The following is a 55,916-nucleotide window of genomic DNA, read 5'->3' as shown; positions in this document are numbered from 1 at the left end:
TAGCCGAAGGGCCGCACCCCGTTCCAGTGGCGTCCAACCCCCTGGGGTGCGGCCCTTCAGCCGTTCTCGACGCGGTGTGCGGACCGCGCTGTGTGATGCGGACCGCGATCAGACCGCGATCGCGACCTCCGCCAGGCCGCCCGTCTGCGCGACGACCGTGCGGTCCGCCGTGCCGCCGGGGATCAGGGCCCGGAGGGTCCACGTGCCCTCGGCGGCGTAGAAGCGGAACTGGCCGGTGGCCGAGGTCGGGACCTCGGCGGTGAACTCGCCGGTCGAGTCGAGCAGGCGCACGTAACCGGTGACGGGCTCGCCGTCGCGGGTCACCTGGCCCTGGATCGTCGTCTCACCGGGCTTGATCGTCGAAGCGTCGGGGCCGCCGGCCTTTGCTCCACACATGGGTACTCCTGAAGGGCTGAGGGGAAGGAGGGTCGGGCGGGGTTACTTGTTGGCGCCGAGCTCGATCGGCACGCCGACGAGGGAGCCGTACTCGGTCCAGGAGCCGTCGTAGTTCTTGACGTTGGTCTGGCCGAGCAGCTCGTGCAGGACGAACCAGGTCAGGGCCGAACGCTCACCGATGCGGCAGTAGGCGATGGTGTCCTTGGCGAGGTCGACCTGCTCGTTCTCGTAGAGGGCCTTGAGCTCGTCGTCGGACTTGAACGTGCCGTCGTCGTTGGCGTTCTTCGACCAGGGGATGTTGCGGGCGCTCGGCACGTGGCCGGGGCGCTGCGACTGCTCCTGCGGGAGGTGGGCCGGGGCGAGCAGCTTGCCGCTGAACTCGTCGGGCGAGCGCACGTCGACCAGGTTCTGGTTGCCGATGGCCGCCACGACGTCGTCGCGGAAGGCACGGATCGAGGTGTCCTGGGGCTTGGCCTTGTACGAGGTGGCCGGGCGCTGCGGCACCTGGTCGCCGTCGACGAGGTCGCGGGAGTCGAGCTCCCACTTCTTGCGGCCGCCGTCGAGGAGCTTCACGTCCTGGTGGCCGTAGAGCTTGAAGTACCAGAAGGCGTACGACGCGAACCAGTTGTTGTTGCCGCCGTAGAGGACGACGGTGGAGTCGTTCGCGATGCCCTTCGCCGAGAGGAGCTTCTCGAAGCCCTCCTGGTCGATGAAGTCACGGCGGACCGGGTCCTGGAGGTCCTTGGTCCAGTCGATGCGGATCGCGTTCTTGATGTGGTTCTTGTCGTACGCGGAGGTGTCCTCGTCGACCTCGACGATGACGACCTTGGGGTCCTCGATGTGGGCCTCGACCCAGTCGGCGTCTACCAGGACGTCGCTGCGGCTCATGCTTTTCTCCTCCGGGGCAGGTACGGCGGTGCGGCGTGGTGCGATGCACAGGGGGCGGCCGGTACGGACCGGTGGTGCGGGGAGGCACTGGTGGCTGACCGAGCGGCGCGGGGGCGGCCTGCCGGATGGGCGTCGGACAGGCCTGGTGAAACGAGGGGGTGAGGCCCTCGCTAGAAGGTGCGACAGAGCATGGCGGCGACGCGGCACAGGTCCACTGCCCGCCGCTTCGTGAGGTCCGCCTGTCGGTGCATGCGTCCGATCGTAGGGACGGAGGGGCCGCCGTGTCACCGGCGCTCCGCATAGTGAGACAGGTGAACCCAGCATGTGGGATTCGTTGAACATCGAAGCCCCCTGGGAGGGCCCGGGGCCCGGCGTCCGCCCCCGTACATCCGACCGCCGGACGCCTTCGTCTCGTACCTCGGACGCGGTCGGGTCGGCGGGGTCTGCCGTCAGCCCGCCAGCCGCACGTTCGTGCCGGTCACCGACATGTCCACGCCGTCCGGTGCCGCCTCGACCTTCTCCAGCTTGACGCCGGCCGGCAGGTCGTCGATCTTCTGGTCGAAGTCGGTGACGTTGCGGACCATGCCCTCGGGGAGCGGAATGGAGACGCCGAGGACGTCCAGGTTCTTCGGGATCTCGTCGGCGTGCACCTTGATGTCGTCGCCCTCGACGCGGACCGAGCTGAGCACGTGGACCGGCTTCGGCAGCTTCGCGCCGCCCTTGCTGACCTCGACCTCGACCTTGATCTTGCCGTTGCCGCCGTCGGAGAGACCGACGACCTTGCCGGTGGCGCCGAGCGGCAGCTCGACGGGCTCGGCCTTGCTGGCCTTCAGGAGCTCGTCGTAGGAGACGCGCGCCGTGCCCGACGCGGTCGCGGCGGTGGCGGAGCTGTAGTCGCCGGAGAACTCCACGCCCTTCATGTGGGCGGTCAGGTCGGCGATGCGGATGGAGTCGGAGCCCGACTTGGCGTCGTAGTCCTTGATGCCGACCTCCACGTCGTCGAGCTCACCGCCCATCACCTGGGTGAGGAAGGGGAAGCCCTTGATGGAGACGTCGGGCGTCTCGCTCAGCCCCTCGCTGGTGCGCATCTTGTCCGCCGCCTCGCTCTCGGCGAAGTTCACGGCAAGCCGGTCGGCCGCCACGAAGAGCCCTCCGAGGACCACGACGACGATCAGAAGTATGCGTACGGCTCGCTTGCTCATGTCCGGAGTTCCCCCACCTTGTCCCCCGCGTCGACTGTCGTTCCGGCGAGCCTAAAGGACAGGTCCCCAGCCGAAGGGGTCGGCGGGGGACCTGTCGATCAGCTGTGACGATGCGCCGGCGGGCCGGCCGGGGCTCAGCCGATGGCGCGGCCGAGCACGTAGACGGCCGGGGCGGCGGCCGCGAGCGGCAGCGCGACGCCCGCCGTCATGTGCACGAAGCGCGACGGGTAGTCGTAACTGGCCGCCCGGTGCCCGACAAGCGCGCAGACCCCGGCACCGAGGCCGAGCAGCGCCCCCTTGCTCCCGTAGTCGGTCGCGCCGCCCACGGCGATCCCGGCACCGGCCGCCACGAGCAGCGCGACGACCACGGAGGCGGGGGTGGGCAGCGGCAGCGCGCGGGCGAGGATCGCGGCGGCGACCGCGATGCCGCCCACGGTGACGGCGTCGGAGGCGGCCGCGAGGTGGCCGGCCGCGACGATGGCGAGCGCGGCCGACACCACGGTCGCCATCAGCCCGTACATCCGCTCGTCGGCGCCCGCGCGGCTGCGCAGCTGGAGCACCAGTACGAGCAGCACCCACACGCCGAGCGTGCCGAGGATCGCGGCAGGACCGTTCTCCTCGCCGGTGACCAGCAGCGCGCCGTCCGCGACGACCCCGCCGAGGAAGGCGAGCGCGATGCCCTGGCGGGCCGGCCACATGCCGTTGAGCCGGAACCATCCGGCGGCGGTCACGGCCTGCAGCAGGATCAGCGGCACGAGCAGTGCGTACTGCCCGACGGCGGCTCCCGCGGCGAGCAGGAGCCCGAGCAGGGCGGTCAGCGCGGCGGGCTGCATCCCCGGCTCTATGATCGGCGACCGCCCTTCGGCGCGGGCCCGCTGGGCGTCGGTGACGCGAGGGTTGCCGGTGGTGGTGGAGGGGCCGTAGGAGGGGTCGTCGGCGCCGGTGCCGGGGTCGGGAGCGGCGGGCTCCGGGACGACGGGTGCGGGAGCGTGAGCGTCGGGCGGTGCCTGGTGGTTCGGGGTCTGCGGCGGCAGGTACGCGGTCTCCGTCATGTCCACGGCGGCGGCCGGCGGCTGCACCTGCGTCTCCCAGGTCTGCCCCTCCCACTGCTGGGTGTAGGGCTCTTGGGGCTGAGGCTGCTGAGGCTGCTGGGGGTACTGCTGGTGCTGCTGCGCGTACGGCTGGGGCTGGGGCTGGTGCTGGTGCTGCGCGTACTGCTGGTGCTGCTCGTCGTAGTACGGCTGCTGCTGTTGCTGGGGGTACGCCTGCTGCTCCGGGTACCCCTGGTGCTCCGGGTAGGGCTGCTGCTCCGGGTACCCCTGGTGCTCCGGGTAGGGCTGCTGCTCCGGATACGGCTGTCGCGCGTACGGCTCGTATCCCTCATACCCCTCGTACCCCTCATAGGGCTGATCGGACATGGTGCTCATCCTCCTGCGAACGGCGGGAGCACCTCGACCGTGCCGCCCTCGGCCAGCCGTACGGTCTCATGCCCGCGGGTGCCGACGGGGTTGCCGTCGACCAGAAAGGAGCAGCGCTGCAGGACCCGGACCAGTTCGCCGGGGTGCCGCTCGCGGGCGGTCTCCAGCGCTTCGGCGAGTGTCCCGGCCGCGTACGGCTCCTCGGCGATGCCCGCGGCCGCCTTGGCAGCGGCCCAGTAACGAATGGTGCCGTTCACCATGCGACTCCCCTTTCAGTCGGCGGTTGCCGACGTCCATGATGCCGTGGCCCACGAGGCGATCCGCCCGACGAGCTCATCCGTGGCCGCGTGCTCCGCGTGGCCCATGCCCTCCTCCAGCCACAGCTCCGCCCCGCCATCGGCAGCCGCCGCGAGCATCCGCGGATGGTCGACCGGAAAGTACGGGTCCCGGTCGCCGTGCACGACGAGCAGCGGCGTCGGGGCGATGAGCGGGACGGATTCGACGGGCGAGAGGGGGACGGGGTCCCACTCGTGCGGGTGGATTCTCGTCCGCAGGCCGAAGCGGCCGACCGCGCGTCCCGCGGGCCGCGTGACGACCCAGTGCAGCCGCCGCATCGGCGCCGTCCCCCGGTAGTACCAACGTGCGGGGGCACTCACCGCGACCACCGCATCGGTGTGCGCTTCCGTGCGCCCCCTGTGCAACGCGGCGTGCCGCAGCACGACCGAGCCGCCCATCGAGAAACCCACGGTCACCACGCGCGCGTGGCCGAGCGAGCGCGCCCAGCCGACGGCCGCCGCCAGGTCGAGCACCTCGCGGTCGCCGACCGTGGAGTGCCCGCCGGAGCCGCCGTGGCCCCGGAAGGAGAAGGTGATCACGGCCGCACGCTGGGCGAGGACGGCCGCGATGCGGCGTACGTGGGGGCGCGAGAGATCCCCGGTGAAGCCGTGCGCGACGACGATCGCGGTCTCTCCCGAGGGGTCGGGTCCGGGGTCGTAGGCGGCCTCGATGGCCACTCCGTCATGTGTACGGAGCGTTGCGCGGCGGGGAACGCCACGCTGACCGTGAGTGAGCGGAGGCACAGAAGATCGCGCCGCTTGACCTGCCGGACCGGAACTCATGTGGGCTATTCTCCTTGGCAGAGGATCCGGGCAGCGCAGCCCCCGGGTCCTTTCGTGCTTTCCGGGCTCCGGGCGCGGGCCCGCAAAGGGTACGAAGCTTGACAGCGAAAGCTCAGTACGAAGCAGTGCCGTAAACGTCCTCGCAGGGACCGAGGAGGAACCAGACGTTATGGGCGAGCGAAACGTGCACGACAGTCAGACGACCCGGGCAGGTGGTCGGCGGTGAGCTCTCTGCTGCTCCTGACCAATGCCCTCCAGCCGTCGACGGAGGTGCTCCCCGCTCTCGGCCTGCTCCTGCACAGTGTGCGCGTCGCCCCCGCGGAGGGGCCCGCACTCGTCGACACCCCCGGCGCCGACGTCATCCTCGTCGACGGCCGCCGCGATCTGCCGCAGGTGCGCAGCCTCTGCCAGCTCCTTCGCTCCACGGGACCCGGCTGTCCGCTGGTCCTCGTCGTGACGGAGGGCGGTCTCGCGGCGGTCACCGCGGAGTGGGGCATCGACGACGTGCTCCTCGACACGGCGGGCCCCGCCGAGGTCGAGGCGCGGCTGCGGCTCGCGATGGGCCGCCAGCAGATCACCACCGACGACTCCCCCATGGAGATCCGCAACGGCGACCTCTCCGTGGACGAGGCGACGTACAGCGCGAAGCTGAAGGGGCGGGTCCTCGACCTGACCTTCAAGGAGTTCGAGCTGCTCAAGTACCTGGCGCAGCACCCTGGGCGGGTCTTCACCCGCGCCCAGCTGCTCCAGGAGGTGTGGGGCTACGACTACTTCGGCGGTACGCGCACGGTCGACGTACACGTGCGACGCCTCCGGGCGAAGCTCGGCGTCGAGCACGAGTCGCTGATCGGCACCGTCCGCAATGTCGGCTACCGGTTCGTCGTACCGGAGAAGGTCGAACGGGCGGCCGAGGAGGAGAAGGCCAAGGCGGCGGGGGCGCGGTCCGGGCGGGGCGGCGGCAGGCCGGCGGCGACGGCCGCGCAGGCCGCTGAGGCCGCCGAGGACCCCGCTGCGAAGGAAGCTGCCGTACGCCCTGCCCAGCGGTAGTTCCATCCGCGTAGACTCCGCGCGTGGCCAAGGTGACTCGGGATGACGTGGCAAGACTTGCGGGTACTTCGACCGCGGTCGTCAGCTATGTCATCAACAACGGACCCAGGCCGGTCGCCCCGGCCACGCGCGAGCGGGTACTCGCAGCGATCAAGGAGCTGGGCTACCGGCCCGACCGGGTCGCCCAGGCCATGGCGTCCCGGCGTACGGACCTCATAGGCATGATCGTGCCGGACGCGCGTCAGCCCTTCTTCGCGGAGATGACGCACGCCGTCGAACAGGCGGCGTCCGAGCGCGGAAAGATGGTCCTGGTCGGCAACTCCGACTACGTGGAGGAGCGCGAGACGCACTACCTCCGCGCCTTCCTCGGCATGCGGGTCTCCGGACTCATCCTCGTCAGCCACGGCCTGACCGACCAGGCCGCCGCCGAGATCGACGCGTGGGACGCCCGGGTGGTCCTGCTGCACGAGCGGCCCGAGGCCATCGACGACGTCGCGGTCGTCACGGACGACGTCGGCGGCGCGCAGCTCGCCACCCGCCACCTCCTCGAGCACGGCCACGAGTACGTGGCGTGTGTCGGCGGCACGGCGGAGACCCCGACCGTCGGCGACCCCGTCTCCGATCACGTCGAGGGCTGGCGGCGCGCGATGCGGGAGGCCGGACGGTCGGTCGAGGGCCGCCTCTTCGACGCCCCGTACAACCGCTACGACGCCTACCAGGTCGGCCTGGAGCTCCTGGCCCGTCCCGACCGGCCCACCGCGATCTTCTGCTCCACGGACGACCAGGCCATCGGCATCCTGCGGGCGGCGCGGGAGCTGCGCCTCGACGTGCCGGGCGAGCTGGCCGTCGCGGGATTCGACGACGTCAAGGAGGCGGGCCTCACGGATCCACCGCTGACGACGGTGGCGTCGGACCGGCCCGCGATGGCCCGCGCCGCGGTGGACCTGGTCCTTGACGACGGCCTGCGGGTCGCCGGGTCGCGGCGGGAGCGCCTGAAGCTGTTCCCGTCCCGGCTGGTCGTACGGCAGTCCTGCGGCTGCGCGTAACAGCGGCTGCGCGTAACACCGGGCCGCGCGGGACGGCACGCGCCTTTATATCGGGCATACGCACTTCTGCCGGGCTTCTCAGGACGTACTCAGGCAGCTCTCATGAACGCCCGACAGCCTCATAGTCATGACCGAGAGCTTCCGCCACAGCGGCGAGTACCCCCAGCAGCAGTCGGCAGCGCCTGTGCACCACGGCGGTACGCAGGGCGCGCACCCGCACGGCGCGTACCCGCCCCCGCCCGCTCACGCGCCGGAGGCCCCGCAGGCGCCCGCCCCGCGGCGCCGTCGCGTCAAGGGTCCCGCGGCCCTGCTCACCGCCGTCGCCATCGCGGCGGCCGCGGTGGGCGGTGGCACCGCGTACGCCGTGCAGACGCTCACCGACAAGGACGGCGGCTCCTCCGCCACCAGTACGAACGTCGTGCCGACGAGCAAGAAGGGCACCGTCGCCGGGGTCGCCGAGGCGGTCAGTCCCAGCATCGTCGAGATCAGTGCGTCGACCGCGCAGGGCAAGTCGACCGGCTCCGGCGTGATCACCAAGAGCGACGGCGAGATCGTCACCAACAACCACGTCATCGCAGGCGCCTCGTCGATCAAGGTGCGGACGAGCGACGGCAAGACGTACGCGGCCGACGCGGTCGGCACCGACAGCAAGAAGGACCTCGCGCTCATCCAGCTGAAGAACGCCGCGGGCCTGAAGCCCGCGACCCTCGGCAACTCCGACAACGTCAAGGTCGGCGACGAGGTCGTCGCCATCGGCTCGCCCGAGGGCCTGACCGGCACCGTCACCAGCGGCATCGTCTCCGCGCTCGACCGCGACGTCACGGTGGCCACGGGCGACGGCCAGGAGCCGCAGCAGAACCCGCGGGACGGCTGGCCCTTCGAGTTCGACGGGCGGCAGTTCAACGGCGACACCGGCTCGTCGAAGACCACGTACAAGGCGCTCCAGACCGACGCGTCGCTCAACCCCGGCAACTCCGGCGGCGCCCTCATCGACATGAACGGCAACATCATCGGCATCAACTCCGCGATGTACACGCCCGGTTCGTCGCAGGGGCAGAGCAGCGCCGAGACCGCGTCCGGCAGTGTCGGCCTCGGCTTCGCCATCCCGGTCGACACGGTCAAGGACGACCTCGGCAAGCTGCGGTCCGGCTCGACGACCTGATCCTCCGCAGCCGTACGCCCGGCCGCGCGCCGCACGTCCCTGGCCCGCGTGCGAGGCTGATACCGGCCCAGTCCGTCCCGTACCCGAGGAAGTCCGAAGCCCATGAGCCCCGCCGAAGGCGACCGCACCGGTGACCGCGAGCAGCAGCGCATCCTGATCGTGGACGACGAACCCGCCGTGCGCGAGGCGCTGCGGCGCAGCCTCGCCTTCGAGGGGTACGGCACGGAGGTCGCCGTCGACGGCGCGGACGCGCTCGACAAGGCCGCCGCGTACCGCCCCGACCTGGTCGTACTCGACATCCAGATGCCCCGCATGGACGGCCTCACCGCCGCGCGCAGGCTCCGCGCCACCGGGTCGACGACGCCGATCCTGATGCTGACCGCGCGCGACACGGTCGGCGACCGCGTCACCGGTCTCGACGCGGGCGCCGATGACTACCTGGTCAAGCCCTTCGAGCTGGACGAGCTCTTCGCCCGCATCCGGGCGCTGCTGCGCCGCAGTTCGTACGCCCCGGCCGGGCAGGCCGCCGACGGCGACATCCTCGCCTTCGCCGATCTGCGGATGGACCTGGCGACGCGCGAGGTCACGCGGGGCGAGCGGACCGTGGAGCTGACCCGCACCGAGTTCACCCTCCTGGAGATGTTCCTCGCGCATCCGCGCCAGGTCCTCACCCGTGAGCAGATCCTCAAGGCGGTGTGGGGCTTCGACTTCGAGCCGTCGTCCAACTCCCTCGACGTGTACGTCATGTACCTGCGGCGCAAGACGGAGGCGGGCGGCGAACCGCGCCTGGTGCACACGGTGCGGGGCGTGGGGTACGTGCTGCGGGGCGGGGAGTGAACCGGCTGGTCCGGAGGTTCCGGGCGTTGCCGCTGCGCTCGCGCCTGGCGTTGCTCGTGGCGACCGCGGTGGCGGTCGCGGTCGCGGCGGCGGCGGTGGTCTGCTGGTTCGTCGTACGCAAGGCGCTGGTGGACTCGCTGGACGACGCGCTCAGTGAGAACCGCGTGCCCGACGACTGGGTACGCCAGATGATCGACGACACCGGCGAGTGCCGGCGCACGATCCTCGCGCAGAACAACGAGGTGCCGAACCTCTTCAGGCAGACCGTGCAGGTCGTGGACCAGACCGGCGGCAGCTGCATCGTCCTCGGCAAGCAGCGCGTCGAGCTGAAGCCCCAGGACACCGAGGTCGCCCGCCGGAACGACCGGACCGCGTTCCACGACGGGACCGCGTCCAACGGCGCCCAGTACCGGGTTTTCACGTACCCCTTGGAGGGCACCCCGTACGCGGTCTCCGCGGCGCGCCCTCTCAGCGAGGTCGACGACACGCTGAGCAACCTCGTGCTCGTCCTCGTCTTCGTCGCGGGCGTCGGCGTACTCGGTGCCGGCGCCGCGGGTCTCTGGGCGGCCCGCACCGGCCTGCGCCCGGTCGACCAGCTCACCGCAGCCGTGGAACACGTCGCCCGCACCGAGGACTTGACCCTCCGGATCCCCGTCGAGGGCGACGACGAGATCGCCCGCCTCTCGGAGTCCTTCAACTCCATGGCCGCCGCGCTCGCCTCCTCGCGCGACCTCCAGCAGCAGCTGATCGCCGACGCGGGACACGAGCTGCGTACGCCGCTCACCTCGCTGCGGACCAACATCGAGCTGCTCGCCCGCAGCGAGGAGACGGGCCGGGCCATCCCGCCCGACGACCGCAAGGCGCTGCTCACCTCGGTCACCGCGCAGATGAGTGAACTGGCCGCGCTCATCGGCGACCTCCAGGAGCTCTCCCGGCCCGACGCCGCGGCCAGTGGCGGCAAGGTGCAGGTGGTCGCCCTGCACGAGATCACCAGGACGGCCATCGAGCGGGCCCGGCTGCGCGGCCCCGAGCTGACGATCACGGCGGAGCTCGCGCCCTGGTACGTACGCGCGGAACCGCCCGCCCTGGAGCGGGCCGTCGTCAACGTCCTGGACAACGCGGTGAAGTTCAGCCCGCCCCGCGGCACGGTGGAGGTCACCCTCGACCGCGGCCATCTGCGGGTGCGTGACCATGGGCCGGGCATTTCCGCGGACGAACTGCCGCACGTCTTCGACCGGTTCTGGCGCTCACCGGGTGCACGCTCCCTGCCGGGCTCGGGCCTCGGCCTGTCCATCGTGGCGCGCACGGTGCAGCAGTGCGGCGGCGAGGTGGCGCTGCGGGCGGCGGACGGGGGCGGCACGGAGGCTTCGGTGCGGCTGCCGGGGGCGCCGACTCCGCCCCCTTCGGAGGCGACGGCCTCCTGAATCCCGCGACCGGCGCCACGGCCCGCCGGGGAGGCCCCGGTCTGTCTAAGACAGACCCTAGTCGCCGATCCCGATCCCGGCCCCCGCTATCCGCACCCGGATGCCCTCCTTCTCCACCTTCACGTCCTGGAGCGCCATCGTGCCGGTGCCCGGCAGTTTCGGCAGCTGGAAGGCGAGGGTGAGGCGGTCGGCGAGGACGGGGCGGGTGAGGCCCGCGAGGCCCTTGAGGAGGGCGGGGTCGAGGCCGAGCTTCTTGAGGAGCTCGGGGTGGCCCATCGCGACGTCGATGAGGTTGAGGCCCATCACGTCGTTCACGAACTTCGGCGATCCGGTGAGTTCGTTGAGTTTGGCGTCGCTCTTCAGGGCCCCGCGCACCACGTCGTCCGGGACGCCGAGGCGCTTGACGATCGCCGGGACGGAGAGCAGCGCCTTCGCCTTCGACGTCTCCTCGGCCACTCGGTCGGCGGACTCCTTCGACAGGTGCAGGCCCTCCGTCTCGCGCGTGCCAGGACGGTAGGTCGCGAGGTCGCCGAGTTGCAGGCGCATGCCGCCGATGTCGGTGGAGACGCCGCGGTCGCCGTTGCGCTGGATGCGGGCGTCGGCGCGGACCTTCAGGTCGTGGCCCGCGACGGGCAGCGTGCCGCGGGCGAGCACCTCGTCGTGGCCGCGGCCGGTGAACGTGACCTGGGAGGCGCCCAGTTCGCGGTTGAGGTCGTCGAAGGAGAGCAGGACCTCGCCCTTCATCTCGCCGATGCGGGCGCCCGTGATCGAGGTCGGCCCGTCGCCTTCGATGGTCACGTCCGTGGCGGTCGCGGAGACCTTGGCGAGGGAGATCCGGTCGGCGGCGACGTCCGGGACGGTGACCTTGACCTTGTCCACGCGCTTGTCGAGTACCTGGGTGAGGAAGGGAAACCCCTCGATGTCGACCTCGGGTGCCGCGCTCAGGTGCATCTGGTCCTTGAGCTTCTCCGCGGCCTCGTGCTCGGCGTAGAGGAGGGCCCAGCGGTCGCCGAGTGCGAGGAACGCGGTGGCGACGAGGACGGCGACCAGGGCCTTCGCGGCGAGCGGCAGGCCCGCGAACCGGGTGCGGCGCCGACCGCGGCCACGGGCGCGCCGGCTGCCGCGGCGGTGGTTGGGCGGCGTCCAGGGGGTCTCGGCGTCCTTCGCGTCCTTCTCGTCGTGGAGGAACTCCTCCAGCGGGTTCGGCGCGAGCGCGGCCAGCTCGTCGTACGGGTTGGCGTACTTGGCGGCGGGCAGTTCGGCGGTGTCGTCCGGCTGATCGTTACGGTCGTCGAGCGGGGCATCCGAGGGACGCGGGGCCATGCGGTGGGGGGAACGCATCAAGTGATCTCACCATACGTTCACACCCCACCCCAAGCCTTACACCCGGTAACACCCGGTATCGGCCGGTTCCCGTTAACGCGCTGTTTTCAAGCTCACGTCACTTCCGGGCCACCGGCCGGAAACCGGCGTGACGTCCGTTACCACCGGCCTGCCCCGCGCCTACTTGACGACCGTGATCCGGTCGGCCTTCGGCGGTGCGATCGGCTTGTCCGCCGAGGAGTTGGCGCTCATGTAGTCGCTCAACGCCTTCAGGTCGTCGCTGCCGACGAGCGGCTTCGTGCCCTTGCCGAGCTCGGCGAAACCGTCGCCGCCGCCCGCGAGGAAGGAGTTCATCGCGACGCGGTAGGTGGCCGCCGGGTCGATCGCCTTGCCGTTCAGCCTGATCGAGTCGGCGACGACCCGGTCCGTGCCCGACTTGGTCATGTCCAGCGTGTACGTCAGCCCTTCGGAGACCTGAAGGATCTTCGGTGAGGCCTCGTTGCTGCCACTGACCTGCTGCTTCAGGCCGGCGACGAGTTGCGCGCCGGTCAGGTCGACCAGATTGACGGTGTTGCTGAACGGCTGCACGGTGAACGCCTCGCCGTAGGTGACGACGCCGTCACCCTCGGCGCCGCTCGCCTTGAAGACGATGTCGGAGCGGATGCCGCCCGGGTTCATCAGCGCGAGATCGGCCTCGGGGTCGAGGGACTTGGCGTGCGCGAGCTGCGCGTCGGAGATGAGGTCGCCGAGCGGGGACTCGGGGACGCCCGCGCCGCGGCCGGGGATGTCCGCCGAGATGTAGCCGACGGGCCTGTTGGCGACGGGCGCGGCGAGCTTGTCCCAGCGCCCGATGAGTGAGGTCATGTCGGGGGCCTTGGCCTGCTCCCGGCTGACGACGTGGTTCGCCGACTTCACGCTGGTGCGCACGACGTCCTTGGTCCTGCGGTCGTACGTGAGCGTCGTGTCCGTGTAGAGCTTCCCGAAGGACGACGCGGAGGTCACCATGCGCGGGTTGCCGGCCGGGTCCGGGATCGTACAGACGTACGCGTTGTGCGTGTGGCCGGTGACAAGGGCGTCGACCTTGGGCGTGATGCCCTTGGCGATGGTGGTGATCGGGCCCGAGATGCCGTCGCCCGCGCCCGGGGAGTCGCAGTCGTAGTTGTACGTCTGGCTCTTCGGCACGCCGCCCTCGTGGATGAGGGTGACGATGGACTTCACGCCCTGCTTGTCGAGGATCTTCGCGTACTTGTTGACGGTCTCGATCTCGTCGTGGAACTTCAGCCCCTTGACGCCGTCGGCGGAGACGATGTCCGGGGTGCCTTCGAGGGTGACGCCGATGAAGCCGACCTTCACGCCCTTGTGCTTCCACACCCAGTACGGCTTGAGGACCGGCTTGCCCGTCCTCTCGCTCGTGACGTTCGCGGCGAGGTAGGGGTAGTCGGCGCCCTCGAACTTCTTGCCCTTGCCGTGCTTGTCCTTCTCGAAGCAGCCGTCCTTGGGATGGCAGCCACCGTTCTGCATGCGGGCCAGTTCGGCGGCGCCCTCGTCGAACTCGTGGTTGCCGACGCTGGTGACGTCCAGGTCGAGCTTGTTCATCGCCTCGACGGTCGGCTCGTCGTGGAAGAGCCCGGAGAGCAGCGGGCTGGCCCCGATGAGGTCGCCCGCGGCGGCGGTGACGCTGTAGGGGTGGCCCTTGCGCGCGGTCCGCAGCGACGTGGCGAGGTACTCGGCGCCGCCCGCGTCGATCTTCTTCTCGGTCCCGTCGGCCTGCTTCTCCGTGACCTGCCCGGAGGAGCCCGCGGGCGGCTGCAGATTGCCGTGGAAGTCGTTGAAGGACAGCAACTGCACGTCGACCGTGCGGCTCTTGCCGCCCCTTCCGCCGTCCCCGTGGTCCTGCCCGGCCCCGGCGGGCAGCGCTGCCGCCATCGCGCCGACCGTGGCGAGCCCTGCCGCCACGGCGAGGACGTGGGTGGCACGGCGCCTGGGCCTTCGGTGTTTCGCTATGGCGGACACGTGTTCCCCCGGGATGGTGTGAGAAGAATGGGACCGTCGGCAGCCTAGAGTCAACGCGCGTAGCGGAACAGAGGGTTGCCGGTTACATCCTGGTGTCGGGGCACGGACCGGCGGGAGGACGTCGTTCCGGGGGGTGACGGGGATGACCGATGGCGGGCTTCCGGCATGGTTCCGCCCGGGGGCGCCCCGCCGCAACCCGTACGCTCGACTCATGACTGACGACCGGCCCGCCGAGGCACCCGCGCCCCTCCGGAAGATCGACACCCTCGACGCGCTCTCCCCCGCGCAGGCCGACGCCGTGCTCGGGCTGCTCGCCGAGGCCGCCCGCACGGACGGCCAGCAGGCGGTCTCCGAGCAGGGGCGGCTGCAGCTCAGGGGCGGCGCACGCGACGGCGTCCGGCATCTGCTGCTCGGCGTGGGCGACGACCTCGTCGGATACGCGCAGCTGGAGGACACCGACCCGGTGGAGGCGCCCGCCGCCGAGCTCGTCGTGCACCCCGGGCGGCGCGGACACGGGCACGGCAGGGCGCTCGGCGCGGCACTGCTCGCCGAGTCGGGGCGGCGCCTGCGCGTCTGGGCGCACGGCGGGCACTCCGCCGCCCGGCACCTGGCGCAGGTCCTCGGCCTCGCGCTCTTCCGCGAACTGCGGCAGATGCGGCGCCCGTTGACCGACCTCGACCTGCCCGACCCGGTCCTCCCCGAGGGCGTGACCATCCGCGCCTTCGTGCCGGGCCAGGACGACGCGGCCTGGCTCGCGGTGAACGCCGAGGCCTTCGCGCACCACCCCGAGCAGGGCTCCCTCACCCAGCGCGACCTGGACGACCGCAAGGCCGAGCCGTGGTTCGACCCGGCGGGCTTCTTCCTCGCCGAGCGCGAGAGCGACGGCGAACTGATCGGCTTCCACTGGACCAAGGTCCACGAGCAGGAACGTCTCGGCGAGGTGTACGTGGTCGGCGTGCGGCCCGGCGCGCAGGGCGGCGGCCTCGGCAAGGCGCTGACCACGACGGGGCTGCGCCACCTCGCGCGGGCCGGCCTGCCGACCGCGATGCTCTACGTCGACGCGGACAACAAGGCCGCCGTGAATGTCTACGAACGGCTCGGCTTCGTCACGCACGAGACGGATCTGATGTACCGCACGGAGTCCTGACCGGCGGATTCACCCGCGTAACCGGTCACCTAACTAGTCACGTAACCGGTCAGTCGAGGGGCGGCGTCACTTGACGCCGCCCCTCTTTTCCACCACCCTTTCACTACTCAATTAGTGAAAGGGTGGTGGAAGGCAGTGGTCGAGTACCGGATCGACCGGCGCAGCGGCGTCGCCACCTATCTCCAGATCGTCCAGCAGACCCGGCAGGCCCTGCGCCTCGGTCTGCTGGAACCCGGCGACAAACTGCCCACGGCCCGCGAGGTGGTCGAGGCCACCGCCATCAACCCGAACACCGTGCTGAAGGCCTACCGCGAGCTGGAGCGGGAGGGCCTGGTCGAGGCGCGGCGCGGCCTCGGCACCTTCGTGCGCCGGACGTTGGGCAGCGCACCGGCCGACTCGCCGCTGCGGGGGGAGCTCGCCGAGTGGGCCGCGCGGGCGCGCCGGGCGGGTCTGGAGAGGGACGACGTGGCGGCGCTGTTCACGGCCGTACTGGAAGAGCAGTTCGGCGAACGGCAGAGCCGAGTTCAGGAACACGAGGGGGACCGAGCATGACCGACACCGCCATAGCGGCGACCGCACTGACCAAACGCTTCGGGCGGGGCCGATACGCCCTGCGGGACTGCACGTTCCGCCTGCCCACCGGCCGCGTCTGCGCGCTCGTCGGCCCGAACGGCGCGGGCAAGTCGACCCTGCTCACCCTCGCGGCGGGCCTCGACCGCCCCACCGAGGGCACGATCAGCGTCCTGGGCACGGGCCCCGCGAAGGCGCGGGAGCGCATCGCGTACGTCGCCCAGGACAAGCCGCTCCATCCGCAGCTGACCATCGCGGACACCCTGCGGCTCGGCGCCGAACTGAACGCCCACATCTGGGACATGGAGGCCGCCGAACGCATCGTGAGTGTCGGCGGTCTCGACCGCACCGCCCGCGTCCGTACCCTCTCCGGCGGCCAGCGCACCCGCGTCGCCCTCGCCCTCGCCCTCGGCAAGCGCGCCGAACTCCTGCTCCTCGACGAGCCGATGGCCGACCTCGACCCGCTCGCCAGGCACCAGCTCATGGGCACCCTGATGGCGGAGGCCGCCGAGCACGGTACGACGGTGGTCATGTCCTCGCACATCGTGAGCGAACTGGCGGACGCCTGCGACTACTTGCTCCTCGTGTCCGGCGGCGGCATCCGGCTAGCCGGTGGCATCGACGACCTGATCGGCGCGCACCGCCTGGTCACGGGCCGCGGCCCGGCCGACCTTCTCCACCCGCACACCGTCGTCGAGTCCCGCGCCGCGGGGCGCGGCCTGACCGCGCTGATCCGCACCGAGGGCCCGGTCCCCGACGGCTGGGACGTCGAAGAACCTTCCCTGGAGGAACTGTTGCTGGCCCACCTGCGCGCACCACAGGCGCCGCCGCTCCTCTCCCCCGGCAGCACGCCCCGGGAGCACGGTGCGCAGGATCTGGGGGTGTCCGCGTGACCGCGACGACGACCGTGCCCGCCGAGCGGCAGGGCCGCCGTGCCGCCTTCGCCCTCCCGGGCCCGTACCGTGCGGTGCTGCGCCAGCACCGCACGGCCCTGTGGATCCTGTTCGGCCTGTTCGCGCTCGGCGCCGCCGCACTGGCCGCCGACCGGCTGTGGGTGGGCCACGCCGCCGACGTCTTCGCGGCGACGGACTGCGTCATCAGCAAGACCACGGCGGACTGCGGCGGCCCGGTCCGCGGCTACCTCGACGCCGAGCTCCAGTTCGGCAGGAACCTCGACTACGCGGGCATGGCCATGCTCGGCCTGCCCTGCCTGATCGGGGCGTTCGTGGCGGGCCCGATCGTCGCGCGGGACCTGGAGTCGGGCACGTACAAATGGGCGTGGACGCAGTCGGTCACCCCGGCCCGCTGGCTCGGCGCCCGGCTTGCCGTGTGTGCCGGGCTCGTGGTGAGCGGAGTGGTCCTGTTCACCGCGGTCCAGCGCTGGGCGTGGTCCACCGGTCCCGAGCTCGAATACGTCCGGGCACCCTGGTACGAGCGGGCCATGTACGGCTCCCTGGGCACGGTCGGCATCGGGTACGCCCTGCTCGGCCTCGCCATCGGCGCCCTCACCGGGCTCCTGGTGCGCCGCGTGCTGCCCGCGATGGCGGTCGCCACGGCCGTCACCTTGGGCGTGATCGTCCTGCTGCCGCTGGCCCGCCCGCACCTGTGGGCCAGCGAGACGGCGACCTGGGCCCGCACGTATTCCGGGGCCACCACGCCCAACTTCGGGCTCCCACTGGAACACGGCATGCTCAGAGCCGACGGAGAACGGCTCCCGGACTCGCTGTGCTGGAGCCCGGACCCGGAAAGGTGCTACGACGAACACCAAGTCACCGGCTGGTACGCCGACTTCCACCCCTCGTCGCACTTCTGGCCCCTCCAGCTCGTGGAGACCGGCATCCTGCTGGCCCTGGCCGCCGCCGTCACCTACGCGGCATTCCGCCTCCTGCGCCGCCGCGCGGCCTGAACCGTACGGTCAACGAAGGCCCCCGCGCCGTGGACGCCCGGGGGCCTTCGGCCGATGTCCCGCACGTCATGTCGCCGTAACCGCTCATTCAGACAGGCTTGCGACGCTCGCTCAATGCAGCCCGCCGAGCCCGACCCGTCCCCGGAGAACGGGAGCGCTTCCCAGGCAAACGGGAAGCTCCACCTCGCTCCCGCGCTCTCCGACGCGCCCATCGTCGCGCCCGGGCGGAAGAATGGCCGTATGAGCCAGCAGAACACGCAGGGACTTGTCCAGCACGCCCAGCCTTCCGTGGGTTCCATCGCCGCGCACCGCCCCGCCACCATCGCCGCCACCGTCTCCGACCTCGACCCCGACATCGACGCCGACCTCGACGCGTACGACGAGGACGCCGCGGTCGGGCACGACGGCGCCGAGCTGCCGCAGGGCCGTTTCCTGGACCGGGAGCGCAGCTGGCTCGCCTTCAACGAGCGGGTACTCGAACTCGCCGAGGACCCGCAGACCCCGCTGCTCGAACGGGCGAACTTCCTGGCGATCTTCGCCTCGAACCTCGACGAGTTCTTCATGGTCCGCGTCGCGGGGCTCAAGCGCCGCATCGCGACCGGCGTCGCCACCCGATCGGCCTCGGGGCTCCAGCCCCGCGAGGTCCTCGAACTCATCTGGAACCGCTCCCGCGAGCTCATGGCCCGGCACGCCGCCTGCTACCAGGACGACGTCGCGCCCGGCCTCGCCGACGAGGGCATCCACCTGGTGCGCTGGCACGAGCTGACCGAGAAGGAGCAGTCCCGGCTCTTCACGCTCTTCCGGCAGCAGATCTTCCCCGTCCTGACCCCGTTGGCCGTGGACCCCGCGCACCCCTTCCCGTACATCTCGGGGCTCTCCCTGAACCTCGCCGTGGTGGTCCGCAACCCGGTCTCCGGACACCAGCACTTCGCTCGCGTGAAGGTTCCTCCGCTGCTCTCGCGGTTCCTTGAGGCGTCCCCGCAGCGCTACGTCCCCATAGAGGACGTCATCGCCGCGCCCGCGCACCTCCAGGAGCTCTTCCCCGGCATGGAGATCCAGGAGCACCACATGTTCCGGCTCACCAGGAACGAGGATCTCGAGGTCGAGGAGGACGACGCGGAGAACCTGCTCCAGGCCCTGGAGAAGGAGCTCATGCGGCGCCGCTTCGGGCCGCCGGTGCGTCTGGAGGTCGAGGAGTCCATCGCCCCGAACGTGCTCAGCCTGCTGGTGCGCGAGCTGAAGATCAGCGAGGCCGAGGTGTACCCGCTGCCCGGCCCGCTCGACCTCACCGGCCTCTTCAGCATCGCCAAGCTGGACCGGCCCGAGCTGAAGTACCCCAAGTTCGTGGCGGGCACCCACCGCGACCTCGCCGAGGTCGAGTCGGCGTCCGCGCCCGACATCTTCGCAGCCCTTCGCGAACGCGACGTACTCCTGCATCACCCGTACGACTCGTTCTCGACGTCCGTGCAGGCGTTCCTTGAGCAGGCCGCGTCCGACCCGGACGTGCTCGCCATCAAGCAGACGCTGTACCGCACCTCGGGCGACTCCCCGATAGTCGACGCGCTCATCGACGCCGCCGAGTCCGGCAAGCAGGTCCTCGTCCTCGTCGAGATCAAGGCGCGCTTCGACGAGCAGGCCAACATCAAGTGGGCCCGCAAGCTGGAGGAGGCCGGCTGCCACGTGGTCTACGGCATCGTCGGCCTGAAGACCCACTGCAAGCTCTCCCTCGTCGTGCGCCAGGAGGGCGAGACCCTCATCCGCTACTCGCACGTGGGCACCGGCAACTACCACCCCAAGACCGCCCGCCTCTACGAGGACCTGGGTCTGCTCACCTCCAACGCGGAGGTCGGCGCGGACCTCTCCGACCTCTTCAACCGGCTCTCCGGCTACTCGCGCCGCGAGACCTACCGCCGGCTGCTCGTGGCCCCCAAGTCCCTGCGCGACGGTCTCGTCTCCCGCATCGAGAAGGAGATCCAGCACCACAGGGCGGGCCGCCCCGCCCACGTCCGCATCAAGGTCAACTCGATGGTCGACGAGGCCATCGTGGACGCGCTGTACCGCGCGTCGCAGGCGGGCGTGGAGGTGGACGTGTGGGTGCGCGGCATCTGCGCGGTGCGCCCCGGCGTCGAGGGGCTCTCGGAGAACATCCGCGTACGCTCCGTCCTCGGCCGCTTCCTCGAGCACTCCCGCGTCTTCGCCTTCGGCAACGGCGGCGAACCGGAGGTGTGGATCGGCAGCGCCGACATGATGCACCGCAATCTCGACCGCCGTATCGAGGCGCTGGTCAGGGTCCAGGACCCGGCGCACCGGACGGCCCTCAGCCGGCTCCTGGAGACCGGCATGTCGGACACCACCGCCTCCTGGCACCTGGGCGCGGACGGCAACTGGACCCGCCACGCGGCGGACCCGGAAGGCCAGCCCCTGCGGAACGTACAGGAGATGCTCATAGACGCCCGGAGGCGCCGGCGTGGCACAGCAACACCGTGAGATGACGACGGACACCGATACGCGGCCGGGGCCGGGACAGGGGCCCGCGGGCGATGCCCTGACGGCCTACCTCCAGGACCGGGCGACGGACTTCCTCCGCTCGCTGCGGCTGCACCGCGAGGCCTCGACGGACGCGCAGGGTGCCGAGGAGGCCCTGGAGGCGGCCCGCTCGCTGCGGCGCGCGGCCCGCCGCATCGGCGGCACGCTGCACACGTTCCGTCCGCTCCTGGACGCGGAGTGGTCCGCCTCGCTCCGCCCCGAACTGGCCTGGCTCTCGGGCACGTTGGCCCAGGAACACGCCTACGCGACGCGCCTCGAGCGCCTCCTTGAGGCGCTGCACCGGCTGTCGGGGGTGCCGGAGGCGCCGCTGCCCGCGGCCGCACCGCGTGCGGCGGCCGTCGCCGCCGTGTCCGCAGGCCCCGGCGCCCCCGCGGGCAGGCGTTCCGCCGGAAGTCCGTCCCGGCCGGCGGGGCACTGGGGGAGGAACGGCTGGGCGCAGCCCCAGTCGCAGTCGCGATCGCAGCCGCAGAATGCGGTGCCGGGGTCGCGTGACGAGAGCGCCGCCCCGCGCGGCCTCGCGGTGGGCGCGGCCAAGGCCGCGGCTCTCCTCGAACGGCAGCTGACCCTCGCCAGGACGCGGGCCCACTCCACCGCCCTCCAGGCCCTCGGCTCCTCCCGCTTCCACGCCGTCGCGGACCACGTGGCCGTGCTGGCCAGCGAGGTCCCGTTCAGCGGCGCCACGGACGACCTGGAGCGCCTGGCCGCCGCGGCCGGGGCGAACCTCGCCGAAGCGGTCGCCGTGCTCCCCCTCGGCCAGGCGGGCCACCCCTACAACGCGGGCGCGCTCGTCCACGGCCTCGCGGCCGACGCGGCCCCCGACGCGCAGGACGCCCCCTGGCTGAAGGTCCGCTCGCTGCTGCGCCTGCACCGGTACGCCCAGGAGGTCGTCCTCGGCCACGCGTCCCCGGAGCCCCGCCTCGCGGACGCCGGACACGCCCTGAACGTCCACCGCGAGGCGGCCTCAGCGGCGGCCGCGGCGGCGCACGCGGCCCGCACCCCGCGCATCGCCCCGGCCACCGCGTACGCCCTGGGTGTGCTCCACGCCGATCAGCGCCACGATGTGGAGGCGGCACGTTTCGCCTTCCAGCAGGCGTGGCTGCGCGAGGAGGTGCGGGCCCAGTGACGTACGACGCGCGGGAGCGGACCGTGCTGGCGGCGGGCTGCGTCCTGTGGCGCCCGGCGCCCGCCCACGACGGTGGCGGCGGCATCGAGATCGCCCTGGTCCACCGCCCCAAGTGGTCCGACTGGTCCCACCCCAAGGGCAAGCTCAAACGTGCGGAATCGGCCGCCGACGCGGCCGTACGGGAAGTCCTTGAAGAGACCGGCATGCGGTGCGAGCTCGGCGCGGAGCTGTCCACGGCCCGTTACCGGGACGCCCAGGGGAACCCCAAGGAGGTGCGCTACTGGGCCGCGGAGGCGGTCGGCGGCACCTTCGTGCCCAACTCCGAGGTCTCGCACCTGCGGTGGCTCTCCCCGGAGGCGGCCCGCCGGCAGCTGACCCGCCCGCGCGACGCGGACCTGGTCACCGAGCTGCTCGCCGTGCTGCACCCGTAAAGCAACTCGCCTCCCTCACTCAGCGCACGCGAGCCACTACTTTTCGTAGCGAAACGCCTAACCAGGCCGACCGCCGAGGTTCACCCGCCGTTCACTCGTGCCCATCGGCCGCTTCACTTGCCCTGCCTAATTTCGGCCTTACAACACGACGCAAGTCATCGCACGCCGCCAGCAAAGGGTCGGCGGCTCCCGGAAGGAAGACCCGAAGTGAAGCTTCAGCGCAAGAACCGGCTCCGCGCCCTCTCCCTCGGCGCCCTCGCCGTCTCCGGCGCCCTGGCCCTCACGGCGTGCGGCTCCGACGACACGAGCGAGGGTGGCGGCGGCAAGGAGACCAACGCCAACGCCAACATCAAGTGCGAGGACGCCAAGGGCCGGCTCGCGGCCTCCGGCTCGTCCGCGCAGAAGAACGCGATCGACGCCTGGCGGAAGGTCTACACGACCAACTGCAAGGACGTGCAGCTGAACTACAACCCGACGGGCTCGGGCGCCGGCATCACCGCGTTCACCCAGGGCCAGACCGCGTTCGCCGGTTCCGACTCGGCGCTGAAGCCCGAGGAGATCGAGAAGTCGAAGAAGGTCTGCACGGGCAGCCAGGCCATCGACCTGCCCATGGTGGGCGGCCCGATCGCCATCGGCTACAACGTCCCCGGCGTCGACAGCCTGACCCTGGACGCCAAGACCCTGGCCGACATCTTCAACGACAAGATCAAGAGCTGGGACGACAAGGCGATCGCGAAGCTCAACCCCGACGCCAAGCTCCCCAAGACCAAGATCCAGGCCTTCCACCGCTCCGACGAGTCCGGCACCACGGACAACTTCACCAAGTACCTGAAGGGCGCCGCCCCCAGCGCCTGGCCTTACGAGCCGGGCAAGTCGTGGGAGCCCAAGGGCGGCCAGTCCGCGAACGGCTCCGCCGGTGTCTCGGGCCAGGTCAAGCAGACCCCGGGCGCCATCTCGTACTTCGAGCTCTCCTACGCCGGTGAGGGCGTCAAGACCGTCGACGTGAAGACGGGCGCCAAGGAGCCGGTCAAGGCCACCGTCGAGAACGCCTCCAAGGCGATCGCCGAGGCGAAGATCAAGGGCAAGGGCAAGGACCTCGCCCTCGACCTGAACTACAAGCCGACCGCCGAGGGCGCCTACCCGATCACCCTGGTGACGTACGAGGTCGTCTGCGAGAAGGGCAACAAGGCGGAGACGCTCGCCGCCACCAAGTCCTTCCTGACCTACATCGCCAGCGAGGACGGCCAGAACGTCCTCAAGGAGAACGACTACGCGCCGATCCCGGCCGAGATCATCACCAAGGTCCGCTCCACCGTCGCGAGCCTGAGCTAGCTGAACCGAGTGCGGCCGGCCCCGCCACGCCAGACACCCTCTGGGGCCGGGCCGGCCGCACCGTCCGGTGCACCGCCGCCACGGAGCGCCTGCGTCACGCACGGCAGCTCCGCAGACCGGAGAACCCCATGGACATACCCAGCAACACGACCGCACCTCCACCCGTCGACGACGTCAGGCCGACGGCCCCGGTGAGCAAGGCGGCCGCCCGCGGCGCCACCCGCCCCGGCGACCGGATCTTCCTCGGCCTCTCCCGCGGCTCCGGGATAGCACTCCTGGTGATCATGGGCGCGATAGCCGCGTTCCTCACCTACCGCACGGCCCTCGCCCTCTCCGACAACACGGGCAACTTCCTCACCACCTTCGAATGGGACCCGGCCGGTTCCTCCACCGGCGGCAAGCCGTACTTCGGCATCGCCGTCCTGGTCTTCGGCACCGTGGTGAGCTCGGTGATCGCCCTCCTGATCGCGGTCCCCGTCGCCATCGGCATCGCGCTCTTCATCTCGCACTACGCGCCGCGCAAGCTGGCGGGCCCCATCGCGTACGTGATCGACCTGCTGGCCGCCGTGCCCTCGATCGTGTACGGCCTGTGGGGCGCCCTCGTGGTCGCCCCCAACCTCACCGGCCTCTACAGCTGGCTCGACGACTACCTCGGCTGGACCGGCGTCTTCGAGTACCAGGGCGGCGCCCCGCGCTCCCTGATGACCGTCGGAATCCTCCTCGCGATCATGATCCTGCCGATCATCACCAACGTGAGCCGCGAAGTCTTCCTCCAGGTCCCGAAGATGCACGAGGAGGCCGCGCTGGCCCTCGGCGCCACGCGCTGGGAGGTCATCCGCATGTCGGTGCTGCCCTTCGCCCGTTCCGGCATCATCTCCGCCTCGATGCTGGGCCTCGGCCGCGCGCTCGGCGAGACGATCGCCGTCGCCACCGTGCTCTCCCCGACCTTCCTCATCAACGCGTCCGTGCTCGACTACGGCGGCGGCACCTTCGCACAGAACATCGCCAGCAAGTTCAACGAGGCCAGTGAGTACGGGCAGGACGCGCTCATCGCCTCCGGCCTGGTCCTGTTCCTCATCACGCTGCTGGTCAACGGCGCGGCCCGCCTGATCATCGCGCGCCGCAAGGAGTACTCGGGGGCCAACGCATGAGCACCACGACACCCACCCCGGCCGGGCCGTCCCCGAGCCCCGTCAAGCGGCCCAGCACGCTCCGGGCCGCCAGTCTCCCGCGCTGGTCCCCCGCGGCCGTCGCGCTCGGCTCGGCCGCCGTCGCGGTCGCCGTCGGCGCCGGGTTCGGCCTGGACAGCCGCGTCCAGTGGGGCCTGATAGCCGCCCTGCTCTTCATCGCCGGTTCGTACGTCCTCGCCGTCACCGTCGAGGGCACCAGGCAGGCCAAGGACCGCCTCGCCACCTCACTGGTCTGGGTCATGTTCCTGCTGGCCGTCGTCCCGCTGGCCTCGCTGATCTACGAGACCGTGCAGCGCGGCAGCAAGGTCTTCGACTTCTACTTCCTGAGCCACTCCATGGGAGTCGTCTCCGACGACGAGGTCGGCGGCGGTGTCTACCACGCGCTCATCGGCACCCTGGAGCAGGTGCTCCTGGCCTCCGTGATCGCCGTCCCGATCGGCCTGCTCACCGCGGTCTACCTCGTCGAGTACGGGCGCGGGAAGCTCTCCAAGGTCGTCACGTTCTTCGTGGACGTCATGACCGGCATCCCCTCGATCGTCGCCGGTCTCTTCGTCCTCAGCTTCTGGATCCTGATCCTCGGCTTCGACTTCTCCGGCTGGGCCGGCGCCATGGCGCTCGCCATCCTGATGATGCCGGTGGTCGTGCGCTCCACCGAGGAGATGCTCAAGCTCGTCCCGAACGAGCTGCGCGAGGCCTCGCTCGCCCTCGGCGTACCGAAGTGGCGCACCATCCTCAAGGTCGTCCTGCCCACCGCGATCGGCGGCATCACCACCGGCATCATGCTCTCGGTGGCCCGCATCGCCGGTGAGACGGCGCCGGTCCTGCTCCTGGTCTGGGTGAATCCCCTGATCAACACGAACCCCTTCGAGGGCTCGCAGGCGTCGCTGCCGCTGTACATCTACCAGCAGTACGCGGCGGGCAACGACGCGTCGTACGACCGCGCCTGGGCCGCGGCCCTCACGCTCATCGGCTTCATCATGATCCTCAACCTGGCGGCCCGCGGTGTAGCCCGCTGGAAGGCCCCGAAGACGGGCCGCTAGGCATCCGTCGGCCGGCTCCGCCGACGAAGGCCGTGTCAGCGCCCCTCTCGCACCAAAGACTTGAAAGAAGCAGTGATCCCCATGGCCAAGCGAATCGACGTTTCGGGCCTGACGGCCTACTACGGTTCCCACAAGGCGATCGACGACATCTCCATGACCGTGGAGCCCCGCTCCGTGACGGCCTTCATCGGCCCGTCCGGCTGCGGCAAGTCCACGTTCCTGCGCACCCTGAACCGCATGCACGAGGTCACCTCCGGGGGCCGCGTCGAGGGCAAGGTGCTCCTGGACGACGAGGACCTGTACGGCAGCGGCGTGGACCCGGTGGCGGTGCGCCGCACGGTCGGCATGGTCTTCCAGCGCCCGAACCCGTTCCCCACGATGTCGATCTTCGACAATGTCGCGGCGGGCCTGAAGCTCAACGGCTCGTACAAGAAGAGCGAACTGAACGACGTCGTCGAGAAGTCCCTCAAGGGCGCGAACCTCTGGAACGAGGTCAAGGACCGCCTCAACAAGCCGGGCTCCGGCCTCTCCGGCGGTCAGCAGCAGCGGCTGTGCATCGCGCGGGCGATCGCGGTCGAGCCCGACGTGCTCCTCATGGACGAGCCCTGCTCGGCCCTCGACCCGATCTCGACGCTCGCCATCGAGGACCTGATCGGCGAGCTCAAGGAGCGCTTCACGATCGTCATCGTGACGCACAACATGCAGCAGGCGGCCCGCGTCTCGGACCGCACCGCCTTCTTCAACCTCGCCGCCGTCGGCCAGCCCGGCAAGCTCGTCGAGATCGACGAGACGGAGCGGATCTTCTCCAACCCCTCGGTGCAGGCGACCGAGGACTACATCTCGGGCCGCTTCGGCTAGGCCGGCGCCCGGTGTGACTCCCCGCGGTGCTGCATGGCGGTGCCACCGCAGGGACAACAAGAAGGGCCCGCCCCTGGCTCCCGGGGGCGGGCCTTTCCGTGTCCCGTCAGGGGCGCGGGGAACTGCGCGACCAGCCACGACGGCCGCGCAGGCAGAGAGCTACAGGAAGGCGAGGTCGACGGCCCAGAAGCTGACCGCCGCGACCAGGGCCGCCGCAGGCATGGTGATGAACCAGCCCAGAATGATGTTCTTGGCCACGCCCCACCGCACCGCGTTGACCCGCTTCGTCGCGCCCACACCCATGATCGCGGACGTGATGACGTGCGTCGTCGAGATCGGCGCGTGGAACATGAACGCGGTCGTGAACATGATGCCCGCGCCGGTCGTCTCGGCGGCGAAGCCCTGCGGCGGGTCCAGCTCGATGATCTTGCGGCCGAGGGTACGCATGATGCGCCAGCCGCCCGCGTACGTACCGAGCGAGAGCATCAGCGCACAGGCGATCTTGACCCAGATCGGGATGGGCGCGTCCGCGCTCTGCACGTCGGAGATGACGAGCGCCATCACCACGATGCCCATCGTCTTCTGCGCGTCCTGAAGGCCGTGGCCCAGCGCCATACCGGCCGCCGACACCGTCTGCGCGATACGGAAGCCGCGCTTGGCCTTGTGCGGGTTGGACTTGCGGAACATCCACATGATCGCGCACATGACCAGGTAACCGGCGACGAGGCCGATCACCGGCGACAGGAACATCGGGATGACGATCTTGTCGACGACACCGGACCAGATGACCCCGATGCCGCCGGCGAGCGCCGCTCCGACCATGCCGCCGAACAGCGCGTGCGACGAGGAGGAGGGCAGCCCGAAGTACCAGGTGATGAGGTTCCACACGATGGCGCCGATGAGCGCCGCGAAGAGGATCCACATCCCCTTGTCACCGTGCGGGGTCTCGATGATCCCCTCGCTGACGGTCTTGGCGACCCCGCTGCCCATGAAGGCACCGGCGAGGTTCATCACCGCGGCCATGGCGAGCGCCGCGCGGGGCGTCAGCGCACGGGTGGAGACGGAAGTGGCGATGGCGTTCGCGGAGTCGTGAAAGCCGTTCGTATAGGTAAATCCGAGCGCGACGCCGATGGTCACGATCAAGGCAAAGGTGTCCATGGCGGTGCCTCAGGACTCCTTGACCGCGATGGTCTCCACGGTGTTCGCCACGTGCTCGAAGGCGTCGGCGGCCTCCTCGAGGACGTCCACGATCTGCTTGAGCTTCAGCACCTCCATGGCGTCGTACTTGCCGTTGAAGAGCTGCGCGAGGAGCTTGCGGTGGATCTGGTCGGCCTGGTTCTCCAGGCGGTTGACCTCGATCCAGTATTCGGTGAGGTTGGCCATGGTCCGCAGGTTGGGCATGGCCTCCGCCGTGAGTTCGGCGGCCCGCGCGAGCACCTCGATCTGCTGCTCGACGCCCTTGGGAAGCTCTTCGACCTGGTAGAGGACGACCAGGTCGACGGCCTCCTCCATGAAGTCCATGATGTCGTCCAGGGACGACGCGAGGTTGTAGATGTCCTCGCGGTCGAACGGCGTGATGAAGGAGGAGTTCAGCTGGTGGAAGATCGCATGCGTGGCGTCGTCTCCCGCGTGTTCCGCGGCCCGCATACGCTCTGCGATCTCGGCCCGTGCGGAAGAGTCCGCTCCGAGCAGTTCCATGAGGAGCTTCGAGCCCGTGACGATGTTGTCCGCGGATGCGGCGAACATGTCGTAGAAGCTCGTCTCCCTGGGGGTCAGACGAAAGCGCACGTGGGGTCCTCGGGGTGCTTTGGATGCGGTCAGGCTGATGCTAGGCGCATCATCCGGCCACGGCTAACCGGCCGCCCCCCAGTGTCGCCCATCAGGCACAGTGATCAGCACACCCCCCGAGAAATCGGCTATCATATACCCTACGGGGGTATATGTACCCGCAGAGATGCGGGTACGTCCGACGGGGCTCCCGCAGTGACGACCCTCGCAGTGCAGACCAGGAGGAGGACGCGATGACGACCACCGAGGCGGCCGACGCGGCTGTACCCGGCGCGGGTGCGGGCGGCGCGGGTGCGGCCGAAGCGCCCACCACCGACCATGACCGCGGGGTGCACGGGTACCACCACCAGAAGGCCGAGCACCTCAAGCGGCTGCGCCGCATCGAGGGCCAGGTGCGGGGCCTGCAGCGGATGGTCGAGGAAGACGTCTACTGCATCGACATACTCACGCAGGTCTCGGCGAGCACGAAGGCGCTGCAGTCCTTCGCGCTGCAACTCCTCGAGGAGCACCTGCGGCACTGCGTGGCCGACGCGGCGGTCAAGGGCGGCACGGAGATCGACGCGAAGGTGGAAGAGGCGACGAAGGCGATTGGGCGGATGCTCCGCACGTAGGGCTCCCGCCGGGGGGGGCGGGTACGGGGTGTGCGTGGCCCGGGGCCCGGTCGCCGTACTCCTGGCGGGGCGCCGCACCGGAGTGGGTGACCACGGGCATCGCGCACTCGGCCGCCGCGGCCCACACGGGCCGGTGACCGAGGGACCCTGCCCCATGGCGTCACCACGCGCCCGCTCCGCGAGCTTCCCCGGCCCACCCACCGGGTCCCGCACCCGGGCGGCGAGGCGCGCCCGCTCCGCGGGCTCTTCCCCACCCGCCCGCCCGGCCGGACCCGCGCCACCGCTGCAACCCGCCCTACTCCACGGGCTCACCCGGACCCACCCGCCTGAACCTGCACTCTGACGGCACCCCGTCCCCGCTCCGCGGGCTTCTCCGCCCGCATACTGGAGCCTGCACCCCAACGGCGAAGCGTGCCCGCTCCGCGGGCTCTTCCCCACCCGCCCGCCCAACCGGACCCGTACCCCCGCTACAACGCGCCCCGCCCGTCTGTCGGTCCCCGCACCGCGCCCCCGCCCTGCGGACTCACCGCCGCCCGCCCCCGACCGGGCCTGCGCCACCAGGCAACGCCTGCCCGTTCCTTTCGCTCACCGCGCGGTGCGGGGTGAACGGGTGGGTGGGTGGGATGGATCGCCGCGCAGCGGCGGACAGGAATGCCTAGAACGAACCCGCAGAGCAGCGCAGCGCAGCGCAGCCCAGAGCAACGCGAAGCAACCACGACCGGCAGAGCGACAGAGAACCGCCGAGCAGCAACGAACCGCTAAAGGGAGTCCTCCGGGTAGCAACCCGGATCCCCCGCGTCGGCAACCCGCAACACCTCATCGATCCGGTCGAAGCTCAACCGCTCCGCCGCCGCACTCGCCGCGATCATGAGCTCCCCGCACAGTTCGATCTCGGCGAGGGCGACGTGGTCCTGAACCGCCGTACCGCCACGCATCGGAGCCACGTTCATCACCTCTTCCTGACTCGCGTACCGACCGGCCCTGCCCACCCGCCGTCTCGGCCCGCGTACCCGTCCCCGCCTACCCGTCCCCACCGGTACCGACTTCCTAGGGTAGGGAGCGGCGTACGTGGCGCGCATGGCACAGACGGACCATTTCCACCAGCCACACGCGACTACTGCTCGGCGATCTTTCCGGCGAAGATGTCCTTCTCGGCCGGAAGTCGTACCCGCGCCGGTGCCCCGAAGTCGAAGAGCAGCGTGGTCGACGCCACGTTCGCGTCGGCCACGGCGAACCGCTGACGCAACTTCCGCACCCGCCCCCGCTCGTCGAGGAAGACGTCGAACGGCACACTCCCCCTGCTGAACCCTTTCGCCGCCGCCGCACCCAGCGCACCGCGCTGACCTGCGGAGGCGGCCCGAGCGGCGGCACGCAGGTCCACGACCCCGCGGTAGTGCCGCACCTGGGCCCCACCGACCCGCTCCTCCCCCACGAACCCCACCTTCCTCGCCCCGCGCAGCAGTTCCGCCGCAGCGAGGGGATCCGTGGCTCCGCCGGTGACGAGGTTCCCGTCGGAGAGCGAACGTGTCTCGATCCGCACCCACTTGTCCGCCGGCACCCCGGCCCCGCGGTTCTTCATGAAGAGCGCGCCCGCGGTCATCAGCTCGGTGATGGGCCGGTGCTCCTCCTGGCCCGCGGGATCCTGCGGCAGCACCACCTCGAACCGGCCGAGCTGGCGCCGGTAGTCGTAGGCACCGGTGCCCCTGATGGTGACGCGGGTTCCTCCGCTGGCCATCTCCATGGACGTGTTCGCCTTCGAACTGCCCGCCCGCACCAGCGAATCGGCGGCCTGCCGCACCACGTCGTCGGGGTCGGCGGCACCGCTGCCGTCGGCGGCGGCGCCGGTGTTCGAACATCCGGTGGCGACGGCGATGAGTCCCGCCACCGAGACCACGGCGGCGACCACCGCGTCCGATCCGCCCGCGCGCCGCATGTGCCGCTGCACCATCGCCTGCCTACCCCCAAGCGTCCCGCGCCTGTCGTGGCCGTTCCTTGCGTCCCTCACATAACGACCTGTCCGTTGACCCGTCACGCGGACGCCTCGTGAACGCGACCGCCAACGGCCGTTCACCCACGCTCGATACGGTGACCGCGTGGCCGATCAGCAAGTCCCTCCCGTCACCCCGGACACCCCGGATTCCGCGCCCCACCGCACGACAACGGTCGAGAAGGGCCGCTTCATCGCGGCCCACTGCGCCTGCGGCTGGCGCGGCCCCGCCCGGCGGGCCCGCAGCAAGGCCCGTACGGACGCGGCCGAACACGAGGAATCACCCTGACCCCACCGGGCACCCGTTCCCCGAACCTCCATCCGTCCGTCCGGAACCCCCGGGCCCCGCACACCGTCTCGTTCTCCGGGAAGCAACGGGAGGCGCGTCATGGAACGACGTACGTTCATCGGCACGACGGCGGCCGCGCTGGCCGCGGCGACGGTCGCGGGCTGCACGGGCAAGGGCGCGGACGGCACCGCGTCCCGCAGCGCAAGCGGCACCGCCGCCACCGGCAGCGGTACCGGCGGCAGCAGCACCCCCATCAGAACGGCCAACGCCTCCGCGTCCGCGTCCGCCTCCTCCCCCGCCACCCTCAAGGCCCTCGCCCGCGACCTGGACGGCCTCCTCGTCCAGCCCGGCGAGGCCAACTGGGCGGCGGCGCGCCAGCTCTACAACACGCGCTTCGACGACCTGAAGCCGACCGCCGTCGCCTACGTCGCGCACCCGGACGACATCCGCACCGCCCTCGCGTACGCCCGCGCCCACCGCACCCCGGTCGCGATACGCAACGGCGGCCACTCCTACGCGGGCTGGTCATCCGGCACCGGCCGGCTGATCATCGACGTGTCGAAGCTGAGCCGGATACGGGCGAGCGGGAGCACCGCCACGACAGGCGGCGGCGCCAAGCTCATCGACGTCTACCGTTCGCTCGCCGCGAAGGGCGTCACCATCCCCGCGGGCTCCTGCCCGACCGTCGGCATCTCCGGGCTCACCCTCGGCGGCGGCCACGGCGTGGTCTCCCGGGCGTACGGCCTGACCTGCGACAGCCTCACCTCCGCCACGCTGATCACGGCGGACGGCAAGCAGCTCACCGCCTCCAAGTCCGAGAACAAGGACCTCTTCTGGGCGCTGCGCGGCGCGGGCAACGGCAACTTCGGCGTCGTCACCGAGCTGACGTACCGTACGCACGCCGCGCCCCAGGGCGTCTCCGCGTACATGACCTGGCCCTGGTCGAAGGCGGCGGCGGTCGTCAAGGCGTGGCAGGCGTGGGGGCCCGACCAGCCGGACGAGATCTGGTCCTCCCTCCACCTGGCGAACACCCCGGGCGGCACCCCGACCGTCTCCGTCGCCTGCTTCTCCCTCGGCACGTACGGCGAGCTGCAGAACGCCGTCGACCGCCTCGCCGACAAGATCGGCGCGCCCGCCCGCAGCGTCTCCTTGAAGCGGCGTACGTACGAGGAGGCGATGGAGGTGTACGCGGGCTGCTCGTCGTTCCCCACCGACGCCCAGTGCCACCTGTCCGGGGCGATCCCGGGACGCAGCGGGCAGGGCGCGCTCAACCGGGAGACGTACGCGGCCAGTTCGGACTTCTTCGACCGTTCGCTCTCGGCGGCGGGCATCCGCGCGCTGCTGTCGCAGATCGAGAACGTGACGGGCGCGAGCGCGGGCAGCATCGCGCTCACCGCGCTCGGCGGCGCCATCAACCGCGTCGACCCGACCGCGACGGCCTTCGTGCACCGGCGCTCGCGCATGCTGGCGCAGTACATCGCGTCGTGGCGCGCGGGCACGTCCGGCAAGCCCGCGCAGGCATGGCTGAAAAAGGCGCACGGGGCGATGGGGCGGTACGCGTCCGGGGCGGCGTACCAGAACTACACCGACGCGACGCTGACGAACTGGCGCGAGGCGTACTACGGGGACGCGGCGCCACGCCTGAAGAAGCTGAAGAAGCAGTACGACCCGGCGCGGTTCTTCGACTTCCCGCAGGCGCTGTAGGAACGCGGGGGGACGGCGTACGTACCGGTACACCGGTACCGACGGGCTGCGAGCCTGTCTTCGAAGCCCCGCCTGCACAGCGGGAACCGCTACGCCGCGAGATCCCGCTCGTCCGGATCCGCCGCGGCTCCCGACGGCGAGGGCGATGACGGCCGCGACGCCGACCGTGACGTCGCCGCCGTACCGCTCAGCGACGCCGTGACCGGCCCGGCCTTCCGGTCCCACACCAGCCGGCCCGCGTACCGGGTCCGCCCGATCGCCTTGGCGAGGGGCGTGAGCAGCGCCATGGCGAGCGGCGAGAGGAGCAGGACGACGGCGGTGCCGAGCGCGAAGCCGCCGACGACGTCCGTCGGGTAGTGCACGCCCATGAAGACGCGGCAGAAGCCTTCGAGGACGGCGAGGCCGAGGCCTACGAGGCCGAACTTCCGGTTGGCGACGAAGAGTCCGGCGCCGACGGCCATGGCGAGCGTCGCGTGGTCGCTGACGAAGGAGTAGTCGTTCTTGCCGTCGGCGAGGAGTTCCAGGCCACGGTGGTCGCGGAATGGACGCGGTCGTTCCACGAAGCTGCGGATGGGGATGTTGACCAGTACGGCGAGGCCGGCGGCGAGCGGCGTCCAGACGACGGCGGCGACCGAGGAGGCGGCGTCGTCGAGGGTGGCGCGCCTGCGCTGGCCCCACCAGCACCACACCACGAGGAGCACGAGGGCGAGCAGCAGGCCGTACTCCCCGACGAACGCCATGGCGCTGTCGAGCCAGGACGGGGAGTCCTTCGCCAGGCCGTTGATGTCGTAGAGCAGGCTGACGTCGGGGTTCGACCCGGATTCATCGAGTCCAGCCATGGCGCTGCGGCCCCTTGTCTCCTAGCCCATGGGCGCACGTTTCTGTGCGCCCGTCCATCAACCCCCGTGGTCGGTCCAGTCAAGGGAACCCCTATCCCCTGTTCTCCGTTCCACTCTCCACTGAAAGATCACTGAGACGTTACCGAAGAGAGACTCGTCGCCGCAGCTCAGGGGAGTGTTCTAACCGAGAGTTCAAGCCACGTCACACCGTGCGTCCGGCTCCGCATATCCGTCCGCACATCCGTGTGGCGAAGCTCCAGACATCCCCGGCCGCGCGCGTCGTCAAACCTCCGACGGCTTGTCCGGCAAGGCCTTGGCGCCGTCCTCCGTGACCCGCGTCGCGCCGAAGTAGTCGGGCGTGTCGACCGGGTCGAAGCGGATCACGGCGCCGGGCCGCGGCGCGTCGATCATGTATCCGCCGCCGACGTAGATGCCGACGTGCCGGATGGCGCGGGAATTGGTGAGGTCGTCGGAGAAGAACACCAGGTCGCCGGGGAGCAGTTCGTCCCTCTTGGGGTGCGGGCCCGCGTTGTACTGGTCGTTGGCGACGCGCGGCAGGGTGATGCCGACGGTGCGGTAGGCGGCGAGTGTGAGCCCCGAGCAGTCGAAGCGGCCGTTCTGCTCGGCGGTGCCGTTACCGCCCCACAGGTACTCGGTGCCGAGCTTCTTCTGCGCGTAGTAGATGGCCCCGGCCGCCTGCCGGGAGGGCGCGACCCGGCCGACGGGCCGGGCGAAGCTCTTGGAGAGGTTCGTGATGGTCTTCACGTAGTTCTGGGTCTCGCTGTAGGGCGGTACGCCGCCGTACTTGATGACGGCGTAGGCGCCCGCGTTGTACGCGGCGAGCATGTTCTTGGTCGGGTCACCGGGGGCGTCCTTCACGTATCCGGCGAGCTTGCAGTCGTACGACGCCGCGGACGGGATGGCGTCCTGGGGGTCCCAGATGTCGCGGTCGCCGTCGCCGTCGCCGTCGAGGCCGTGCGTCGCCCACGTACCGGGGATGAACTGCGCTATGCCGAGCGCCTGGGCCGGGCTCTTGGCCCGCGGGTTGAAGCCGCTCTCCTGGTAGAGCTGCGCGGCGAGCAGGGCGGGGTTGATCGCCTTGCAGAGATTGCCCCACTTCTGCACGAGGGGCTGGTAGGTGGCGGGCACGGCTCCCTTGGCGAGCCCCACGGACTCACCCGTGGCCCCGCCCGCGAGGCTCCCCGCGGCCATGTACGTCCCGACGACGAGCAGCGCGACGAAGCCGGCGGCACCGCTCGTCCCGACGGACGCGATCAACCACGCCTTACGCACCGTCAACCACCCCTCACCCGCCGGTAGCCCAACGGCGCTCAGTGTAGAGGTCCGGTACGACAACAGGGTGGATCAGACAGGGAGCATCGGTGCACGCCCGCGGGTGTCCATACACCAGCCCATCCCCGCGGCGACCTGAAAGTGATCAACGGCACAGCCGAAAAGATGACCGGCGGACGATCGGATTCCTCCTTTACGGTGAGCGCCGACCAATCAGTTACGGCCAAGTAGGCGTGATTTTAGGAGAGTTCATGCGCAAGCTTTTGACGGGGAAGCGCAAGCTCGCGGTCCTGGGCGCACTGACGGCGGTCGCCATCGGCGTGCCCACTGTGGGTGCGGTGGCCGCGGAGATCAGCGGGAGCAGGCTGCCGTTCGCTCTCGCCACCGCGGGCAGCAAGGAGGACGGTGACCGCTGGAAGGGCAAGAGCAGCGGTCACGCCAAGGTCTGCGGCGATGTCCCGGTGAACGACACGCGGACGTTCAGCGCGTACATCTACCAGGACAAGAACCTCCGCCCCGACCCGAAGATCACGAGCACCTCCCGCAGCTACAAGCAGGCCTACGGCTGCGGCGGTTACAAGGGCACCAGCACGAGTGGCAAGTACTACACCAAGGCCACTTGGGCGGGCATCCCCGGCAGCCGGGCCTACGGTTACGTGAACGCCCAGAACTGATCCACTACTGAAGGCTCAGGACTCAGGAATCACGTGAGCACTCCCCACAGCCCCGCCGCGACCGGCTCCCAGCCGGTCGCGGCGGTCGCGGACGTCACCGTCCAGTACGGCTCGACGACCGCCCTCGACGACGTATCCCTCACCTTCCCCGCCGGGGTCACCGGCCTCCTCGGACCCAACGGCGCTGGGAAAAGCACCCTGTTGTCCCTGCTGAGCACGGCGCGCAGGCCCAACTCCGGTACGGTCACCCTCCTCGGTGAAGAGGCCCCCGGCCGGGCCCGCGTGCAGCGCCTGCGACGGCGGATCGGGGTGCTCCCGCAGTCCTTCGGGTTCTACCCCCGCTTCACCGTCATGGAGTTCACCGAGTACGCGGCGTGGCTGCGCAAGGTGCCGGCGGCGCAGCGGCGCGAGCGGGCCCGCGAGGCGCTGCGCCTGGTGCAGATGGAGAAGTACGCCGACCGCAGGATGGGCGCCCTGTCCGGCGGCATGCTGCGCCGCGTCGGCATCGCCCAGGCCATGGTCAACGAGCCCTCCCTGGTCCTCCTCGACGAGCCGACAGTCGGCCTCGACCCGGCCCAGCGCGTCGGATTCCGCTCCCTCATCCAGGAGTTGGGCGATCGGTGCGCGGTGGTGATGAGCACCCACCTCGCCGAGGACGTGGCTCATGTGTGCGACCGGGTCGCCGTCCTCCTCGAAGGCACGGTCCGGTTCACGGGGACGGTCGCCGAACTGTGCGCCCTGCCACCCGACGCCGAGGAGACGCAAGTCGACGGGGGAGCCGTGGAAGCCGGATATCTGCATCTGGCCGGAACGGAAGCGGTGGCCAGCTGATGCGCGTCCTGCTGACCGAGATGCGCCGCGGCGAGGCCAAATGGGCCGCCGCGCTCATGGGAGCCGCCGGCGTCTACTACCTCAGCGCGGAGAGCCCCGGCGAGAGCGACTGGATCGGCTGGTGGAACCAGACGAGCCTCCAGGTCCAGCTCTTCTCGGTGATCGTGATGGGTTCCGTGATGAGCGCCGCGGCCGCCTGGGGCGCGGGCCGCGCCTTCCGCCACCGCACCAGGGTCTGGGCCGACACCGCCGCACGCGGTGGCTGGTCCCAGGCGCTGCTGCTCTGGCTCGCGGTGTGGCTGTGGGCCCTGATCGCGTACGCCGTCCTGATCGCCGTAGCGTTCTCGCGGACCGCGGGCGTCAGTGATGTCTACGAGCCCGCGTGGACACCGCTGCTGCTCGGCGCGGGAATGATGGGCCTGGAGATCGCCGTCGGCGTCGCCATCGGCTCGGCGCTCCCCTCCCGTGTGATCGCCCCCTTCGCGGGGATCTTCTGGTACGGCCTCTTCGTCTTCGTCGCGTTCGTCCCCGACACCCCGCTCGACAAGCTGTTCCCTGCGATAGACGAGTTCTGGAGCTCGGAGTTCGAGCCGAACACGACCCGCATGCTGATCGCCGCCGCCTGGTGCCTGACGTTCGGCCTTGCCCTGACCGCGCTCCCCGCGCTGTGGCGCCGCGCCGCGCTCGCACCGCGCCCGCTCGCCCTCGGGGCGCTCACGGTGGTCGCGCTGGTCGCGGGCGGCACGCTCGTGGCGTTCCGCACGCCGGTGCCCGACTCGTACTGGGCGGTGCGCAAGGAGCAGCCCGCGCAGCCGCTCTGCGCCGCGAGCGGCCGCACCAAGGTATGCCTGTGGCCGGAGGACCGCCATCTGCTTCCGCAGGCCCGCGCCGCCGTACGCACCGTCGACTCCGGCCTCGGTGACCTCTCCAACCTCAACCGTGCCTTCTACGCCAGCGGCCTCAAGCGCCCTGCGGGCCACACCGCCGAACTCCCCCTGATGACCCCCGCGGAGAGCCAGGTCGACCTGACGGACGCCATGTTCTCCGCCGCCCTGCCCCAGCCCACGTCACCGGAGTGCGCCCCCCACCTCCTCAAGAAGGCGGGCGGCTATCCGGACACCTTCCTCTTCGAAGCGGCCGTCCGCTCCCGCATCGGGGCGCCCGGCGAGTACTACGGCGAGGAGTTCGGCCGCGCCCTGGAGCGGATCACCGACGCGCCGCGCGCGAAGCAGGACGAGTGGATCGAGGCCGCGGCCGACGACATCCGCGCGTGCAAGCCCGTCCCCGAGCTCCCCTCGTCTCACTGAGCGAATCGACCGTGCCGCTATGACCCCCATGAACCCCACACCGAACACCCCGACCGACTCCGAGAACCCCGCGCCGAGCCCCCCGGCCGACCCCGGGAGCCCCGCGCCGAGCCCCCCGGCCGACCCCGAAACCCCCGCACCGAACACCCCGGCCAACCCCGAAACCCCCGCACCGAACACCCCGGCCAACCCCGAGAACCCCGCACCGAACACCCCGGCCAACCCCGAAATCCCCACACCGAACACCCCGGCCAACCCCGGGAATTCCGCCCCTCGGGCAAGCCGGTCGCGCGACCCCCGCCTGAGCGCCGCTCTCGCCTTCGTACGCTGCCGGGGCCTGCCCCGCGCCGCGAGCGCCGCGCTGCTCGTCGCCCTGGCGGCGACCGCCTTCGCGGGGCAGCGCGTGGCGGTACCGGAGTTCCGCTACCTGGTCGACTTCAGCGTGCCGGTGGCCGAAGTCGTCCCGCTCGCCCACGCGGTCATCCTCGCCACCACACTGTTCTCCCCCATGGCCGACCTGGAACAGACCTCGGCCCAGCCGATGATCCGCCACCGCAGCCTGTACCTCCTCGCCCTCCTCGCCCTGGCCCTCGGCCTGAGCGCCCTGCCACTGCTCGCCGGCGCCACGGGCGAGGTCTTCGCCTCGGCGGCCCGCAACGTCATCGGCTACCTGGGCCTCGCCATGCTCAGCGCCCGCCTCTTCGGCAGCGGCCTCGCCTGGCTGCTCCCCCTGGCCGTGTTCGGCCCCACGCTGCTCCTCGGCGTAGCCAGCGACAACACCCCCGAGCCCTGGGCCTGGTCACTCCACCCCGCCTCCAGCACCTCGGCCGCGACCGTAGCCGCAGCCCTCTGGCTGACGGGCGCGTGCGCGTCGGCGACAGCGGGACCACGGCAGACGGAGCGGGCGGAGCAGAACTGACCTTGCCCCGGCTCGCCGGGTCCTCGGTCCCCGGTCCCGCCGCTCCCCCGCCACGGGGAGCCGGGCGTGACCTCGGCCCACAGCAACTTCCCCGCGCCCACGCTTCCCACCGGGTAGGCCCCCCACCGATGTGCGCGTTGTTCAGCAACTCCCCCGCCGGCAACTCGGCGGAGGGCACGAGTTCGCCGGGCCCGTACGTCTCCAGGACCGCCCGCAGGGTGACTCGGGCGATGCGAGGGGCTCTGGGATCGTGGGGGAGTTGGAGGGTGCAGGTCCAGGGCGGGGATACGGTTGGGTGCATGGAAGCCCCGTTCTGGGTGGGGAGTTGCCGGATGGTTCCCAGTGCTGATCCGCAACGCCAAACTGGGCGCAGGCACCGAAGCGGCCTGAGGGGACGTGGGGGTATGTGCGCACGGAGCACCTCGCCCGCGATAGCGCCATTGTTCGTGCAGCGTGGCGCAGGGATAGCGAGTACGCACATACCCCCGCGGCCCCGCCCCACAGACACACCCGGGGCGCAGACCCCCGCCAAAGCGAAGCCGCACACGCAACCGCAACCGCAACCGCAACCGCCTACGAAAACGCACAGGAAGGGACGCCCACCCCAGCCATGACCGAGACCCCGAGCCCCAAGCCCATCCCCGCCGACCTCGACTGGATCCGCGCCGCCCCCGAGGACGAGCAGGGCCCCGGCCCCTGGATCGAGATCGCCTTCGGCGCGGACGACGCCGTCTACCTCCGCGAGACCAGCGACCCGGACAACGTCGTCACGACCAACCGCAAGAAGTGGGACGCCTTCGTACTCGGCGTACAGGCCGGAGAGTTCGACCACTTCGTGGAAGGGTTCGACCTTTCCTGACGCCCGCGCGTCCCACGGCAGCGTTCCAGGGAGGAGGCGTTTCCGCAGGTCAGACCCGGTGCGAGCATTCCAGCGTTCCTGATCACCCGGCGCCCCTTGCCCCGTCGCGGCGGCACCCGCTTCGCTGGTCACCAGGCCGGACGACACGGCCTCGCAGAACGGCCCAGCGCACCTGCTCACGCCACCGCTCACTCACCCACGGGGTCCCTCATGAAGCACGCCCACGCCACCAAGACGCTCCTCGCAGGCCTCGCCCTGATCAGCACCCTGGGCCTGACCGCCTGCAACGGTGACGACGGCAGCACGGACGCGGCCCCCGCAGGCTCCTCCAGCGGCCAGGCGAACGGGGGCGGCAGCGGCAGCGACGGCTCCAGCGGCTCCACCGAGGGCAGCACCGGCAACGGCGGCAGCGGCAGCGGTGGCAGCACCGGCGGGAAGGGCAGCGACACCGGCACCGGTGACGGCCAAGGCACCGCCGCGGGCGCCGGTTCGAACAACGGCGGCAAGGTCGGCATGTGCCGCAGCGACGAGCTCGAGGTGACGGCCACCGACAACTCCACCGACAAGACGGAAGGCGTCGTCACCGTCCAGTTCAAGAACGGCGGCGGCCGCGACTGCTCGATCAACGGCTACGCGGGCGTCGACCTGAAGGCCGCCACCGGCGACACCGTTTCCGTGGACCGCAACGGCGAGCAGGCCCGACCCTCGGTCCTCAAGGACGGCGAGTCCGCCGCCTTCAATATTACGTTCGCCATCAACAACACCGGCGGCTCCGGCGTACGCATCGCCAAGATTCTCGTGACGCCGCCGAACGAGACGAAGACCGTCACCATCGCCTGGCCCGCCGGCACGCTGCCGGTGAGCGAGGACGGTGGCGGCACCGAGCTGGCCATCGGACCGGTCGTCAAGGCCAGCGATTCCCCCGCGGGCTGAGGTAGCCAAGCAGACCCCTGCGATCAGCGAAGGTGCTGGTCACAGGGGTTTCATGCGTTCAGGCACCGTTCGAGCACCCGCCACGCCCGAGGGACGGGCGCGCACTCAACCAAGGCCGAGGATGAGTGAATTGGGCGACGGTGACCGGAGGCGTCCGCGGCCCCCGGCGCCCTCCACAAGTGAGCCATCGCACGCAAACGAGCCGACGGCGCAAAGTCCAGCTCTGCCTACCGCTTCGGTGACCGTTCCCGCGCAACCCGTGGGTCCACCGGGGCTCGGGTCACTTAACACCTGGTCAGAGGCACGCCGGGCCGTCATTGCCCGGCGTCGTACCGCGTGATACACAGAGTAACCGGGCGTCATGTGCGAGGAAGCGCACGAAGTCAGCCAACGAATGGCGCCAAGGCGGCATGCGCAGGCCGGTTTGTCGGCGAGAATGAGCTGTCCTCTGTACTGAGGTAGGCAGAGGTGACAGAACAACCCACTAGGGGCGGTGAGTTACACATGCTTATGGCAGCCGAAAAGGGCGACATCACCACCATCATCGGCGGGATCGCCCCCGACTGGGGTCCCTTCGGGAGCCTGGGCAACGAGGCGCGCGTGATGATCGAGGTCGTGATGGCGATCGCCATCCTCCTCTGTCTCGGCATCGCGATCTGGGGCGCGGCGAAGCAGCGCATCGGTGCGACGGCGTTGCGCGACACGTTCAGCGCGGAGCAGGGCAAGGGCCTGATCATCGCCGGTCTCACCGGCGTCTTCATCATCGGTTCGCTCGGCACGCTCTTCACGATCGTCTACGGCATGGCGGTCTAGTACGGCCCGGCGCAGGCCGGCGGTCCCCCGCTCGCCTCCGCCTCCCCTCCCCCCCCCACCGACGTCCCCCTTCTCCCTGTCCCCACTCCCCCACCCATCCGTCGTGCCCACCGGCTGAGGTTGCAACTCCCTGATGTCGAGTCACCACACCGCGCCTGCGCGGAAACCAGCACGGCCACCGTCGTACGTGTCCCGCGCGGCGGCCCAGCGAGAGGTTGAGGGGGCGTACGCGGCATGAGTCCCGACGACGAGCGGAAGGACGGCCTCTTCCTCGGCGGCTCGGGGGAGACCCGGACGCGGCTTCCCGAGGGAGACGGCGGGAGCGACGACGTCTACGGCGGCCAGCGCAGATCCGGCCGCCCCGGACGGTCGTCCTCGCGGAGCCTGGTCACGGTGGTCGGCGTCGTGGTCCTGCTCATCGCGGCGATCGCCTTCGCCAACCGCGGAGGGGACGATTCCTCTTCGGGGGGCGGGGACGGCAAGAAGCCGGAGGCCGCGTCGACGGCGCCCTCCGGGGAGAAGCCGGTGGGGGGCAAGAACGCGGGGATCCCGTCGGGGTTCGCCAAGACCGAGCAGGGGGCGCAGAGTGCGGCGGCGAACTTCGCGGTGCCTCTCGGCTCAGCGGAGATGTTCGACAAGAACAAGCGCAACACGATCCTCAACACCGTCATGGCCCCGTCCAGCGTCGCCAAGTTCCAGGCCGAGCTCGACAGGGCCTACACGGCTCCGTTCTTCAAGAACGTGGGGCTGAACGAGGACGGCTCGACACCGAAGGGCTACCAGTTCATCTCCCGCACGACCCCGATCGGCACCAAGGTCACCGCCTTCTCCGACAACAACGCGACGGTGGAGGTCTGGTGCAGCGGTCTGCTCGGGCTGGCCGGGGAGAAGTCCACGAAACCGGTTACCAACAGCTGGTTCACGATCACCATGAAGCTCGAGTGGATCGACGGCGGCTGGAAGGCAGTCACACACTCCCAGAAGGACGGCCCCGCCCCGGTCCCGGGTGACGACCGTGCGTCCAGCTCGGACGAAATCGCGAAAGCGGTCCAAGGGTACGGAGGGTTCACGTATGCCCGGTAGCCGCCACGTACTTCGACTCAGCGCCACCGTGGCAGCCGTGCAGAGCGCGGCGATCCTGTTCGCGACGCGTGCCTTCGCCGCGCCGGATCCCAAGGACGACGCCTGCGATCTCATCCACGGCCCCGCCAAAAAATACTGCGAAAAAGGCTCATCCGGCGCCAGCTCCGGCGACGGCAAATACCCCGCCTCCCCACCCCTCCCCGACTCCCTGGACCCCCTCAGCTCCCTGGCCAAGGGCTGTGCCGACGCCGCGTCCTGGACCGTCGACAAGCTCTCCGAGGCCGTGAAGGAGACCGCGAACGTCGACTTCACGAACCCCAAGTTCCTCCAGCAGTACGCCGTCGTCTTCGCCGCGTCGACCATCCTGACGCTGCTCCTGTGGCTGCTCGCGGTCGCCAAGCGGGCGGTCCGCGGCGTGCCGCTCACCACCGCGCTCTCCGAGGCGATCGGGTTCCTCTGGCTCACCGTCCTCGCCTCCGCCTTCACGCCGCTGATCCTGTACACCGTCGTCTCGGCGGCCGACGGCGTCACGGACGTCATCGCGAAGGCGACGGGCGGTCAGACGGACACGTTCTTCGGGACGTTCTCCGGCGCGCTCAAGAAGGGCGACGACATAGGCGGTGGGCCGATCATGCTGATCGTCGTCTCGCTCGTGTCGATCCTCGCCGCCGGCATCCTCTGGTTGGAGCTGGTGATCAGGGCGGCGCTCCTCTACGTAGGAGCGCTCCTCGGCACCGTCGTGTACGCGGGCCTCGTCGACAAAAACCTGTGGTCGCACGTCCGCCGCTGGGCGGGCATCATGATCGCGGTGATCCTGGTCAAACCGATCATCGTCATCGTGCTCGGTCTCGCCGGGGCGCTCTCCGCCGACGACGGGCCCGACTCCTTCTCGGCGGTCGTCTCCGGGCTGTCGATCATCCTGCTCGCCATCTTCGCGAGCGCCATGATCTACCGCTTCGTCCCCGGCTTCGGCGACGAGATCGCGGGCTCCCGCGACAACCGCATCATGCGCGGCGCCGAGAACAAGGCCGCCGCCGTGATCAGCTCCCCAGCCTCCCTCGTCTCGCAGGGCATCAAGACCCACAGCGCCCGCGGCAACGGCAGCGGCGGCGGTAACCAGGGCAGCGGCGGCCAGGCACGCCCGGCCAACCCCGCGAGCGGCGGCGTCGCCGCCCACAGCGGCCGTCCCTCCGGAGGCGGCGGCTCCTCGAACGGCGGCGGATCCGTCCCCTCCGCCGCACCCCCGCCGCGCAAGAGCAGCGCGACGGACACACCGCACGCGGGCAACCGCGGCGGTTCCCGCACCAGCAGTACCAACCGCACGGGAGGTGAAGGGCGTTGACGACCCAGTCCCACGTGTCCCAACCGGTCGCGCCCCGCCGCACATATCTGATCGGCCGCGCGCGGCCGAACGCGATCGTCGGCAAGAACCGCGAGACCGGGGAGATCGCCCTGATCATCGTGGGGGCGTTCCTCGGCATGATGTGCGGGCTCCTCGTTCCCGTCCTCTCCCTGCGCATCGTCCTGCTGTCCGGCCTGCCGATGCTCGCCATCGCGGCCGTCTACGTCCCGTACAAGGGCCGCACCTTCTACAAGTGGTTCGAGATCAACCGCAGCTACAAGCGGACCCTGAAGCGCGGCACCGGCTACCGCTCGGCCGTCGCCGAGGCCGGCATCCGGCTCGACGGCAGGGAGGTCGAGGTCGGGCCGCCGCCCGGGATCGGCCGGATCAACTGGCTGGCCGCGCCCTTCGGTCCTGACGAGATCGCCGTCCTGCTGCACGCGGACCGGCGCACCGTCACCGCCGCCATCGAGATCGAGGGTCCTGGCGTCGGGCTGCGCGACAGCGAGGACCAGGAGGCCCTCGTCGACCGCTTCGGCACGCTCCTCAAGCACGTCGCGAACGGCGACGGCTTCGTCACCCGTCTGCAGATGCTCGCCCGTACGCTGCCCGCCGACCCCGACGCGCACGCCAAGGACGTCAGCGTACGGGGGGACACGCGGGCGCTTCCGTGGCTCCAGCAGTCCTACGAACAGTTGCAGTCGATGGTGTCGACCAGCAGCGAGCAGCACCGCGCCTACCTCGTCGCCTGCATGCACTACTCCCGCGACCTGGCCGCCGAGGCGCAGGCGATGGCGCGCGCGGCCCGCCCGCAGGGCGGCAGGAAGCTCGACAAGGACGCCGGTCTCGCCGTCGTCATGGCGCGCGAGCTGACCGACATCTGCTCGCGGCTGCAGGAGGCGGACATCCGCGTACGGCAGCCGCTCGGCCAGGGCCGCCTCGCCTCCCTGGTCCACTCCATGTATGACCCCGACCACCCCATCGACCACATCCAGGCGATGACGAAGCGCAACGCCTGGCCGGCCGAGCTCGACGCCATGGAGCCCACCTACCTCCAGGCCAAGACCCGCGAGTCCTCCACCCGCGCCCCCTGGTGCCACGCCACGGCCTGGGTGAAGGAGTGGCCGATGACCCCCGTCGGCGTCAACTTCCTCGCTCCCCTGCTCGTTCACACCCCGGACGTCATCAGGACGGTCGCCGTGACGATGGACCTCGAACCCACGGAGGTCGCCATCGAGCGGATGCTGACCGAGAAGACGAACGACGAGGCCGAGGCCAGTCGGCAGGCCAAGATGAACCGCACGATCGACCCCCGCGACGTCGCCTCGCACTCCCGCCTCGACCAGCGCGGCGAGGATCTGGCGAGCGGCGCGGCCGGTGTCAACCTGGTCGGCTACATCACCGTCTCGTCCCGTTCCCCGGAGGCGCTCGCGCGCGACAAGCGCACCATCCGCGCCTCCGCCGGCAAGTCGTATCTGAAGCTGGAGTGGTGCGACCGCGAGCACCACAGGGCCTTCGTCAACACGCTGCCGTTCGCGACCGGCATCCGACGCTAGACGTAGAGGCAGGCTGCCCAGATGCGGGATCCGCTGACCGTCCTCACGGACGCCTTCACCGCTTTCCTCTTCGGGAAGATCGAGACGACCAGGCTCCCGGTACGTACGTCGACGGGGCAGGCCCAGGCGGTCTACCTCCCGACGGCCGCGCCGGGCCTCGGCGACTCGGGTGTGATCATCGGGCGTGAGGTGTACTCCGGCAAGGGGTACATCTACGACCCGTTCCAGTTGTACGGGCAGCAGTTGCCCGCGCCGCACTGGCTGGTGCTCGGCGAGTCCGGCAACGGCAAGTCGGCCCTGGAGAAGACGTACGTCCTGCGCCAGCTGCGCTTCAAGGACCGCCAGGTCGTCGTCCTCGACGCCCAGGGCGAGGACGGCGTCGGCGAATGGAACCTCATCGCCCAGGAGCTGGGGATAACTCCCATCCGCCTCGACCCGACGGCGGCCCTGGACATGGGCATCCGCCTCAACCCGCTGGACCCGGCGATCACGACGACGGGCCAGCTGGCGCTGCTCCGCACGATCATCGAGGTCGCGATGGGCCACGGCCTGGACGAGCGCTCCGGCTTCGCCCTCAAGGTCGCGCACGCGTACGTGAACGAGACCATCGTGGAGCGCCAGCCCGTCCTGACCGACATCGTCGAGCAGCTGCGCCACCCCGAGCCGGAGTCGGCCGAGGCGATGAACGTGGCCATAGACGACGTCCGGGCGTGGGGCCTTGACGTGGCACTGGTCATCGACCGCCTCGTCGACGGCGACCTGCGGGGCATGTTCGACGGCCCGACGACGGTCGGCATCGACCTCGACGCCCCGCTCATCGTCTTCGACCTGTCCCACATCGACCGGAACTCCATCGCGATGCCGATCCTGATGGCGATCGTGGGCGTCTGGCTGGAGCACACGTGGATCCGGCCGGACCGCAAGAAGCGCATCTTCCTGGTGGAAGAGGCCTGGCACATCATCAACTCCCCCTTCGTGGCGCAGCTTTTCCAGCGGCTGCTGAAGTTCGGCCGACGGCTCGGCCTGTCGTTCGTGGCGGTGGTCCACCACCTCAGCGACGTGGTGGACGGAGCGGCGGCCAAGGAGGCGGCGGCGATCCTGAAGATGGCGTCCACCCGGACCATCTACGCCCAGAAGGCCGACGAGGCGCGGGCGACGGGCCGGGTGCTCGGCCTCCCGAGGTGGGCCGTGGAGATCATTCCCACGCTCACCCCAGGCATCGCGGTGTGGGACGTGAACGGCAACGTCCAGGTGGTCAAACACCTGATCACGGAGACGGAACGCCCGCTGGTCTTCACCGACCGCGCCATGACCGAGTCGTCGGCGGACCTCCCCGACGACGTACCGGCCGACGACGCGATGCGGGCGGCCGAGCTGGAGGCGGCGGAGCGGGCAGCGGCGTACATGGAGCAGCATGCGGGATGACTGGGAACGGGGTGGGCCCCCGCGCGGGCGGGGTCCCCACTCCCACGATCGGGGCGGTACTCAACGGGGCGGCCCTCAACGGGGAGTCCCGGACGGACTGTTGGTCGGCTTCCTCGCGTTCCTCCTCGGGGCGACCGTGCTCGTCTGGACGGCCGCGAACCTCGCGGGCCGCTTCGCGCACGGCTCCTGGCCGGAGAACGTCTCCTTCGGCCATACGCCGCCGGCCGTACGCCACCTGGCCGGACAGCCCCATGACCTGGCGGGCGCCTGGCCCCGGACCCCACCGGACCAGCTCTCCGGATACGGCCTCTTCTGGGGCCTGTTCATCGGCCAGCTGATGATCCTGATCGTGCTGACCGTCTTCGTGATGGGCACGGTGGCGCGGTGGCGCGCGGTGCGGAGGGTCCGCCGGGAGGCGGCGGGGGCGGGAGCGGTGGCAGGGACAGGGGCGTCGGGTGACATGTACAGGCCCCGTGCCGGAGGCACGGAGAACACCCCGGTCCCGGCCCAGGAGCCTCGTGCCGGAGGCACGGAGCCGACCGAAGTCCCCGCCCGGCCCGTCCGTGCCGGAGGTGCGGAGAGCACTGAGGTCCCCGCCCAAGCCACCCATGCCGGAGGCATGGAGTCGCAGGTGGAAAGGGTCGGCGGGTGGGAGAACCGCGCCGGAGGCGCGGAGAACGGGGCCCCGTCCCCGGCCCGCCCGGCCGGAGGCCCCCGCGCCGGAGGCGCGGAGAACAGCACCCCCTTCCCGTCACCCCCGCCGGGAGGCCCCCTGCTCCTCGGCAGCCCGGCGACCAGACGCCCCCACGCCGTCGAAGCCATCCGCGACGCCGAGGGCGCGGCCCTCGTCCTCACCTCCGACCCCACTCTGTGGGCCGAGACGAAGGACGCCAGGGCCAAGCTCGGCCCCGTCCTGCTCTACGACCCGGCGCACCTGTGCGACACCCCGGCCCGCCTGCACTGGTCACCCACCGCCGGCTGCCGGGACAAGGAGACGGCGGATCAGCGTGCCGTCGCGCTCCTCGCGCCGATAAGACCGGCCGCGAAGCTGGACGCCGCCGTGGCGGACACGGCCCGGACCCTGATGCGCAGTTTCCTGCACGCGGCCGCGGTGGGCGACAAGCCCATGAAGGCCGTGCACCGCTGGTCGCAGGGCACCCAGGTGCAAGAGGCGGTACGCATCCTCCGTACGCACCCCAAGGCGTCGTCCGGCGCCGCGGGTGAGCTGGAGGCCGCCCTCACCGCGTACCCGGAACGGCGCGACATCGCCCAGGAGTTGACGGCCCGCGCCCTCTCCGCGCTCTTCACGGTCCACGTACGCGAATCCTGCACACCTAACCGAACTGATGCGCTCACTCTGGATTCCTTTGTGCATGAAGGGGGCACGCTTTTTGTGGTGGGTGAGGCGATCGAGGATCCCAAGTCCCACCAGGGCCCGGGTGCCATGCCCCTCCTCACGGCACTCGCCTCCAGCGTGGTCGAGCACGGCCGGCGCATGGCCGAACGGTCATCCTCCGGTCGGCTCGACCCACCAATGACGCTGGTCCTCGACGACGTCGCCGCCGTGGCGCCGCTGCCGCAACTGCCGGAGCTGCTCAGCGAAGGGGCGAAGCGCGGCCTGCCGACCCTGGCCCTGCTCCGCTCACGGGAACAGGGCAGGGCCCGCTGGCCGGACGCGGAACTACCGACCGGCTAGGGCCGATCTTCCGGACCCGGCCGGGGACCCCGGACCGCGTACGCGAAGTCCCGCCTACGTACGGTGCCCCGCCTACGTACGGTGCCCCGCTTACGCACGGCGCCCCGCTTACGTACGGTCCCCCCGCACCCCGTACACCCGCAGGAAGATCCCCACCCCGTCCCGCACCAGCTCTTCGACCGCCTCCTCCTCCAGCCGCAGCGCCCCGAAGTACGACTCGGCCGTCACGCTGCCGCCCACCAGGAACGCGAAGTGCCGCGCCGCCTTGCGCGCGTTCGCCTCGTCAACGGCGAGCAGGCCCTGCCGCCCCAGCTCCAGGAGCCAGCGCCCCAGCGCCTCCTGGGACGCCCGCGGCCCGATCCGCTGCCATTCCTCAATGACCTCCGCGGGCAGCCGCCCGGCCTCCGGAATGATCTGGCGTACGACGGAGAAGTGCCCGGGGTGCGCCGCGCCCTGCCCGACCCAGTCGCGGGCGAGGTCGAGGAGGTCCTCGTCGACGTCGCGGACCTTGCGCAGATGCCGTTCGAAGAGGGCTTCCGCGGCCTCGGTCACCGACGCCGCGCTCTCCAGCAGCACGGCGCGGAAGAGGCCTTCCTTGTCGCCGAAGTGGTTGTAGATGGTGCGCGTGGAGACACCGGCCTCGGCCGCGATGGCATCGATGCTCGCCCGCGTGTACCCCTCGCGTCCGAAGACGGTGCGGGCGCCGCTCGTGATGGCCCGGCGCTTCTCCAACATCCCTTTGCGCAGGGGCTTCTGCTCGCCCCCGCCCTGTTCGGTCCTGCTCGCCATCTCACCTCTCCCAGAAAAATTACAATGACCGTTGTAATTACTACAACGCTCGTTGTACTTTACTCGCATGCCTACCGAGACCGCTCCACAGGCCCCGCGGCCCGGCATCCGCAGCGGCCACCCCGCCCTGACCCTCCTCGTCGTCCTCCTCGGCATGCTCACCCTGCCGATGGTGATGTCCGGCACCACCGTGGCCCTGCCCCGCATCGGCTCCGACCTCGACGCGTCGGGCGCGGCCCTCCAGTGGGTGGTCGTCGGCTACTTCCTCGCCGCCTCCTCCTTCATGCTCGTCGCGGGCTCGCTCGGCGACATCTTCGGCCGCCGCCGCGTCCTCACCGCGGGCGCCGCGCTCTACTCGGCCGGCACCCTGGGCTCCGCCTTCGCCCACCACATCCTGCTCCTGGACGCCGCCCGCCTGCTCTCCGGCGTGGGCGCCGCGGGCGTCATGGCGAGCGGCGGCTCCCTGCTCGCCGCCACCTTCACCGGAGCCGCCCGGACCAAGGTGTTCGCCGCCCTCGGCACCACGGCGGGCATCGGCCTCGCCACCGGCCCCACCTTCGCGGGATGGACGGTGGACGGCCTCGGCTGGCGCGCCACGTTCCTCGTCTTCGCCGCCGCCGGAGCCCTCGTCCTCACCGGCACGCGCTTCCTCGCCGAGTCCCGCGCCGACGCCCCGCCGCGCGTCGACAAGGCCGGTGCCGCCACCTTCATCGGCGGGCTCTCCCTGACCCTGTTCGCCGTCACGCAGGGCTCCAAGTCCGGCTGGACTTCGGCGGCCACGCTCCTGCCGCTGGCCGTGGGCGCGGCGCTGCTCACCGCCTTCGTACGCGTGGAGAAGCGCCTCGCCACCACCGGCGGCCGGCCCATCCTCGACCTCACCCTGGCCCGCAACCCCGCCTTCCTCGGCTGGTCGCTCGGCGCCTTCGGGCTCGGCGCGGGCACCACCGGCGTCCTCGTCTTCCTGCCCACCTACCTCCAGGGCACCAGCGGCACCTCGGCCCGTGCGGCAGGCCTGATCCTGCTCCTGATGACCGTGCCCGTCCTCGCCCTGCCCCCGCTCGGCGCCCGCCTCGTCAACCGCGGCGTCCCCGCCCGCGGCCTGCTCGTCCTCTCACTGCTCCTGATCGCCGCGGGCAACATCTGGCTGACTACCCTGCACCCGGGCATCTCCACGGCCGCGCTCGCCGGGCCCCTGCTCACCGTCGGCGCCGGGCAGGGCCTGTCCCTCGGCATCATCGACGCCCAGGCGCTCGGCATGGTCGAACCGGCGCAGATCGGCATGGCATCGGGCTTCCTCAACACGGTCCGCGGCGGCACCGGCGCCGTCGTGCTCACCCTCTTCGGCGCGCTGCTGCTCGCCCTGGTGGAATCCCGGGTCGGCTCGGCGGAGCTCGCGGGCCGCATCACGGCCGGCGCGGGCGGCCACGCCGATCAGTTCACCGAGGCGTGGCGGATCACCCTCTGGGTGGTGGCGGGCGTCATCGGCGGGCTCGCACTCGTGGTCCACCGGTTGCTGCGGGTGCGTACGGGAGGACGTACGGGAGGACGTACGGGAGGACGTACGGCGGAATCCCCGGCCCCGTCACCCGTGCCTACGCCGACACCCGCAGCCGAATTCGGACCCGGCCCCGCAAAGGCACCCGCACCCGCGCCCGCAGCACAGACGCACTGATCCATCCCCGAACTACTCTTCCGTCACACACCTTTGAGGAGAGCATCACCATGTCCACCACCCCGAACTCCACCCCCCTCCGCCTCGCCGTCATCATCGGTTCCACCCGCGACGGCCGCTTCGGCCCCACCGTCGCCGACTGGTTCACCACCCTCGCCGAGCGGCACACCGGCTACACCCTGGACGTCATCGACGTCGCCGGCCTGGAGCTGCCCTCCGCCCACCCGGACTGGGGCACCGATCGCACACCGGCCCTCACCACGCTCGCCGAGCGGATCGACGCCGCCGACGCGTACGTGGTCATCACCCCGGAGTACAACCACAGCTTCCCCGGCGCCCTCAAGCACTTCATCGACCTGCACCGCACCGAGTGGGAGGCCAAGCCGGTCGCGTTCGTCTCCTACGGCGGCCACGGCGGGGGCCTGCGCGCCGTCGAACAGCTCCGCCTGGTCTTCGCCGAGCTGCACTGCGTCACGGTCCGCGAGGTCGTCAGCTTCCACAACGCCTGGAACCACTTCGGCGAGGGCGGCCGGGCGTACGGCGAGGACGGCGCGGCGGGCGCCGCCAAGGTGATGCTGGACCAGCTGGCCTGGTGGGCGAACGCCCTGCGCACGGCCCGCACGGCACACCCTTACAACTAGGTTGTGAGACAGGCAACCAGGTCGTGAGGCAGGCAACCAGGTTGTGAGACAGGGCCGTCGTGGACGCGCCGTCCGGACTCGTCCCCGGACGGCGCGTCCCGGCGCCCTGCCGGGCAGGCCTCGAAGCCATCGGCACGACCATCCCGCCCCGCCCCTCCCCTCACTGCCGCTCAGGCCGCCTCAACACCAACTCGTACTCCCGCGCGGAGGGATCCTCCGGCACCGGCACCGTCACCCCGCTGCGTACGAACCCGAACCGGCGGTAGAAGGCCTGCGCCCGCGGATTGGCCTCATGGACGAACAACCGCACCCGCTCAAGGCCCTCCAGGGACCACGCCCACCCGACAGCCGCCTCGAACAGCGCGGCCGTCGCGCCCCCGCTGCCCCGGTGTTCCGGACGCACGTAGACCGCCACGAGATGCCCCTGCCGCTGTGCGATCTCCCCGCCGAAGAAGTCCTCCGTCCCGGCCTCCTCGACCAGGACGGTCACCGAACCCGCCCACACCCCGTGCTCCCCCTCCGCCACGAACTGCCGGCTGCGCAGCCGCCCCGACATCCCCGACACCCGCTCGCGCCAGAAGGAGTCCGGCCTCGCGGCGGCGTCCTCGTACGTCTCCAGGAAGGCGACCGGCGCCGCGGGGTCCCGCAGCGCGGCGAGGCGGAGCTCCCTGGCCCGCGGCCATTCGTCGGGACGGACGGCACGTACGGCGTACTGATGATCCATGGCGAGATCCTCAGCGACGGCCCGCGCCCGCGCAACGCGATATCCGCATCGCGATCCGCATCGCGACATCGGGGTCGCCGTCGTACCCGGGTACTACCCGCGTCCGCCCGTACCCGCCCCCGGTCCGACGATCCGCGCCACCGCGAACGCCAGCATCGTAGACATGATCAGGGCATACGGACTGACCAAACACTACGGCGGCAAGCCCGCGAAGAAGGCCGTCGACGACCTCAGCTTCGAGGTCCTCCCCGGCACCGTCACCGGCTTCCTCGGCCCCAACGGCGCGGGCAAGTCCACCACCATGCGCATGCTCCTCGGCCTCGACGCCCCCACCCGTGGCCGCGCCACCATCGGCGACCGCGCCTACGCCACTCACCCGGCGCCCCTGCACGAGGTGGGCGCCCTCCTGGAGGCCCGCTCCATCCACCCGGGCCGTTCCGCGTACCACCACCTGATGGCGCTCGCCCACACGCACTCCATCCCGAAGAGCCGTGTGCACGCGGTCCTCGAACTGGCCGGCATCCACGAGGTCGCCCGCAAGCGCGTCAAGGGCTTCTCCCTCGGCATGGGCCAGCGCCTGGGCATCGCCGCCGCCCTGCTCGGCGACCCGGCCACGGTCATCCTCGACGAACCGGTCAACGGCCTCGATCCCGAGGGCGTCCTGTGGATCCGCAACCTCCTCAAGTCCCTCGCCGCCGAGGGCCGCACCGTCCTCGTCTCCTCCCACCTCATGAGCGAGATGGCGCTGACCGCGGACCACCTGGTGATCATCGGCCGCGGCAAGCTCCTCGCGGACACCACAGTCGAACGCTTCGTACGCGAGTCGGGCACCGGCTCCGTCAAGGTCGTCACCCCGGAGGCCGGACTCCTGACCGACCTGCTCGCCGCCCCCGGCGTGCAGGTCACCGGCCTCACCCCCGGCGTCCTCGACGTGCGCGGCACGGACGCCGAGCACATCGGCCGCACCGCCGCGGGCCACGGCATCCCCCTCCTCGAACTCACCCCGCAGCACGCCTCCTTGGAGCAGGCGTTCATGAACCTCACCCGGGACTCCGTCGAGTACGCCGCCCCGGCGGGCGCCCCGCGACCCGAAGGAGCAGCGGCATGAGCACCCTCACCACCTCGCCCGCGAAGCCCGCCGCGCCCACCCGGGCCGCGTACCGCCTGAGCACCAAGGGCATCCTCCGCTCCGAGTGGCACAAACTGTGGACGCTCCGCTCGACGTGGATCACGCTGATCACGGCGGCCGCCCTGGTACTCGCCATCGGCATCACGATGGGCGTCACCTACGACGGGGACGACGCCGAGATCGACACCGTCGTCTTCACCCTCTTCGGCACGCAGCTCTCCCAGATCTGCCTCGCCGTCCTCGGCATCCTCGTCACCGCGGGCGAGTACTCGACAGGCATGATCCGCGCCTCCCTCACCGCCGCCCCGAACCGCCTGCCCGTCCTGTGGTCCAAGGCCGCGGTCTTCACGGGCGTCGCCTTCACCGTGTGCCTGGTGACCAACGTCGGCACGTTCCTGACCGCCCAGATCTGGCTCTCCGACAGCGACAAGAAGCTCTCCCTCACCGACGACGGCGTTCTCGCCGCCCTCACCACCAGCGCCGCGTCCCTCACCCTGCTCAGCCTCATCGCCCTGGGCCTCGGCGCCCTGCTGCGCTCGGTGCCCGGCGCCATCGGCGCGTTCGTCGGATGCGTGCTGATCCTTCCCGAGGTCGCCGCGATGCTGCCGTTCGGCCCCGTGGAGACCGCCGTCAGCTACTTCCCCGCCCAGGCGGCGAGCTCGCTCGGCTCGGTGGCCCGCGTGGAGGACACCATCGCCCCCGGCACCGCCCTGCTCACGCTCGCCCTCTGGGCCGCGGCGCTCATCGCCGCCGCGTCCGTGCTGCTCAAGCGGCGGGACGTATGACGAAGTGCGATCCGGACCCCGGCCCGGGCCGTTGACGAAGTGCGATCCGGACCCGGACCCGGGCCGTCGGCCGAAAGCGTGGACGAGGATGGAGCCGTGATCGAGCCCCACCCCCTCACCCGGTACCTCCAACGCTCCACCCAGCGGGTGCGCGCCTTCGACCGGCGCCGCCCGCTGGTCTGGGACGTCCTGGTGACGGGCTTCTTCATCGTCGCCGCCCTCACCGACGGCGCCGGCGACTGGCGCAACACCGCGGCCGACCCCGATGTGTCGCAGGGCTCCATCGTCCTGATGAGCGTCGGCCTCTCCGCTCCACTGCTGTGGCGCCGCCGCCACCCGCTGGTCGCCCTCGCGGTGATGGCGGCGACGACCGTGGCCAGCAACTGGACGGGCGCCTGGCTTCAGGCCGCCCTGATCCAGTTCATCGTCGTGTTCAACATCGCGCTGCGGCTGCCCCTGAAGACCCTCGGCAGGGCAGCCGCGATGACGGCGCTGCCCATGGTCGTCTGCGCCTTCGCCTACCCGAAGGACAGCTGGGACCAGCTGATCGTGCCCCAGATCTGGTCCTTCGTGGTGGTCGCGCTCGCGGGCATCGCCGTCCGCTCCCGCCGGGACCACACCCAGGCCCTCGTCGAGCGCGCCCTCCGCCTCGAAGTCGAGCGCGACCAGCAGGCCCAGCTCGCCACGGCCGCCGAACGCACCCGCATCGCCCGCGAGATGCACGACATCATCGGCCACAACCTCTCCGTCATCACCAGCCTCGCGGACGGCGGTGCGTACGCCGCCGCCAGGTCCCCCGAGCGCGCCGCGCAGGCCCTCGAAGCCATCGGCACGACCAGCCGCCAGGCCCTCTCCGAACTCCGCCGCCTCCTGGACGTCCTGCGCGACGACACCCCGCAGGCCCCCGGCACCGCTACCACCTCCGCCTCCGCCGTCACCGCCGCGCGCTCCCCGCAGCCCGCCCTGACCGACCTCGACCAGCTCATCAACGGCGTACGTGCCGCGGGTCTCCCCGTACGCAGCACGGTGCGCGGCCACCCCGACGCGGTTCCCGCGGGACGCCAGCTCACCGTCTACCGCGTCATCCAGGAGGCCCTCACCAACACGCTCAAGCACGCGGGGCCGAACGCCACCGCGACCGTCGACGTGGCCTACACCGACGGCGGCGTCACCGTGGACGTCATGGACACCGGCACAGGCGGCACACTCGGCGTCCCGGGGCCGGGGCCTGGTTCAGGCTCCAGTCCCGGTTCCGGTTCCGGGGCCGGGCGCGGGCTCACCGGCATGCGCGAGCGAACTTCCCTGTACGACGGCACACTTGAGGCCGGGCCGCGCCCGGGCCCGCCGGGCGGCTGGCGGGTCCACCTCCATCTCCCGAAGGACAGCGAGACACCGTGACGACCGTTCTCATCGTCGACGACCAGCCCATGCAGCGCTTCGGCTTCCGCATGCTCCTGGAGAGCCAGGACGACATGACGGTGACAGGAGAGGCGGGCAACGGCAGCGAGGCGATCCGCATGACTGCCGAGCTGCACCCCGACGTGGTCCTCATGGACATCCGCATGCCGGGCCTCGACGGCATCGAGGCCACGCGACGCATCACCGCGTCGGGCGACCGCACCCGCGTCCTGATCCTCACGACGTTCGACCTCGACGAGTACGCGTACGACGGGCTGCGCGCCGGCGCCTCCGGATTCCTCATCAAGGACGCGCTGCCCGAGGAACTCCTTTCCGGAATCCGCGCGGTCGCCTCGGGTGACGCCGTGGTGGCGCCCAGCCTCACCCGCCGTCTCCTCGACACCTACGCCGACCGTCTTCCCACGGCCGGCACCGCTCTCGCGGACCCGGCGGATCATCCTCGTCTGGCCTCACTCACGGACCGGGAACGCGAAATCCTCACGGTCATAGGCCAGGGCTGGACGAACGCGGAGATCTCCACCCGTCTGCACCTCGCGGAGTCCACGGTGAAAACGCACGTGGGCCGCATCCTCGCGAAGACGGGAGCGAGAGACAGAGTGCAGGCGGTGATTCTCGCGTACGACACGAGACTGGTGAGCCCGTCGTGAACGGGGAATTCCGGGACTGTGTCGGGCCACGTCCGCAGAGACCCCGTAAACGCAGAAAACCCCCGCACCATAAGGTGCGGGGGTTTCCCATTCAAAATTAGTTCGGCGGCGTCCTACTCTCCCACAGGGTCCCCCCTGCAGTA

55 protein-coding genes (1 of these 55 running past the window's edge) are annotated in these 55,916 nt (G+C 70.9%); 38 read left to right on the top strand and 17 right to left on the bottom strand.

The features are described from left to right. On the top strand, positions 1-3 hold the 3' end of the coding sequence (locus tag AC07DI_RS33960) for a DUF3099 domain-containing protein (RefSeq protein ID WP_384261531.1). 261 nt of this gene lie to the left of the window's left edge; the window shows 3 of its 264 coding nt (coding positions 262-264); its start codon lies off the left edge, out of view; its stop codon occupies positions 1-3. A gap of 105 nt (positions 4-108) precedes the next feature. Here AC07DI_RS33960 and AC07DI_RS33955 read toward each other — a convergent pair whose 3' ends face one another. The 7 genes from AC07DI_RS33955 to AC07DI_RS33925 form a co-directional block, all read right to left on the bottom strand. After that, positions 109-396 carry a DUF1416 domain-containing protein gene (locus AC07DI_RS33955; protein WP_356266819.1) on the bottom strand — a complete coding sequence of 96 codons (288 nt, stop codon included), beginning with the start codon at positions 394-396 and terminating at the stop codon, positions 109-111. A gap of 42 nt (positions 397-438) precedes the next feature. Next, positions 439-1,284: a sulfurtransferase gene (locus tag AC07DI_RS33950; protein WP_478908462.1), complete on the bottom strand. Its 846-nt coding sequence runs from the start codon at positions 1,282-1,284 to the stop codon at positions 439-441. Between the two features lie 170 nt (positions 1,285-1,454). Further along, positions 1,455-1,535, bottom strand: a complete 81-nt coding sequence (locus AC07DI_RS33945) for a putative leader peptide (RefSeq protein WP_350893136.1) — start codon at positions 1,533-1,535, stop codon at positions 1,455-1,457. 198 nt (positions 1,536-1,733) lie between these two features. Next, a complete protein-coding gene (locus AC07DI_RS33940) occupies positions 1,734-2,486 on the bottom strand; it encodes an LmeA family phospholipid-binding protein (RefSeq protein ID WP_384261526.1) in 753 nt (250 codons plus the stop codon). A gap of 134 nt (positions 2,487-2,620) precedes the next feature. Next, positions 2,621-3,904, bottom strand: a complete 1,284-nt coding sequence (locus AC07DI_RS33935) for a hypothetical protein (protein ID WP_478908461.1) — start codon at positions 3,902-3,904, stop codon at positions 2,621-2,623. A 5-nt stretch (positions 3,905-3,909) separates the two neighbouring features. Further along, positions 3,910-4,164 carry a MoaD/ThiS family protein gene (locus tag AC07DI_RS33930; RefSeq protein ID WP_384261522.1) on the bottom strand — a complete coding sequence of 85 codons (255 nt, stop codon included), beginning with the start codon at positions 4,162-4,164 and terminating at the stop codon, positions 3,910-3,912. Positions 4,165-4,176: 12 nt separating this feature from the next. Beyond that, positions 4,177-5,022, bottom strand: a complete 846-nt coding sequence (locus AC07DI_RS33925) for an alpha/beta hydrolase (RefSeq protein WP_478908460.1) — start codon at positions 5,020-5,022, stop codon at positions 4,177-4,179. A gap of 222 nt (positions 5,023-5,244) precedes the next feature. Between AC07DI_RS33925 and AC07DI_RS33920 the strand changes: the two genes are divergently transcribed. The 5 genes from AC07DI_RS33920 to AC07DI_RS33900 all read left to right on the top strand — a co-directional run bounded on the left by AC07DI_RS33920 (position 5,245) and on the right by AC07DI_RS33900 (position 10,538). After that, the gene (locus AC07DI_RS33920) at positions 5,245-6,069 is read left to right on the top strand and encodes a response regulator transcription factor (protein ID WP_384261517.1); all 825 of its coding nucleotides are present in this window, start codon (positions 5,245-5,247) and stop codon (positions 6,067-6,069) included. Positions 6,070-6,092: 23 nt separating this feature from the next. Further along, entirely contained in the window at positions 6,093-7,115 is a 1,023-nt protein-coding gene (locus AC07DI_RS33915) for a LacI family DNA-binding transcriptional regulator (RefSeq protein WP_384261515.1), read from the top strand. 127 nt (positions 7,116-7,242) lie between these two features. Beyond that, positions 7,243-8,277, top strand: a complete 1,035-nt coding sequence (locus AC07DI_RS33910) for a S1C family serine protease (RefSeq protein WP_478908459.1) — start codon at positions 7,243-7,245, stop codon at positions 8,275-8,277. A 102-nt stretch (positions 8,278-8,379) separates the two neighbouring features. Further along, positions 8,380-9,114 (top strand): response regulator transcription factor, encoded by a 735-nt coding sequence (locus tag AC07DI_RS33905; protein ID WP_384261510.1) that lies wholly within the window; start codon positions 8,380-8,382, stop codon positions 9,112-9,114. Beyond that, positions 9,111-10,538 carry a HAMP domain-containing sensor histidine kinase gene (locus AC07DI_RS33900; RefSeq protein WP_478908458.1) on the top strand — a complete coding sequence of 476 codons (1,428 nt, stop codon included), beginning with the start codon at positions 9,111-9,113 and terminating at the stop codon, positions 10,536-10,538. The genes AC07DI_RS33905 and AC07DI_RS33900 overlap by 4 nt, the downstream gene beginning before the upstream one ends. Positions 10,539-10,595: 57 nt before the next feature. On the opposite strand, the gene AC07DI_RS33895 is transcribed toward AC07DI_RS33900, so the two are convergent. Both AC07DI_RS33895 and AC07DI_RS33890 read right to left on the bottom strand, forming a co-directional pair. After that, entirely contained in the window at positions 10,596-11,879 is a 1,284-nt protein-coding gene (locus tag AC07DI_RS33895) for an LmeA family phospholipid-binding protein (protein ID WP_478908457.1), read from the bottom strand. Positions 11,880-12,041: 162 nt separating this feature from the next. Next, positions 12,042-13,874: a bifunctional metallophosphatase/5'-nucleotidase gene (locus AC07DI_RS33890; RefSeq protein WP_478908455.1), complete on the bottom strand. Its 1,833-nt coding sequence runs from the start codon at positions 13,872-13,874 to the stop codon at positions 12,042-12,044. Positions 13,875-14,085: 211 nt separating this feature from the next. Here AC07DI_RS33890 and mshD point away from each other — a divergent pair, with 211 nt between their 5' ends. The 11 genes from mshD (at position 14,086) to pstB (ending at position 26,018) form a co-directional block, all read left to right on the top strand. Next, positions 14,086-15,021, top strand: a complete 936-nt coding sequence (gene mshD, locus AC07DI_RS33885) for a mycothiol synthase (protein WP_384261501.1) — start codon at positions 14,086-14,088, stop codon at positions 15,019-15,021. A 135-nt stretch (positions 15,022-15,156) separates the two neighbouring features. Further along, positions 15,157-15,573 carry a GntR family transcriptional regulator gene (locus tag AC07DI_RS33880; RefSeq protein ID WP_478908453.1) on the top strand — a complete coding sequence of 139 codons (417 nt, stop codon included), beginning with the start codon at positions 15,157-15,159 and terminating at the stop codon, positions 15,571-15,573. Then, positions 15,570-16,484: an ABC transporter ATP-binding protein gene (locus tag AC07DI_RS33875; protein WP_478908452.1), complete on the top strand. Its 915-nt coding sequence runs from the start codon at positions 15,570-15,572 to the stop codon at positions 16,482-16,484. Before AC07DI_RS33880 ends, AC07DI_RS33875 begins: the two co-directional genes overlap by 4 nt. Further along, positions 16,481-17,497, top strand: coding sequence for a hypothetical protein (locus AC07DI_RS33870; RefSeq protein ID WP_478908450.1), 1,017 nt, complete (start codon positions 16,481-16,483; stop codon positions 17,495-17,497). The genes AC07DI_RS33875 and AC07DI_RS33870 overlap by 4 nt, the downstream gene beginning before the upstream one ends. A gap of 114 nt (positions 17,498-17,611) precedes the next feature. Beyond that, a complete protein-coding gene (locus AC07DI_RS33865) occupies positions 17,612-19,984 on the top strand; it encodes an RNA degradosome polyphosphate kinase (RefSeq protein WP_478908448.1) in 2,373 nt (790 codons plus the stop codon). Continuing rightward, entirely contained in the window at positions 19,965-21,167 is a 1,203-nt protein-coding gene (locus AC07DI_RS33860; RefSeq protein WP_478908447.1) for a CHAD domain-containing protein, read from the top strand. The genes AC07DI_RS33865 and AC07DI_RS33860 overlap by 20 nt, the downstream gene beginning before the upstream one ends. After that, positions 21,164-21,598 carry an NUDIX hydrolase gene (locus AC07DI_RS33855; protein ID WP_478908445.1) on the top strand — a complete coding sequence of 145 codons (435 nt, stop codon included), beginning with the start codon at positions 21,164-21,166 and terminating at the stop codon, positions 21,596-21,598. Before AC07DI_RS33860 ends, AC07DI_RS33855 begins: the two co-directional genes overlap by 4 nt. Before the next feature lie 207 nt (positions 21,599-21,805). After that, positions 21,806-22,930, top strand: coding sequence for a phosphate ABC transporter substrate-binding protein PstS (pstS, locus tag AC07DI_RS33850; protein WP_384261484.1), 1,125 nt, complete (start codon positions 21,806-21,808; stop codon positions 22,928-22,930). Between the two features lie 128 nt (positions 22,931-23,058). Next, a complete protein-coding gene (gene pstC / locus AC07DI_RS33845) occupies positions 23,059-24,081 on the top strand; it encodes a phosphate ABC transporter permease subunit PstC (protein ID WP_384261482.1) in 1,023 nt (340 codons plus the stop codon). Further along, positions 24,078-25,160, top strand: a complete 1,083-nt coding sequence (pstA, locus tag AC07DI_RS33840) for a phosphate ABC transporter permease PstA (RefSeq protein WP_478908442.1) — start codon at positions 24,078-24,080, stop codon at positions 25,158-25,160. Before pstC ends, pstA begins: the two co-directional genes overlap by 4 nt. An 81-nt stretch (positions 25,161-25,241) precedes the next feature. Continuing rightward, positions 25,242-26,018: a phosphate ABC transporter ATP-binding protein PstB gene (gene pstB / locus AC07DI_RS33835; protein WP_384261477.1), complete on the top strand. Its 777-nt coding sequence runs from the start codon at positions 25,242-25,244 to the stop codon at positions 26,016-26,018. A gap of 159 nt (positions 26,019-26,177) precedes the next feature. On the opposite strand, the gene AC07DI_RS33830 is transcribed toward pstB, so the two are convergent. Further along, positions 26,178-27,176 (bottom strand): inorganic phosphate transporter, encoded by a 999-nt coding sequence (locus AC07DI_RS33830; RefSeq protein ID WP_478908440.1) that lies wholly within the window; start codon positions 27,174-27,176, stop codon positions 26,178-26,180. Positions 27,177-27,185: 9 nt separating this feature from the next. Next, the gene (locus tag AC07DI_RS33825) at positions 27,186-27,806 is read right to left on the bottom strand and encodes a DUF47 domain-containing protein (protein WP_268772062.1); all 621 of its coding nucleotides are present in this window, start codon (positions 27,804-27,806) and stop codon (positions 27,186-27,188) included. A gap of 233 nt (positions 27,807-28,039) precedes the next feature. Between AC07DI_RS33825 and AC07DI_RS33820 the strand changes: the two genes are divergently transcribed. Continuing rightward, positions 28,040-28,417: a metal-sensitive transcriptional regulator gene (locus AC07DI_RS33820; RefSeq protein ID WP_478908438.1), complete on the top strand. Its 378-nt coding sequence runs from the start codon at positions 28,040-28,042 to the stop codon at positions 28,415-28,417. A gap of 758 nt (positions 28,418-29,175) precedes the next feature. On the opposite strand, the gene AC07DI_RS33815 is transcribed toward AC07DI_RS33820, so the two are convergent. Together AC07DI_RS33815 and AC07DI_RS33810 are read right to left on the bottom strand one after the other, a co-directional pair. After that, positions 29,176-29,367 carry a hypothetical protein gene (locus tag AC07DI_RS33815; protein ID WP_384261470.1) on the bottom strand — a complete coding sequence of 64 codons (192 nt, stop codon included), beginning with the start codon at positions 29,365-29,367 and terminating at the stop codon, positions 29,176-29,178. 164 nt (positions 29,368-29,531) lie between these two features. Next, the gene (locus AC07DI_RS33810) at positions 29,532-30,365 is read right to left on the bottom strand and encodes an SCO4651 family lipoprotein (RefSeq protein ID WP_478908436.1); all 834 of its coding nucleotides are present in this window, start codon (positions 30,363-30,365) and stop codon (positions 29,532-29,534) included. Between the two features lie 145 nt (positions 30,366-30,510). On the opposite strand from AC07DI_RS33810, the gene AC07DI_RS33805 reads away from it, so the two are divergent. Further along, the gene (locus AC07DI_RS33805) at positions 30,511-30,693 is read left to right on the top strand and encodes a hypothetical protein (protein ID WP_478908434.1); all 183 of its coding nucleotides are present in this window, start codon (positions 30,511-30,513) and stop codon (positions 30,691-30,693) included. A gap of 99 nt (positions 30,694-30,792) precedes the next feature. Next, on the top strand, positions 30,793-32,397 hold the full coding sequence (locus AC07DI_RS33800) for an FAD-binding oxidoreductase (protein ID WP_478908433.1): 1,605 nt from the start codon (positions 30,793-30,795) through the stop codon (positions 32,395-32,397). A gap of 89 nt (positions 32,398-32,486) precedes the next feature. Here the strand turns inward: AC07DI_RS33800 and AC07DI_RS33795 are convergent, their stop codons facing one another. Both AC07DI_RS33795 and AC07DI_RS33790 read right to left on the bottom strand, forming a co-directional pair. Then, positions 32,487-33,236, bottom strand: a complete 750-nt coding sequence (locus AC07DI_RS33795; protein ID WP_478908431.1) for a phosphatase PAP2 family protein — start codon at positions 33,234-33,236, stop codon at positions 32,487-32,489. A 282-nt stretch (positions 33,237-33,518) separates the two neighbouring features. Beyond that, on the bottom strand, positions 33,519-34,529 hold the full coding sequence (locus tag AC07DI_RS33790) for a C40 family peptidase (protein WP_478908514.1): 1,011 nt from the start codon (positions 34,527-34,529) through the stop codon (positions 33,519-33,521). Between the two features lie 251 nt (positions 34,530-34,780). Between AC07DI_RS33790 and AC07DI_RS33785 the strand changes: the two genes are divergently transcribed. The 12 genes from AC07DI_RS33785 to AC07DI_RS33730 all read left to right on the top strand — a co-directional run bounded on the left by AC07DI_RS33785 (position 34,781) and on the right by AC07DI_RS33730 (position 47,967). Further along, positions 34,781-35,203 (top strand): hypothetical protein, encoded by a 423-nt coding sequence (locus tag AC07DI_RS33785; protein WP_478908429.1) that lies wholly within the window; start codon positions 34,781-34,783, stop codon positions 35,201-35,203. A 33-nt stretch (positions 35,204-35,236) separates the two neighbouring features. After that, entirely contained in the window at positions 35,237-36,034 is a 798-nt protein-coding gene (locus AC07DI_RS33780; RefSeq protein ID WP_384261453.1) for an ATP-binding cassette domain-containing protein, read from the top strand. Next, entirely contained in the window at positions 36,034-37,341 is a 1,308-nt protein-coding gene (locus AC07DI_RS33775; protein ID WP_478908428.1) for a DUF7224 domain-containing protein, read from the top strand. The genes AC07DI_RS33780 and AC07DI_RS33775 overlap by 1 nt, the downstream gene beginning before the upstream one ends. Before the next feature lie 19 nt (positions 37,342-37,360). Next, complete coding sequence (locus tag AC07DI_RS33770; RefSeq protein WP_478908426.1) at positions 37,361-38,260, top strand: hypothetical protein; 900 nt, start codon at positions 37,361-37,363, stop codon at positions 38,258-38,260. A gap of 610 nt (positions 38,261-38,870) precedes the next feature. Continuing rightward, positions 38,871-39,119: a DUF397 domain-containing protein gene (locus AC07DI_RS33765; RefSeq protein WP_478908424.1), complete on the top strand. Its 249-nt coding sequence runs from the start codon at positions 38,871-38,873 to the stop codon at positions 39,117-39,119. Positions 39,120-39,329: 210 nt separating this feature from the next. After that, positions 39,330-40,052 (top strand): DUF4232 domain-containing protein, encoded by a 723-nt coding sequence (locus AC07DI_RS33760; RefSeq protein ID WP_478908423.1) that lies wholly within the window; start codon positions 39,330-39,332, stop codon positions 40,050-40,052. Positions 40,053-40,556: 504 nt separating this feature from the next. Then, complete coding sequence (locus AC07DI_RS33755) at positions 40,557-40,865, top strand: hypothetical protein (protein WP_055570172.1); 309 nt, start codon at positions 40,557-40,559, stop codon at positions 40,863-40,865. 234 nt (positions 40,866-41,099) lie between these two features. Further along, entirely contained in the window at positions 41,100-41,948 is an 849-nt protein-coding gene (locus AC07DI_RS33750; protein WP_478908421.1) for a DUF8175 domain-containg protein, read from the top strand. Further along, on the top strand, positions 41,938-43,290 hold the full coding sequence (locus AC07DI_RS33745) for a hypothetical protein (RefSeq protein WP_478908419.1): 1,353 nt from the start codon (positions 41,938-41,940) through the stop codon (positions 43,288-43,290). The genes AC07DI_RS33750 and AC07DI_RS33745 overlap by 11 nt, the downstream gene beginning before the upstream one ends. Further along, on the top strand, positions 43,287-44,846 hold the full coding sequence (locus AC07DI_RS33740; RefSeq protein WP_384261435.1) for an SCO6880 family protein: 1,560 nt from the start codon (positions 43,287-43,289) through the stop codon (positions 44,844-44,846). The genes AC07DI_RS33745 and AC07DI_RS33740 overlap by 4 nt, the downstream gene beginning before the upstream one ends. A 21-nt stretch (positions 44,847-44,867) precedes the next feature. Next, positions 44,868-46,271 (top strand): ATP-binding protein, encoded by a 1,404-nt coding sequence (locus AC07DI_RS33735; RefSeq protein ID WP_384261433.1) that lies wholly within the window; start codon positions 44,868-44,870, stop codon positions 46,269-46,271. Beyond that, positions 46,261-47,967: a type IV secretory system conjugative DNA transfer family protein gene (locus AC07DI_RS33730; protein WP_478908416.1), complete on the top strand. Its 1,707-nt coding sequence runs from the start codon at positions 46,261-46,263 to the stop codon at positions 47,965-47,967. The genes AC07DI_RS33735 and AC07DI_RS33730 overlap by 11 nt, the downstream gene beginning before the upstream one ends. 108 nt (positions 47,968-48,075) lie before the next feature. Here the strand turns inward: AC07DI_RS33730 and AC07DI_RS33725 are convergent, their stop codons facing one another. Then, positions 48,076-48,756, bottom strand: coding sequence for a TetR/AcrR family transcriptional regulator (locus AC07DI_RS33725; RefSeq protein WP_478908414.1), 681 nt, complete (start codon positions 48,754-48,756; stop codon positions 48,076-48,078). A 67-nt stretch (positions 48,757-48,823) separates the two neighbouring features. Here AC07DI_RS33725 and AC07DI_RS33720 point away from each other — a divergent pair, with 67 nt between their 5' ends. After that, positions 48,824-50,428: an MFS transporter gene (locus tag AC07DI_RS33720; protein WP_478908412.1), complete on the top strand. Its 1,605-nt coding sequence runs from the start codon at positions 48,824-48,826 to the stop codon at positions 50,426-50,428. Between the two features lie 50 nt (positions 50,429-50,478). After that, positions 50,479-51,069, top strand: coding sequence for an NADPH-dependent FMN reductase (locus AC07DI_RS33715; protein ID WP_478908410.1), 591 nt, complete (start codon positions 50,479-50,481; stop codon positions 51,067-51,069). A gap of 160 nt (positions 51,070-51,229) precedes the next feature. On the opposite strand, the gene AC07DI_RS33710 is transcribed toward AC07DI_RS33715, so the two are convergent. Then, complete coding sequence (locus AC07DI_RS33710; RefSeq protein WP_478908408.1) at positions 51,230-51,793, bottom strand: GNAT family N-acetyltransferase; 564 nt, start codon at positions 51,791-51,793, stop codon at positions 51,230-51,232. A gap of 163 nt (positions 51,794-51,956) precedes the next feature. Here AC07DI_RS33710 and AC07DI_RS33705 point away from each other — a divergent pair, with 163 nt between their 5' ends. From AC07DI_RS33705 to AC07DI_RS33690, 4 genes are all read left to right on the top strand, one after another. Continuing rightward, a complete protein-coding gene (locus tag AC07DI_RS33705; protein WP_478908406.1) occupies positions 51,957-52,901 on the top strand; it encodes an ATP-binding cassette domain-containing protein in 945 nt (314 codons plus the stop codon). Continuing rightward, complete coding sequence (locus AC07DI_RS33700; protein WP_478908404.1) at positions 52,898-53,707, top strand: ABC transporter permease; 810 nt, start codon at positions 52,898-52,900, stop codon at positions 53,705-53,707. Before AC07DI_RS33705 ends, AC07DI_RS33700 begins: the two co-directional genes overlap by 4 nt. 96 nt (positions 53,708-53,803) lie before the next feature. Further along, positions 53,804-55,105: a sensor histidine kinase gene (locus AC07DI_RS33695; protein WP_478908402.1), complete on the top strand. Its 1,302-nt coding sequence runs from the start codon at positions 53,804-53,806 to the stop codon at positions 55,103-55,105. Next, the gene (locus tag AC07DI_RS33690) at positions 55,102-55,773 is read left to right on the top strand and encodes a response regulator (RefSeq protein ID WP_478908400.1); all 672 of its coding nucleotides are present in this window, start codon (positions 55,102-55,104) and stop codon (positions 55,771-55,773) included. The genes AC07DI_RS33695 and AC07DI_RS33690 overlap by 4 nt, the downstream gene beginning before the upstream one ends. Positions 55,774-55,916: the final 143 nt, after the last annotated feature.

The organism is Streptomyces sp. NPDC044106 (assembly GCF_056433985.1).
The sequence above is the reverse complement of the archived record's forward strand: the minus strand, read 5'-3'. Positions and strand labels throughout refer to the sequence as shown.

What these genes read in the sequence shown, in the direction of transcription:
- AC07DI_RS33895 (WP_478908457.1), bottom strand. Translation starts at nt 11,879, where the DNA reads ATGCGTTCCCCCCACCGCATGGCCCCGCGTCCCTCGGATGCCCCGCTC.
- AC07DI_RS33910 (WP_478908459.1), top strand. Translation starts at nt 7,243, where the DNA reads ATGACCGAGAGCTTCCGCCACAGCGGCGAGTACCCCCAGCAGCAGTCG.
- AC07DI_RS33865 (WP_478908448.1), top strand. Translation starts at nt 17,612, where the DNA reads ATGCAGCCCGCCGAGCCCGACCCGTCCCCGGAGAACGGGAGCGCTTCC.
- AC07DI_RS33795 (WP_478908431.1), bottom strand. Translation starts at nt 33,236, where the DNA reads ATGGCTGGACTCGATGAATCCGGGTCGAACCCCGACGTCAGCCTGCTC.
- AC07DI_RS33765 (WP_478908424.1), top strand. Translation starts at nt 38,871, where the DNA reads ATGACCGAGACCCCGAGCCCCAAGCCCATCCCCGCCGACCTCGACTGG.
- AC07DI_RS33930 (WP_384261522.1), bottom strand. Translation starts at nt 4,164, where the DNA reads ATGGTGAACGGCACCATTCGTTACTGGGCCGCTGCCAAGGCGGCCGCG.
- AC07DI_RS33710 (WP_478908408.1), bottom strand. Translation starts at nt 51,793, where the DNA reads ATGGATCATCAGTACGCCGTACGTGCCGTCCGTCCCGACGAATGGCCG.
- AC07DI_RS33750 (WP_478908421.1), top strand. Translation starts at nt 41,100, where the DNA reads ATGAGTCCCGACGACGAGCGGAAGGACGGCCTCTTCCTCGGCGGCTCG.
- pstC (WP_384261482.1), top strand. Translation starts at nt 23,059, where the DNA reads ATGGACATACCCAGCAACACGACCGCACCTCCACCCGTCGACGACGTC.
- AC07DI_RS33800 (WP_478908433.1), top strand. Translation starts at nt 30,793, where the DNA reads ATGGAACGACGTACGTTCATCGGCACGACGGCGGCCGCGCTGGCCGCG.
- AC07DI_RS33925 (WP_478908460.1), bottom strand. Translation starts at nt 5,022, where the DNA reads ATGAGTTCCGGTCCGGCAGGTCAAGCGGCGCGATCTTCTGTGCCTCCG.
- AC07DI_RS33755 (WP_055570172.1), top strand. Translation starts at nt 40,557, where the DNA reads ATGCTTATGGCAGCCGAAAAGGGCGACATCACCACCATCATCGGCGGG.
- AC07DI_RS33940 (WP_384261526.1), bottom strand. Translation starts at nt 2,486, where the DNA reads ATGAGCAAGCGAGCCGTACGCATACTTCTGATCGTCGTCGTGGTCCTC.
- AC07DI_RS33830 (WP_478908440.1), bottom strand. Translation starts at nt 27,176, where the DNA reads ATGGACACCTTTGCCTTGATCGTGACCATCGGCGTCGCGCTCGGATTT.
- AC07DI_RS33775 (WP_478908428.1), top strand. Translation starts at nt 36,034, where the DNA reads ATGCGCGTCCTGCTGACCGAGATGCGCCGCGGCGAGGCCAAATGGGCC.
- AC07DI_RS33905 (WP_384261510.1), top strand. Translation starts at nt 8,380, where the DNA reads ATGAGCCCCGCCGAAGGCGACCGCACCGGTGACCGCGAGCAGCAGCGC.
- AC07DI_RS33705 (WP_478908406.1), top strand. Translation starts at nt 51,957, where the DNA reads ATGATCAGGGCATACGGACTGACCAAACACTACGGCGGCAAGCCCGCG.
- AC07DI_RS33785 (WP_478908429.1), top strand. Translation starts at nt 34,781, where the DNA reads ATGCGCAAGCTTTTGACGGGGAAGCGCAAGCTCGCGGTCCTGGGCGCA.
- AC07DI_RS33945 (WP_350893136.1), bottom strand. Translation starts at nt 1,535, where the DNA reads ATGCACCGACAGGCGGACCTCACGAAGCGGCGGGCAGTGGACCTGTGC.
- AC07DI_RS33735 (WP_384261433.1), top strand. Translation starts at nt 44,868, where the DNA reads ATGCGGGATCCGCTGACCGTCCTCACGGACGCCTTCACCGCTTTCCTC.
- AC07DI_RS33700 (WP_478908404.1), top strand. Translation starts at nt 52,898, where the DNA reads ATGAGCACCCTCACCACCTCGCCCGCGAAGCCCGCCGCGCCCACCCGG.
- AC07DI_RS33820 (WP_478908438.1), top strand. Translation starts at nt 28,040, where the DNA reads ATGACGACCACCGAGGCGGCCGACGCGGCTGTACCCGGCGCGGGTGCG.
- AC07DI_RS33725 (WP_478908414.1), bottom strand. Translation starts at nt 48,756, where the DNA reads ATGGCGAGCAGGACCGAACAGGGCGGGGGCGAGCAGAAGCCCCTGCGC.
- AC07DI_RS33760 (WP_478908423.1), top strand. Translation starts at nt 39,330, where the DNA reads ATGAAGCACGCCCACGCCACCAAGACGCTCCTCGCAGGCCTCGCCCTG.
- AC07DI_RS33720 (WP_478908412.1), top strand. Translation starts at nt 48,824, where the DNA reads ATGCCTACCGAGACCGCTCCACAGGCCCCGCGGCCCGGCATCCGCAGC.
- AC07DI_RS33815 (WP_384261470.1), bottom strand. Translation starts at nt 29,367, where the DNA reads ATGAACGTGGCTCCGATGCGTGGCGGTACGGCGGTTCAGGACCACGTC.
- AC07DI_RS33955 (WP_356266819.1), bottom strand. Translation starts at nt 396, where the DNA reads ATGTGTGGAGCAAAGGCCGGCGGCCCCGACGCTTCGACGATCAAGCCC.
- pstA (WP_478908442.1), top strand. Translation starts at nt 24,078, where the DNA reads ATGAGCACCACGACACCCACCCCGGCCGGGCCGTCCCCGAGCCCCGTC.
- AC07DI_RS33810 (WP_478908436.1), bottom strand. Translation starts at nt 30,365, where the DNA reads ATGGTGCAGCGGCACATGCGGCGCGCGGGCGGATCGGACGCGGTGGTC.
- AC07DI_RS33730 (WP_478908416.1), top strand. Translation starts at nt 46,261, where the DNA reads ATGCGGGATGACTGGGAACGGGGTGGGCCCCCGCGCGGGCGGGGTCCC.
- AC07DI_RS33935 (WP_478908461.1), bottom strand. Translation starts at nt 3,904, where the DNA reads ATGTCCGATCAGCCCTATGAGGGGTACGAGGGGTATGAGGGATACGAG.
- AC07DI_RS33745 (WP_478908419.1), top strand. Translation starts at nt 41,938, where the DNA reads ATGCCCGGTAGCCGCCACGTACTTCGACTCAGCGCCACCGTGGCAGCC.
- AC07DI_RS33875 (WP_478908452.1), top strand. Translation starts at nt 15,570, where the DNA reads ATGACCGACACCGCCATAGCGGCGACCGCACTGACCAAACGCTTCGGG.
- AC07DI_RS33950 (WP_478908462.1), bottom strand. Translation starts at nt 1,284, where the DNA reads ATGAGCCGCAGCGACGTCCTGGTAGACGCCGACTGGGTCGAGGCCCAC.
- pstB (WP_384261477.1), top strand. Translation starts at nt 25,242, where the DNA reads ATGGCCAAGCGAATCGACGTTTCGGGCCTGACGGCCTACTACGGTTCC.
- mshD (WP_384261501.1), top strand. Translation starts at nt 14,086, where the DNA reads ATGACTGACGACCGGCCCGCCGAGGCACCCGCGCCCCTCCGGAAGATC.
- AC07DI_RS33770 (WP_478908426.1), top strand. Translation starts at nt 37,361, where the DNA reads ATGACCCCCATGAACCCCACACCGAACACCCCGACCGACTCCGAGAAC.
- AC07DI_RS33715 (WP_478908410.1), top strand. Translation starts at nt 50,479, where the DNA reads ATGTCCACCACCCCGAACTCCACCCCCCTCCGCCTCGCCGTCATCATC.